Source organism: Aneurinibacillus thermoaerophilus, assembly GCF_900099925.1.
Lineage (GTDB): Bacteria > Bacillota > Bacilli > Aneurinibacillales > Aneurinibacillaceae > Aneurinibacillus > Aneurinibacillus thermoaerophilus.
Map to the genome: position 1 here is coordinate 1 of NZ_FNDE01000015.1, position 57671 is coordinate 57671.

At 43.0% G+C, this 57671-nt stretch carries 59 protein-coding genes and 1 pseudogene (1 of these 60 running past the window's edge); 10 read left to right on the top strand and 50 right to left on the bottom strand.

All coding sequences use genetic code 11. From position 1 onward, the window contains the following. From BLR88_RS09180 to BLR88_RS09200, 5 genes are all read right to left on the bottom strand, one after another. Positions 1-203: helix-turn-helix domain-containing protein (locus BLR88_RS09180; protein WP_139184952.1), on the bottom strand; the 203-nt coding region annotated here is incomplete at its 3' end. A 417-nt stretch (positions 204-620) separates the two neighbouring features. Continuing rightward, positions 621-1091, bottom strand: coding sequence for a hypothetical protein (locus BLR88_RS09185; RefSeq protein WP_057899198.1), 471 nt, complete (start codon positions 1089-1091; stop codon positions 621-623). Between the two features lie 12 nt (positions 1092-1103). Continuing rightward, a complete protein-coding gene (locus BLR88_RS09190; RefSeq protein WP_091260491.1) occupies positions 1104-1505 on the bottom strand; it encodes a DNA/RNA non-specific endonuclease in 402 nt (133 codons plus the stop codon). A gap of 146 nt (positions 1506-1651) precedes the next feature. Continuing rightward, positions 1652-2887, bottom strand: a complete 1236-nt coding sequence (locus BLR88_RS09195; RefSeq protein ID WP_091260493.1) for an IS110 family RNA-guided transposase — start codon at positions 2885-2887, stop codon at positions 1652-1654. 183 nt (positions 2888-3070) lie between these two features. Beyond that, a complete protein-coding gene (locus BLR88_RS09200; protein ID WP_057899200.1) occupies positions 3071-3853 on the bottom strand; it encodes a recombinase family protein in 783 nt (260 codons plus the stop codon). Positions 3854-4015: 162 nt separating this feature from the next. Here BLR88_RS09200 and BLR88_RS09205 point away from each other — a divergent pair, with 162 nt between their 5' ends. Then, positions 4016-4237 (top strand): helix-turn-helix domain-containing protein, encoded by a 222-nt coding sequence (locus tag BLR88_RS09205; RefSeq protein WP_091260495.1) that lies wholly within the window; start codon positions 4016-4018, stop codon positions 4235-4237. On the opposite strand, the gene BLR88_RS09210 is transcribed toward BLR88_RS09205, so the two are convergent. From BLR88_RS09210 to cotE, 25 genes and pseudogenes are all read right to left on the bottom strand, one after another. Further along, the gene (locus BLR88_RS09210; protein WP_091260497.1) at positions 4234-5058 is read right to left on the bottom strand and encodes a replication initiation protein; all 825 of its coding nucleotides are present in this window, start codon (positions 5056-5058) and stop codon (positions 4234-4236) included. The two genes, BLR88_RS09205 and BLR88_RS09210, sit on opposite strands and share 4 nt — an antisense overlap. A 384-nt stretch (positions 5059-5442) precedes the next feature. Beyond that, complete coding sequence (locus BLR88_RS09215; RefSeq protein ID WP_091260499.1) at positions 5443-5871, bottom strand: HGGxSTG domain-containing protein; 429 nt, start codon at positions 5869-5871, stop codon at positions 5443-5445. A gap of 107 nt (positions 5872-5978) precedes the next feature. After that, a complete protein-coding gene (locus tag BLR88_RS09220) occupies positions 5979-6461 on the bottom strand; it encodes an antitoxin YezG family protein (protein ID WP_091260501.1) in 483 nt (160 codons plus the stop codon). Positions 6462-6463: 2 nt separating this feature from the next. Continuing rightward, a pseudogene (locus BLR88_RS09225) lies at positions 6464-6877 on the bottom strand (DNA/RNA non-specific endonuclease); the annotation flags it as partial. A gap of 456 nt (positions 6878-7333) precedes the next feature. Then, the gene (locus tag BLR88_RS09230) at positions 7334-7774 is read right to left on the bottom strand and encodes an SMI1/KNR4 family protein (RefSeq protein ID WP_091260503.1); all 441 of its coding nucleotides are present in this window, start codon (positions 7772-7774) and stop codon (positions 7334-7336) included. Between the two features lie 16 nt (positions 7775-7790). Beyond that, positions 7791-9206 carry an HNH endonuclease gene (locus tag BLR88_RS20115; RefSeq protein ID WP_254778271.1) on the bottom strand — a complete coding sequence of 472 codons (1416 nt, stop codon included), beginning with the start codon at positions 9204-9206 and terminating at the stop codon, positions 7791-7793. Next, on the bottom strand, positions 9203-10882 hold the full coding sequence (locus BLR88_RS09240; protein ID WP_254778276.1) for a contractile injection system protein, VgrG/Pvc8 family: 1680 nt from the start codon (positions 10880-10882) through the stop codon (positions 9203-9205). Before BLR88_RS09240 ends, BLR88_RS20115 begins: the two co-directional genes overlap by 4 nt. A gap of 92 nt (positions 10883-10974) precedes the next feature. Beyond that, complete coding sequence (locus tag BLR88_RS09245; RefSeq protein ID WP_057899206.1) at positions 10975-11382, bottom strand: DUF4280 domain-containing protein; 408 nt, start codon at positions 11380-11382, stop codon at positions 10975-10977. Between the two features lie 3 nt (positions 11383-11385). After that, positions 11386-11928: a hypothetical protein gene (locus BLR88_RS09250; RefSeq protein WP_057899207.1), complete on the bottom strand. Its 543-nt coding sequence runs from the start codon at positions 11926-11928 to the stop codon at positions 11386-11388. A 22-nt stretch (positions 11929-11950) separates the two neighbouring features. After that, the gene (locus BLR88_RS09255) at positions 11951-13084 is read right to left on the bottom strand and encodes a pentapeptide repeat-containing protein (RefSeq protein ID WP_057899208.1); all 1134 of its coding nucleotides are present in this window, start codon (positions 13082-13084) and stop codon (positions 11951-11953) included. Positions 13085-13113: 29 nt separating this feature from the next. Next, complete coding sequence (locus BLR88_RS09260; RefSeq protein WP_057899209.1) at positions 13114-14538, bottom strand: contractile injection system protein, VgrG/Pvc8 family; 1425 nt, start codon at positions 14536-14538, stop codon at positions 13114-13116. An 18-nt stretch (positions 14539-14556) separates the two neighbouring features. Next, a complete protein-coding gene (locus tag BLR88_RS09265) occupies positions 14557-15162 on the bottom strand; it encodes a hypothetical protein (protein WP_254778273.1) in 606 nt (201 codons plus the stop codon). A gap of 33 nt (positions 15163-15195) precedes the next feature. After that, positions 15196-15978, bottom strand: a complete 783-nt coding sequence (locus BLR88_RS09270; RefSeq protein ID WP_057899211.1) for a hypothetical protein — start codon at positions 15976-15978, stop codon at positions 15196-15198. Positions 15979-16006: 28 nt separating this feature from the next. Then, entirely contained in the window at positions 16007-18652 is a 2646-nt protein-coding gene (locus BLR88_RS09275; protein WP_091260507.1) for an Hsp70 family protein, read from the bottom strand. A 27-nt stretch (positions 18653-18679) separates the two neighbouring features. Further along, positions 18680-19369, bottom strand: coding sequence for a hypothetical protein (locus BLR88_RS09280; protein WP_057899213.1), 690 nt, complete (start codon positions 19367-19369; stop codon positions 18680-18682). Beyond that, positions 19366-20643, bottom strand: a complete 1278-nt coding sequence (locus tag BLR88_RS09285; RefSeq protein ID WP_057900356.1) for a hypothetical protein — start codon at positions 20641-20643, stop codon at positions 19366-19368. The genes BLR88_RS09280 and BLR88_RS09285 overlap by 4 nt, the downstream gene beginning before the upstream one ends. Positions 20644-20649: 6 nt before the next feature. After that, the gene (locus tag BLR88_RS09290; protein WP_091260509.1) at positions 20650-22296 is read right to left on the bottom strand and encodes a PP2C family protein-serine/threonine phosphatase; all 1647 of its coding nucleotides are present in this window, start codon (positions 22294-22296) and stop codon (positions 20650-20652) included. A 53-nt stretch (positions 22297-22349) separates the two neighbouring features. Then, positions 22350-23198, bottom strand: coding sequence for a PP2C family protein-serine/threonine phosphatase (locus BLR88_RS09295; RefSeq protein WP_409359894.1), 849 nt, complete (start codon positions 23196-23198; stop codon positions 22350-22352). Then, the gene (locus BLR88_RS09300) at positions 23198-23728 is read right to left on the bottom strand and encodes an FHA domain-containing protein (RefSeq protein ID WP_057899216.1); all 531 of its coding nucleotides are present in this window, start codon (positions 23726-23728) and stop codon (positions 23198-23200) included. Before BLR88_RS09300 ends, BLR88_RS09295 begins: the two co-directional genes overlap by 1 nt. A 42-nt stretch (positions 23729-23770) precedes the next feature. Further along, complete coding sequence (locus tag BLR88_RS09305) at positions 23771-24361, bottom strand: FHA domain-containing protein (RefSeq protein WP_057899217.1); 591 nt, start codon at positions 24359-24361, stop codon at positions 23771-23773. 53 nt (positions 24362-24414) lie between these two features. Then, a complete protein-coding gene (locus tag BLR88_RS09310; RefSeq protein ID WP_091260511.1) occupies positions 24415-24867 on the bottom strand; it encodes a J domain-containing protein in 453 nt (150 codons plus the stop codon). Between the two features lie 179 nt (positions 24868-25046). Continuing rightward, complete coding sequence (locus BLR88_RS09315; protein WP_091260513.1) at positions 25047-25472, bottom strand: membrane-associated protease 1; 426 nt, start codon at positions 25470-25472, stop codon at positions 25047-25049. Positions 25473-25657: 185 nt separating this feature from the next. Beyond that, positions 25658-27823, bottom strand: coding sequence for a hypothetical protein (locus BLR88_RS09320; protein ID WP_057900357.1), 2166 nt, complete (start codon positions 27821-27823; stop codon positions 25658-25660). Positions 27824-28805: 982 nt separating this feature from the next. Then, positions 28806-29714: a serine/threonine protein kinase gene (locus BLR88_RS09325; RefSeq protein WP_236781877.1), complete on the bottom strand. Its 909-nt coding sequence runs from the start codon at positions 29712-29714 to the stop codon at positions 28806-28808. Positions 29715-29822: 108 nt separating this feature from the next. Further along, positions 29823-30068, bottom strand: coding sequence for an outer spore coat protein CotE (gene cotE / locus BLR88_RS09330; RefSeq protein WP_057899221.1), 246 nt, complete (start codon positions 30066-30068; stop codon positions 29823-29825). 232 nt (positions 30069-30300) lie between these two features. Here cotE and BLR88_RS09335 point away from each other — a divergent pair, with 232 nt between their 5' ends. The 5 genes from BLR88_RS09335 (at position 30301) to BLR88_RS09355 (ending at position 34215) form a co-directional block, all read left to right on the top strand. Beyond that, positions 30301-30522, top strand: a complete 222-nt coding sequence (locus BLR88_RS09335) for a hypothetical protein (protein ID WP_057899222.1) — start codon at positions 30301-30303, stop codon at positions 30520-30522. Positions 30523-30612: 90 nt separating this feature from the next. Continuing rightward, positions 30613-31158, top strand: coding sequence for an RNA polymerase sigma factor SigX (locus tag BLR88_RS09340; RefSeq protein ID WP_057899223.1), 546 nt, complete (start codon positions 30613-30615; stop codon positions 31156-31158). Further along, positions 31155-32333: an anti-sigma factor family protein gene (locus tag BLR88_RS09345; RefSeq protein WP_091260515.1), complete on the top strand. Its 1179-nt coding sequence runs from the start codon at positions 31155-31157 to the stop codon at positions 32331-32333. The genes BLR88_RS09340 and BLR88_RS09345 overlap by 4 nt, the downstream gene beginning before the upstream one ends. A 66-nt stretch (positions 32334-32399) precedes the next feature. Then, positions 32400-33371: an ABC transporter ATP-binding protein gene (locus BLR88_RS09350; protein ID WP_057899225.1), complete on the top strand. Its 972-nt coding sequence runs from the start codon at positions 32400-32402 to the stop codon at positions 33369-33371. Continuing rightward, a complete protein-coding gene (locus tag BLR88_RS09355; RefSeq protein ID WP_057900358.1) occupies positions 33343-34215 on the top strand; it encodes an ABC transporter permease in 873 nt (290 codons plus the stop codon). Before BLR88_RS09350 ends, BLR88_RS09355 begins: the two co-directional genes overlap by 29 nt. Positions 34216-34325: 110 nt before the next feature. On the opposite strand, the gene BLR88_RS09360 is transcribed toward BLR88_RS09355, so the two are convergent. The 3 genes from BLR88_RS09360 to BLR88_RS09370 form a co-directional block, all read right to left on the bottom strand. Next, on the bottom strand, positions 34326-34787 hold the full coding sequence (locus BLR88_RS09360; protein ID WP_091260538.1) for a RicAFT regulatory complex protein RicA family protein: 462 nt from the start codon (positions 34785-34787) through the stop codon (positions 34326-34328). A 7-nt stretch (positions 34788-34794) separates the two neighbouring features. Continuing rightward, positions 34795-36315 (bottom strand): tRNA (N6-isopentenyl adenosine(37)-C2)-methylthiotransferase MiaB, encoded by a 1521-nt coding sequence (gene miaB / locus BLR88_RS09365; protein ID WP_091260517.1) that lies wholly within the window; start codon positions 36313-36315, stop codon positions 34795-34797. Between the two features lie 258 nt (positions 36316-36573). Further along, positions 36574-37029 carry a chemotaxis protein CheX gene (locus tag BLR88_RS09370; protein ID WP_057899226.1) on the bottom strand — a complete coding sequence of 152 codons (456 nt, stop codon included), beginning with the start codon at positions 37027-37029 and terminating at the stop codon, positions 36574-36576. Positions 37030-37466: 437 nt separating this feature from the next. Between BLR88_RS09370 and BLR88_RS09375 the strand changes: the two genes are divergently transcribed. Next, a complete protein-coding gene (locus BLR88_RS09375; protein WP_057899227.1) occupies positions 37467-37670 on the top strand; it encodes a hypothetical protein in 204 nt (67 codons plus the stop codon). A 40-nt stretch (positions 37671-37710) separates the two neighbouring features. Here BLR88_RS09375 and BLR88_RS09380 read toward each other — a convergent pair whose 3' ends face one another. From BLR88_RS09380 to recA, 9 genes are all read right to left on the bottom strand, one after another. Next, on the bottom strand, positions 37711-38295 hold the full coding sequence (locus tag BLR88_RS09380) for a class I SAM-dependent methyltransferase (protein ID WP_236781878.1): 585 nt from the start codon (positions 38293-38295) through the stop codon (positions 37711-37713). Beyond that, the gene (locus tag BLR88_RS09385; RefSeq protein ID WP_057899228.1) at positions 38292-39032 is read right to left on the bottom strand and encodes an MBL fold metallo-hydrolase; all 741 of its coding nucleotides are present in this window, start codon (positions 39030-39032) and stop codon (positions 38292-38294) included. Before BLR88_RS09385 ends, BLR88_RS09380 begins: the two co-directional genes overlap by 4 nt. 147 nt (positions 39033-39179) lie before the next feature. Further along, entirely contained in the window at positions 39180-40046 is an 867-nt protein-coding gene (locus tag BLR88_RS09390; RefSeq protein ID WP_057899229.1) for a 2-oxoacid:ferredoxin oxidoreductase subunit beta, read from the bottom strand. A 1-nt stretch (position 40047) separates the two neighbouring features. After that, positions 40048-41784: a 2-oxoacid:acceptor oxidoreductase subunit alpha gene (locus tag BLR88_RS09395; protein ID WP_057899230.1), complete on the bottom strand. Its 1737-nt coding sequence runs from the start codon at positions 41782-41784 to the stop codon at positions 40048-40050. 447 nt (positions 41785-42231) lie between these two features. Continuing rightward, positions 42232-42492 carry a stage V sporulation protein S gene (locus BLR88_RS09400; protein WP_057899231.1) on the bottom strand — a complete coding sequence of 87 codons (261 nt, stop codon included), beginning with the start codon at positions 42490-42492 and terminating at the stop codon, positions 42232-42234. A 117-nt stretch (positions 42493-42609) separates the two neighbouring features. Further along, the gene (locus BLR88_RS09405; RefSeq protein ID WP_057899232.1) at positions 42610-43407 is read right to left on the bottom strand and encodes a TIGR00282 family metallophosphoesterase; all 798 of its coding nucleotides are present in this window, start codon (positions 43405-43407) and stop codon (positions 42610-42612) included. 69 nt (positions 43408-43476) lie between these two features. Next, positions 43477-45018, bottom strand: coding sequence for a ribonuclease Y (gene rny / locus BLR88_RS09410; RefSeq protein ID WP_057899233.1), 1542 nt, complete (start codon positions 45016-45018; stop codon positions 43477-43479). 222 nt (positions 45019-45240) lie between these two features. After that, on the bottom strand, positions 45241-45906 hold the full coding sequence (locus BLR88_RS09415; protein WP_091260521.1) for a RecX family transcriptional regulator: 666 nt from the start codon (positions 45904-45906) through the stop codon (positions 45241-45243). 301 nt (positions 45907-46207) lie between these two features. Then, positions 46208-47263 carry a recombinase RecA gene (gene recA / locus BLR88_RS09420; RefSeq protein ID WP_057899235.1) on the bottom strand — a complete coding sequence of 352 codons (1056 nt, stop codon included), beginning with the start codon at positions 47261-47263 and terminating at the stop codon, positions 46208-46210. A gap of 309 nt (positions 47264-47572) precedes the next feature. Here recA and BLR88_RS09425 point away from each other — a divergent pair, with 309 nt between their 5' ends. Genes BLR88_RS09425 through bioA form a run of 3 tightly spaced genes read left to right on the top strand, consistent with a single transcriptional unit; the run spans position 47573 to position 50321 of the window. Next, a complete protein-coding gene (locus tag BLR88_RS09425; RefSeq protein ID WP_057899236.1) occupies positions 47573-48160 on the top strand; it encodes a biotin transporter BioY in 588 nt (195 codons plus the stop codon). Beyond that, entirely contained in the window at positions 48157-48921 is a 765-nt protein-coding gene (gene bioD, locus BLR88_RS09430) for a dethiobiotin synthase (protein ID WP_057899237.1), read from the top strand. Before BLR88_RS09425 ends, bioD begins: the two co-directional genes overlap by 4 nt. Before the next feature lie 41 nt (positions 48922-48962). Continuing rightward, entirely contained in the window at positions 48963-50321 is a 1359-nt protein-coding gene (gene bioA, locus BLR88_RS09435) for an adenosylmethionine--8-amino-7-oxononanoate transaminase (RefSeq protein ID WP_057900362.1), read from the top strand. A 117-nt stretch (positions 50322-50438) separates the two neighbouring features. On the opposite strand, the gene BLR88_RS09440 is transcribed toward bioA, so the two are convergent. From BLR88_RS09440 to ymfI, 8 genes are all read right to left on the bottom strand, one after another. Further along, on the bottom strand, positions 50439-52019 hold the full coding sequence (locus BLR88_RS09440) for a DEAD/DEAH box helicase (protein ID WP_091260525.1): 1581 nt from the start codon (positions 52017-52019) through the stop codon (positions 50439-50441). A 3-nt stretch (positions 52020-52022) separates the two neighbouring features. Next, positions 52023-53264 carry a competence/damage-inducible protein A gene (locus BLR88_RS09445; RefSeq protein ID WP_057899239.1) on the bottom strand — a complete coding sequence of 414 codons (1242 nt, stop codon included), beginning with the start codon at positions 53262-53264 and terminating at the stop codon, positions 52023-52025. 50 nt (positions 53265-53314) lie between these two features. Further along, the gene (pgsA, locus tag BLR88_RS09450; RefSeq protein WP_057899240.1) at positions 53315-53893 is read right to left on the bottom strand and encodes a CDP-diacylglycerol--glycerol-3-phosphate 3-phosphatidyltransferase; all 579 of its coding nucleotides are present in this window, start codon (positions 53891-53893) and stop codon (positions 53315-53317) included. After that, on the bottom strand, positions 53894-55234 hold the full coding sequence (rimO, locus tag BLR88_RS09455; protein WP_057899241.1) for a 30S ribosomal protein S12 methylthiotransferase RimO: 1341 nt from the start codon (positions 55232-55234) through the stop codon (positions 53894-53896). A gap of 103 nt (positions 55235-55337) precedes the next feature. Beyond that, positions 55338-56186 carry a helix-turn-helix domain-containing protein gene (locus BLR88_RS09460; RefSeq protein WP_091260527.1) on the bottom strand — a complete coding sequence of 283 codons (849 nt, stop codon included), beginning with the start codon at positions 56184-56186 and terminating at the stop codon, positions 55338-55340. Between the two features lie 31 nt (positions 56187-56217). Continuing rightward, on the bottom strand, positions 56218-57018 hold the full coding sequence (locus BLR88_RS09465) for a DUF3388 domain-containing protein (RefSeq protein WP_057899243.1): 801 nt from the start codon (positions 57016-57018) through the stop codon (positions 56218-56220). A 161-nt stretch (positions 57019-57179) separates the two neighbouring features. After that, positions 57180-57434, bottom strand: coding sequence for a DUF3243 domain-containing protein (locus tag BLR88_RS09470; protein ID WP_057899244.1), 255 nt, complete (start codon positions 57432-57434; stop codon positions 57180-57182). Between the two features lie 98 nt (positions 57435-57532). Beyond that, positions 57533-57671, bottom strand: partial view of an elongation factor P 5-aminopentanone reductase gene (gene ymfI, locus BLR88_RS09475; RefSeq protein WP_091260530.1) — the final stretch only. The gene runs 596 nt beyond the window's last position; only the last 139 of its 735 coding nucleotides appear in the window; its start codon lies off the right edge, out of view; it ends in the stop codon at positions 57533-57535.

Here is a 57671-nt window from a genome sequence, read left to right on the forward strand (position 1 = left end):
ATCATGCGTTTATGCAAGTAGTCTTTATAGCGGTCTAGTTTACTTCCTCGGCTCGTTCGTTTCTTTTTCAAAGGCGGGGAGTTTTCCCCAAGATACTTACGAACTGTTTTTCGATCAATCCCCAACTGCCGGGCAATGTCAGAGATAGACATTCCTTTCCGGTATAACTCCTTGATCATAAAAAATTCCCCTCTCGTAATCATGAACCATAGCTCCTCTCAGATGTCTATGGTTCTTATTGTAGGTTGGGGAATTTTATTCCGGCTATATTGGGGATTTTATCATCGGCTTTAACACCCCGGGGTAATCCGCTATGATGGTATCGATCAGGCTGGTGTGTTGTTGAAAATAGATTAGCGAATTTTGTTCAAAGGTACTTGACGGTTACACCATATTTTTCTTCCTCATTTTTTCACATGCAAAAAAGGCTTACTCCTCCTCATTGTTCGAGTTGGAATAAGCCTTTGAAAGTTTATCAAGTGTTTATAAGATTGTACGATCCTGCCTCTAAAATGTAAACCCGGCGAATAAAAATTAGAAACTTAACCTATCCTTTTCTCATTTTCAATACTCAATACATTATTTCACTTGAACAAAATATTTTACAAACTTGAAGTGTACTACGCTTGTGATTTACTAATCTCTTCAAACCATTGTTCAAATAGATCATCTGGAAGTAATTCATCATCATTTGAATATACTAACTCATATTTATAATTTGCCACTAAACTATTTTTTTCTACGTTATAATGCAATTTCATTTCAGTCGGCATCTCTCGATTGAAAGCATTACATACCTCATGTATTTTCTTTAAATCCTCAATACAAATATTTAAGAGCCCTAATTGTCTATCTCTTGAAACATCATAATTATATTCTTGTGTTCCATTTACTAATCTAACGGCGTCGTTAACCTTATGTTTTAGTACAAATGTCTTATTAATCCTATAAAACACATTGAAATAATAAGTCTCTGGTTCATAAGAACAATATAAATAAATATCCTCTGCTTTATGGTCTACGTATTCTAAACATACAGATACCATATCAGCCTGTAACTCTGAAAAGTAATCTTCAAAACTCTTAGTCAATAGAATCACTCCTTAATTTTTTATAACAAGCTTATCAATAGCTCCATCAATTTCATAAATCACTTCAAATTCTGTAGGTCTAGGATTTTCACCGTCATACTTAATTTTAACCTCAACTTTTACATTTTTTCCGTTTTTTATTGCTTTTGCCCATTTATTTTCAAGCTTTTTATATTTACTCAAGTTTACTTCACTTGATTGCGAGACAAGATTGTCTAACTCAGGAGAACCACCGAACCTATCTCCCGCCAGATGACCTGCATGGTCTCCTGGCTGTTTACCTGGTGTATTTGAAGCATGCGGTAATCGTTTATCTCTTGTAGTCAATTTTAAATCATCAGCACTAAACTTTTCAATTCTACCAAGATGATCTGTTTCATAATCATATTGGTGCTCACCAGCTTTATACTTCACATTCGGTTTAAGTTTCCCTGCATCATCAAATGGATTATCGACAAAAGTCTTATTAGGAGCTTTACCCGTCCCCTATGTTGTAAAGCTGGCGATCTACAACGAATGGCGGCTATTGTTTGTTATGAACAACGCCACCTTTGGCTGGATTAGCTTACCCGTTGTTCCACCTGTTCGGGCATACGAAAGGCGGTTTTGTTTTTCATCATACCGTAAATAATGTTGACTAAACGGCGCATGACACATACCAACGCTTGGGTTGGCGTTTTGCCTTCTTCTTTCTTACGGTTGAAGTATTCATAAAATAATGGGTTGCGAGGCTTTTTGCTGCCTTTGGATATTTGTACTTGCTGTACTGCTAGATTGTAAAACAAGCCATGCAGTACCCTGTTTCCCTGTCTACTTTTTTGGTTCGTACCTTTCCCGCCAGAACTGAAATTGACAGGCGCTATTCCTGCAAAACGTGCCAGTTTGTCTGCACTAGCAAAGCGGTTGATGTCGCCAATTTCCGCAACGAGCGCTGATGCTGTTACAAGGTCTATACCCGGCATCGTTTCCAGTTGGTAGTCTAGCCTATCCATCATCCTACTTACTTCGTTTTCTACATACTGGATTTCCTGCTTTTTGAATTTTATATCTCGCACATGGCTTTGAATTAAAAAGTCTCGTTGTTCCTGATAGCTTCTTGTCGTGTCACCATCTGCTCGTACAAGTGAGAGAATGTCCTCTGCTTTCCTTGTAGAACAGGCGTTATGGCTAGACTTCCGTAAAAATGCCGCCAATGTTTCTACCGAAACACCTTCGAGTAAATGTGGGGCGGGGTACTTCTGCCAAAACGCCAACGCACACTTGCCGTCAATGTCACTAAAAAACTTTCGGTAGCTGGGGTAGTGATAACTCAGCTGCATGTGCAACTGGTTTTTGAGCGCTACCAATGCTTTCACCAAGCCATTCCTTCTCGTCACCAGTTGACCAATCGTCCAGTACACGTCTTGCGGGTTTGCATCGGGCAATATGTCCAGCTTGTTTAACAGGATTTTCGCTACACATTCCGCATCCCAGCTATCACTTTTTTGTGTGGTCGGGTAGCTTTTGCGCTCGGCATACGAAAAGGCGGAGTTTACTTCTTTCACCTTTTGGTTATTTTCCAACAAGTACACCGCTAACGAGCGACCATATCCACCTACATCTTCCAACCCATACACAGGGGTCATGCCTTTTTTCGTAAACGACTTTACATATGCCATCAGTTCATGGAAAGCGGCAGGTTTATTTTCAAATGTACATTCCCCCAGTTTTTCATTCCAGCAGTTTATGACCACAGCCGTATGGGTTTTCTTATGCAGGTCAACTCCTACATAAATATGCTTCTGCTTATAGTGCATGAAAAAGCCATCTCCCCTGTTTATGAATGGTGTCAAACAACAATAAACGTCGGCAACCTGAGTTCAAGCGTTCGTCTAAAGACCCGCATTGGGACGCCAGCCTATCCGTTTATTTCTCGCTCAACGTAACCTGCCTAATCTATAATAAAAAGGTTCTATTTTTTAAATACCGCAGAAAACTTTTTATAAAATCGCTTCGTGCTGTCCAACTGCTTGGATGCCACCGTATGTATAGAAGCCCTGGTAAAACGCCTTGCGATCCAGCATATTTTTCACCTGCACTTTTGTAAACCGTTTGCCTTGTTGTGTACGATAGCCTTCGCTGTTTAGCTGTTCCGCCAACTGCGACAGCGACCATAATGAGTTTGTTTCTCTAAGCGCAAACAATCGGCGAACAATGGTTGCCTGTTCGTCATGAACTTGTATCTTCTTTTGTCCTTTTCTTGCCGTATAGCCAAACGGGACTCTGCCTCCAGCATACCCTCCTTCCTTCGCTTTCTTCGTTCTGCCTTTTCCCAGTTTCATCGCAATTTCCATCTTCTGATACTGGTCTAACAGTTCTAGCATTCCGTTCACCAAAAAATCGTTCGGGTCTTTCGTATAAATGCTGTAGTTCGGCTGTTCAATCGCCTTCACATCTACGTTATAGCGGCGCAACTCTCGTTGCACTACTACTTTCACCATATCCGAACGCCATAGTCTCGACGTATTCAGTACAACAATGCCCTCTACTTCTCGCCATCGCAGGTCATACAACATGTCCTGTAACCCTTCCCGTTCAATCGTTAACTCCTCTTCATCTACTTTTGCGCCGCTTATTCCTCTGTCCTCATACATATGCATAAGGTCAAGCCCGTTCGCTTCACAGTATCGTTCAATTTCTTCCACCTGATAGGCGAGGCTGTACCCGTCTTTTACCTGTCCTATGGTACTTACCCGTACATATCCCACGACTTTCTGTCGCATGTATTTCCCCTCCCGTAAAGAAAATTGTAATTTTCGTAACGGTTTACCGTTGATGCGTAGTATACGACCTCATCCAAAATCTGCACAACCCGTAATTTTATGCTCGTTTTCTTCACCAGAAGACCGTACACTATACGCAACCGTTATTTCATACAAGAGGAGGTGTCCCCTTATGTCCTATACCGTCGTCTTCGTCTCAACGAAATTCTTGCCGAACAAAAAAAGACGCGAAAACAGCTTGCCCACCAAGCTGGTCTGCGTCCTTCTACTGTCAGTACGTTATGCAATCAACCGGTTCAGCGCATTTATCTACGTACACTCGCTTCTCTCTGTGAAACACTTGACGTATCCATCAGTGACTTGCTTGTTCTAGAGAAACACTAAGCCACTCCTAGCACCGCCGTATACACAGGTTCAAGTATTCTCTCCCACTCTTTCCTTGCCAGCCCGTTGAAATCCAACACATACTGGCTGGCAAGTTCTTTTTTCACTCCTTCTCGTATATACCGGGTGTATAGATTTGTTCCGTTCTGTATGTTTCGTATTTGTTCTGCCTTTTTCGGTTTCATCGCTGCCCAGTCTGTTATCACTGCCGCATAATACTGCTTGTTCTGTTCCGGCGGACAGTCTCGTATATGTGTCAGTTCAATATTTTCGGCTGGCTTATACACAATCTCAATGCGTGTCAATTCCCCTTCCATTTGTATCCCATGCCTGTCCCAAAGCTCCTGCTTCTTATCATACACCCGACAGTAACCATTTTGTTTTCGCTGATGCGGCACTCCGAAGTATCGAGTCGTTTTATACAAGTGTAAAGATCGCCGTATATCGCGGCTCATCACCACTACATTCTCTAGCGAAAACGGCACGTCATACGCAATGTCACAGCTTACAAATTCTACTCTGCTTGCTTTCTGTCGCAACCATTCCCATATCTCACTCAGTCGTTCGTAATATTCCGGTCGTGTCTCCAGGCGCAACGTATGTAAAAATCCTTCCTTCTCCCGAAAGTTCTTGTAAAACACATGTAGATATTCCCCCTTTCCCATCCGTATATGAAATTGATAACAGTATAATTTTCGATATACTCTCCAGCGTACCTTGTACTTCTGCAACAGCACACGCATAAAAAACCGATAAAATACAGACAGCGGCACGTCTTTGTATTCCAGCACAAGTTTGTCTACTGAAACGGTTGGCGCCATCCTTGTTCTCCCCCTTGTTTACCAAATTTTTTCGTAGGATATATAAAAAACTTAACACTTATTGGACTATATCATTATATTTTCCCCTCCCCATTCTCCCGGCTCAACAACAAAAAAAGCACCTGCATTACCCAGAAGGTAATCAAGTGCTCGAAGTTTGTTTGTATAATAAGTTTTCGCAAGTGTAGAAGGTTTCAAAGGATGCGGACAATCCGCAAGCTACGCACAGGCGTATGATATGGGCAAAAGTATGACACATATCCCGTTTGGCATCAAGAATAACATGTATGCCTACGAGCGCTTTCGCTCATGCCGTTCTCTTCCCCTGTCCGGTGTATTCAGTGGGATTCCTTGTAGAATGGCAGCATACCCGATTCTCGTAGGTTATCGCTGTAACATACTGCAAATTTGTTTAAACCTTTTCCCTTGTGTCCTTGTCAAGGCTTCTTCAATCTGAATCCAGCGGATATCCTCTGTCTCCTCTCTGCTTCGCTGTAGCATTCTTGCTATACGCACGTCTTCCATGACATATGGGTTATTTATCCGTTGGTGAAGTTGTAAGCCATAGTGTTGCCGCAACTTGTTTTGTTCTTGCGCTGTCAACGTCTCCCACGTTATGGTTTCATACTCCCCGGTTGTAACCCTTGCTTTGTTGCCTGCGGCGTTTTGGTTTCTACACAACTTTTTCCGGTCTTTTGGTCCTGTACTTTTTCCACCGTGCATCCGACATCTCCCGTTTTTCATCGGGATGTTTTGGCAACTTGTCCCCTTTCGGGTTAACGCACCGCAGATGGTTGTTTGTCCTCGCATCATGATTCTATTCCTCCGTAACTTGCATGGGGTTTGTGTATGAAGGTTTTAGGCGAAAAAATACCCCAAGTGAGTGTTAATAACTCGTTTGGGGTAGATAATAGTTCTAATCATTCAGTTTTATCTTCAATACTTCTTAGATATTCTTCCAGAAATAACCTATCATCTTCATCTTTTGGGATAAGTCCTAAATATTTATGTTCCCAAATAATACTTCTTTCATTATCGTCTGCATCCGATAAGTCTTCATAATCATAGTCAATTTTAAAATCACCCTTATTATCAAAAATAAAAGTGATACTTGTCCAAGGTTCTTGTCCATTGTTCTTAAACTCATACCACAATTCTTCTAAACCATCTAACAATTGCCGCCATAATTTTTTGTACTCTTCTTTATCTATTCCAAATAGGTTTGGAATATCATGGCTATATGTTGGAATACTATTATTATCTGGGTAATAATAGAAGAATGACGTTCTTACATCCTCAGTTATCTCACCGTATACAAATACCTTTAACCACTCTTCTGGTATTGTTTCAATTACGGTCTGTGCAATTTTTTGATAAATGCTATTCAATCTTATTTCATCCATATTCAATTTCCTCCAGGTTTATTTTTGAACTCTTTGAACTTCCATTTCCCATCACCAATTTTATACTCTATATCAAAACTTACAGGACGCTGTGAATTCCCTTGATACTTAGGATTTATTTTCACCTCCACGCTTTTTCCTTTCTCAAGAGCTGTAGCCCACATATTCTCAAGTTTCTTCCACTCACCTTTATTTAGATTCCCATTCATAGGAACTAGGTTGTCAAGACCACCCGAACCTTTAAATATAGTTGCTATTAAATGTCCGCCATCATCGTCTGGACGTCTATCTTCTCTACCCGCCACCTTCTGAGCATGGGTGTTTCTTTTTCCTTGTTCTAAATTAAGTTTTCCTTCACAACTTACTATACGCCCCTTATCATCGGTTTTGTAAGTGTGTCCCGATGGAGTTGTATATTCGACGTTCGGTTTTAATACCTTTCTTCTTTTTTCATCTCTTGTATAATGGTCACCATAGTTTACCTTAGTAGGAGGTTTCGAAGGTGTAGCTTTTGCCGTCCCCTTAGTAGAGGACTACGTATTATTTGTTACAATATGGATTATGTATCAGGTATCTCCCGTTTTTCATCGGGATGTTTTGGCAGCTTGTCCCTTTTCTAGTTGTTGCTCCACAAATTGTTGTTTGTCCTCGCATCATGTTCTGGTCCTCCTAACTTGCATAGGGTTTGTGTATGAAAATTTTAGACGAAAAAATACCCCAGACGAACTTTAAAGTACTCGTTTGGGGTTAATCTGCTCAGATTTCAAGTTAAAATAAAGCCTTTGAAAGTTTATCAGTGTTTGTCAAGTTGTTTAGTGTTTGGTTTGTTGGTGGTATTGTACGACCCTGCTTTTATAACGTAAACTCGGTAATTAAGGATTCTTCAATCCATCAATAAACGCCTGAAAACTATCGGCAATCTCATAAGTATTTTCATCTTCACTTGACTGCTCAAAATGGAATACATGGTCCCAATAATAAATTCCTTTATACTCTGGATCAGTTACTAAAACAATCTTTCCCGATCCAGGATCATCGCCTATTATTATGCTATTTGGAAACAAATCGTCCACATACTCGTCGTACCATTTAATAATGTCAAAAGGTCTTTCTACTCCCAATCCATACATGACATCAAGAGGTATATTTTCGTTTAACTCTTCTACAAAAAAAGTACTGTATCTTACAATTGCAGTACCCCCATTATATTCTCGTAAAAATTGTTTATAGTCTTCTGGTAACGAAAAGCCTATATATTGTTCAAAATTGCTTATCATCTCATCTGTGGCTTGTCCAAAACCCTTAATATTCATTTAACACAGCTCCTTTTCATTTTTTCTTTTTTCGAGAAAGTGACATTCCGCCTCTATGCCTAAATCTATCATGCAATTCTTTATCAACTTCTTGCATTGTTTGACCATCTTGATGATGATGCCAAGTACTTTTGTTTGATTTAGGCCCATTTGGAGCCAATTCATCAGCTTTCGCAAAATCCTTTGGATAGCTTTCAAACTTCCCTATATCAACTTCCTGTTTTACCATTCCAGCCCCCTTGAAATCTGGATACCCACCAGGATATGATACAGAATTCCCTTCCCAATCATGATAAGTCCAAGTATTATCTTCATCAATTGTAATCTTTCCACCTTTTTTCTGCCACTTATCTGGATCAGGTGAATTTTTCGGTTTAGTGGCAAGTTGTTCTTTGGTAAACTGTTTAGCTTTTGCCGTCCCCTGAGTAGTTTTATTCCTGTTGCTTCCTCCAATTGATATTGAGCCTCTTTCATTATTTATAACATTTATCACATGGGGGGGTAATCTCATTGCTGCCTTTGCCATTTGCTTAGTAACAACCGATAAACCTTTGTCGCCTACTAAGTTTACAACCTTATTCCCCCCAAATTTCCCAATCACATAAGCTCGCTGCTCAGGGCTCAATTTCTGAAATTCATCATATTCTTTCTCTATGCCAAGGATAACTTTGTTCGTTGTTCCGAACGGGTCACTCACCATTTGTCCAGCAAATTTTTTTGCCTTGCTATACTCTCCCCTCAGGGATTGACCAATATTTTGTACCGTTTGCTCTGGATTATACCAAAGTTGTTTTGCTAACTCCACTGTATCTGTGAACGCTTCTTTTCCACCATCCCAAACTCCCTTTCCAAAACTTTTAGATAGTACAAGGGCCTTTCGCATGTCATTTTTTAATCGCTTAACCCTTTCATTCTGGCTGAGGTTATTCTTTATCTTCCTTGCCTGGGTAACAACCTTTCCCCCTTCACGCTTTACGAATGCAGTCGCTTTTTGTTTCGCTGCTTCCAATGTCCCTTTTGTCTTCTTTGTAAATGCTTTCGTTGCCCTTGCCATCGAATTCAAAAATTTTTGTGTTTGTAATACTGCCTTCTTTGCGAATGCTTTTGCTGCTTTCCCTATCTTTTTCCCCGCTTTTACAATCTTCTTTACTGCTGTTTTGGCTACTTTTATTCCCTTCTTTATAGCCATTTTTGTTGCTTTCACAGCCGATGTTATAAACTTTTGTACCTTTACCCCATTCTGTTTAATGGTCGTTGTGAGCTTGGATACCGTTCTCTTTATGGCTGTTCCTGTTTTTGATGCCGTTTTTTTTATCGCTGTTACTCCTCGTGACACTGTTCGCTGCACAGCGGCTGTCGCTCTTGACACCGACTGTGAAAACTTCCTTATTTGCAGTCCTGCCTTCTTTTTTAATGTCCCCCACCAGCTCATGTCTTCCGCCCAGCTTTCTTAGCTTTGACTGCTTTTAGCGCCATTTTCGCTCGTGCGGCCACCTCACCAACAAAAGGGACACATGCCGCAACAGTGCGAGCGATGTCTTTCCCGCCTTCCTGAAGATTCCCGTCCGCATCTCCTGATCCCGGGATCAATCCTGCTACGTGCTGGGCGAGTTCCGTCCTGTCTCCCTCCCATTCTTTCTGTGGAGCTTCCTCTTCTTCTATCAAATCGTCCACAACAACTGGCCCTTTCACCGTACCTTCCATTTCCACTCGCAAACCCTGAATATCGGTGATGCCATCCAGCATCATACTGCTTGCACCGCATACCATGTAGACAGCTTCCTGTGCCTGGACACTTAGCTCATTACCTGCATCGATTTTCAGGTCTTTTTCCGAGGTAAAGACGATCGGTTTTTCGCTGTGGATTTCGATGCCATCTTCTTCATGCAGCTTGAGGAAGATTCCCTCTTCCTTGGCGGTAAAAATAAGTTCCTGTCCCCCCAGCATCATCTCTTTGCCATGCGGCGTTCCCCAGTATTTGATAGCGGGGTCTTCTACCTTGGGAGAACGGTCTTGTCCTCTGCGAATGGAGCAAATGGCTACCGCTTCTTCTTCCCGGTTGCCCGGGATGTACAGCTTCACAGTATCTCCTAGCTCCGGCATGCAGTACCAGCCACTGTTGCTTTCAGCGGTGTAGGGTGTGGAATACGGAAACCAGCAGGCTTCGTTTTTGTCCTGGGTTTTATCGATATCGAGGTGAATTTTGACGGTGTCTTTGGCTACATCGAGGATTTTGCCTTCCAGGGATGCCCCTGTAATCTGATCGTTAAAAATCAGGTTTTGCCGGATGCCTTTTTCCGATGCTAATATGTATTCGTAGGTCATGGTGCCGTTTTTCATCACAGCCGTAGACTCAGCAACCACTCGCTCCTTCCCTTTGTAGGTTATTCTGTCTCCAAGATTGAAATAGGCTTCGCTTTCTATTCGATAGTACAAAAAATCGTTCCCGCTCAACCCTGCTGCATAATCGTTCTCTGTTGTTTTCATATAGATGGGAAGGGTTTTCTTCACGCTGTATTGATGCTCCCATAGCTCTCCCGGTCTTCCTTCCGGCATGCCGAACCAAAACTTTGGTGCATCTGCCGTCGCTTCTGGAAGAAGAACCGCACCAAAATGGGAGGCCATTCGTTTCAGAAACTGCCAGTCTGTCTCTTCATATTGTATGATGCATTTCCTAAGTTTGGAAGTCTCCGAAACAGTATCAATATAGTCAGAACCAGAATAATTGGCGAGGATTGTCTCGATCAAGTCAGTGTATAGCATGTCTTTATTTTGAAAGGAGCGGCTTTTCCGCTTCACATCCATCCTGCACGTATGGGATCTGGCTTCCAGTTCTATGTAATAGATACCTCTAACAGCCTTGATCTCGATATGGGACACCTGTCCGCTAAAAAGTGGCCGTACGATGCGACCATTTTCCACCTGGTTAACTTTCACCGTATCCGTACTGTTTGCCATTTCAATATAGAAGTCTTGTTGTTCTTCCGGGATTATCCCTGTGACATAGAGTTTCGCATGGTCATTTACTGTTTTCACAATTTTAATTTCATTTAGACGTTGCACCTCATAAGGAGATATAAGCTCAACATTTCCATACCCTGCCCTCATTTCCACCTCACCCCTCCTTTACTTTTCCTGTGAAGTCCATAATAAAGTGACATGTTCCTTCTTCAGTCCCCGCTACATCTACCTTCCATTTCTTACTCCTGTCCATCATCTACAATACTGATGATCCCAGCATACATACACTGGTTCGTGCATTTGTTGAGAAGTGCGGGATATTTCCCGATCAGGACATTCTGTTTCCCGTTTATCCATGGCATCGTCACAACTGGCGTGCAAAGTATTCTTGTAAGCACACCTTTATTGGCCGCTGTGGCCGCCGCTACTGCCGGGTTGGCCATACTGCTGCACAAGCCGAAAGGCATGATGTTAATGTTTGGCTTATAATCCATAATGTTCAACTGTGCCTTGCCCCTGCTGTATACGCCATGACTGAAAGGAGCTTGCAGTTTGCTCTTCGTACTTCCATAACTGCAGGATAACACCGCCCCTGCCACTACATAGCTTTGCCCTTCCCCGTTACTATCAAAAATTTTGACGTCCATAGGTTATCCCCTCTCTTCAACGATTTCCTTTTCTACTTTTTTGAGCCGAATCCCCGTAAAATCTCTCCGCAATAAGCTTTCTGCCACATCCAGACTAATAAGAATGTACTCTTCCATAATCCCTTTTATTTTGAAAATTTTATAAGGCGCTGCTTTGCTTTCATCAATCACTAGCCTTTTTAACGTACCGTCTTTATGAAATTCAGTTTGCTCGGACAGACAATCTATACGAGGCGGCACAATCAGCCAGTATAGCTCCTGTCTCAACCGTTTCATGTCCTTTAGCATAACAGATTTAAAATACAGCTTCGGCACATACTTTTCTATGATTTGCTTGCCTCTATCAGATAGCAACGGAATAGGCTTTTCAATAAAGTCTACATATTCTGTTGTATCTTGTTCCCTAATTTGAAACTGAAGATTCAACTTGTCCATGTCACGGACTTTCTTTTTTGTCAACATCTCTTTTGTAATCACCTGGGATATACCCATCGGCTGGACAGCATCCTGTATCCTTTCATCCTGCGAAATGATAAAATAGTTCATCCTTTGTCCCCTTCCCTGGAAGTTAGAATTTCAAAATAATGCTTTCCCTTTGACTGTTATCGAGTCTTACTTTTTCAATATCTTCCACAGAGAATACCGCATTTTCAAGATTAGCCCCTTTGAAGTTAGTAGCGGTAAGGTTGGCTCCTACAAACACAGCGCCTTTGAGATTTGCATTTTCAAAGTCAGCTCCCTCAAGGTCTGCTCCTTCAAAGTTCACCGCAGTAAGTCCTGGCATTTCCCAATAGGTTGAATCAATTAAACCACTTAACCCTTCAACATCACGAAATATGGCACCTTTTAGATTACTTTGGCTAAAGTCGGCTTCACTAATTAGGCTGTGGCTAAAATCCGTTCCTTGCAAATTACAATGAGTAAATTTTGTACCAAGCAATATACACCCACGCAAATTACTTTTTGATACGTTACTGTGCTTTACATCTGCATATCGTAAGTCAATGCCTTCATAATCCCCGTGGGACAAATCAAGGTTGGAGAATACTTCATACGCGTACTCATACTCTAGCTTTTCTTCTAGCCATTCTTTCATCTCTATGGAATCTTTTACTCTTGTATCCTCTTTATAGACAATTTCGCTAATATCCAGGTATTCTCCGACCCGCACTTCCAATTCCTCTTCTCTCTCGATATCCGAATATTCGGGCAATGCGGTTGCCTGTGACATCGCATACTTGGCAAGACTGACAACATACAGATTGTATTTTTTAGCCTCTCTCAGCTTTATCTTCTCAATATCCGGTTTTGTGATGGCTCCCATGTATGTTTTACTTCTTTTTTCCAGTTCACTTTCTAATCGATCTAGAAATTGAAACGCCCAGCTAGCATCATATTCGATCTGGCATTCCTTTCGATCAAAAAACCAGGTATTATCAAAAGCCTCTAGTAAATAAATATGTCTTCCTTCCAAAATTTCCGTACGCAACATGGAATACGTAATATATCCGATGTTATTCTTTTCTCCTTGTGCTTGCATTTCTTTTATTTTTAGGCATAGTTGCTTAAAAGATTGGATAAACCCCTGAGCGAGTGCATCTTTATGCATTTGAAAGTATTCTTCCAAAGCGAACAGGCTTTCAAGACTTTTGCTTTCTACATCGTTTTCTATGAACTGCTGCACTACTTCCTCTTTAACCATTCTCTTTCTCCCTCCTCATTCTATAGCGCTTAGTTTGTTTTTACTTCCTTACCTGTGATGCTTGTGTTGCCATCCATCTTGATGTTGCTTTCCTTACAAGTTATATTGATCTCTTCTTTAGCAGACATGACAATTTTCTTTCCCGCGCTCATCGAGATATCTTCCTGCGAGACAATTTTGATATTTTTTTTGCTGAAGATTTGAATTCCGTCTTTTTCACTTAATTTGATGAAGATTTCTCCATCTTTTCCGGTAATGACAATCTCTTCCGGGCTAAGCATTATTTCTTTACCGGCCGCCGTTCTGAAATATTTAATGCCAGGATTTTCAAGCTTATTCTTTTCTCTGATCTCCGAATCTTTCCGTACCGAACTGATCGCAATCCCTTCTTCTTCTTTCTTGCTTGGAAAATAAATGCGGACATAGTCATTTATTTCCGGCATACAATACCAGCCGGTGTTTCCTTCTGCTGTATATACCGATGAATAAGGGAACCAGTATGCTTCGGCTACGCTTTGTTCCGGATCAATGTCAAGATGAACCTTGACATTGTCTTTTTCTACGTCGATTACCTTTCCCTGAAGAGACAGTCCTGTAATTCCTGAATGATAGAAGGTGTTCTGACTCATCCCTTTTTTTGAACATAAGATGTACTGATGCTTTAACAGGCCGTTTTTCATCTGTGTATATGCTTCGCAAACGAATAGACTTTTTCCTTTGAAATCTACCCTGCTGCCAATGTCAAGCACTTGATCTGTCTCTGCTTCATAGTAGATGAAGTCGTTTTCATCAACACTCTGGATGTAGTTCTCTGAAGCATTCCGGAAATCTGATATTTTTTTTCTTACACTGTAGTGAAAGTCCTCCAGCTTTCCTTTTGAGCCGCCTTCTGGCACCCCGAAGTAAAACTTGGGCCTGTCGAAAGTAGATGCCGGTACCAGCCCCGTGTTAAAACGGGAGGCCATTCTTTTTAAAAACTGCCAATCTGTCTCCTGATACTGCATGGTGAACTTTTCGATACGAGCGGCTTTTGAAGCTACATCCATAACATCCACACCTGGATAGTCAGAAGCTACTTTTTGTAGCAAAGCGGAATAAGGCATGTCCTTGTTTTGAAAAGAGCGGCTTTTCCGTTTAACATCTAAACGATACGTATGGGATACAGCTTCCACCTCTATATAGTAAATATCTCTAACTGCTTTCACTTCAATACTTAATACCATTCCAGTAAAGAGAGGGGTACTGTTGGACTGTTCATCTATCTGATTGATCTGGATCTGTGTGTGAGTATCAGTCATCTCGACATAACTATCCTTTAGCTCCTCCGGTACAATTCCCGTAAAGTACAATCTAGCATGATCATTGATTTTCTTCGTGATTTTTAACTCCAGCAGGTTGACGAGCTTATATGGAGATACCTGCAAATTGTTATATGTAATAACAGATAGACTCATATATCAGTTTCCCCTTTCTCATCGGACTATTTTCACCGAGTCCATAATTCCCATTGCTACAGGTTTCCAATCCTTCATCTCTTCTTCCGTGCAATTGAATGTACACAGGAGGGCTCTTCCCTCCAGCTCAGCAAAAAATAGTAAGTTATAAATGTTTACGTCCAATGCCGGAGCTAGAAAATCACAGAACCCAATGTTTCTTCCGTTCACATTTCTTACACCTTCTTCAAACCATCGGGCCAGTGGCTGCGTCTTTTTGATGACTTGCACCATGCTTTTTTTGAACGCCTCCATATTTGTATCATGTAGCGGGCTTTGTGTATGGTTGAAGGCAATGTTAATGGAGGCACTTTCATTTGTGTAGATCAGATTCGGCCTTCTTTCAGAAGGGTATTTCAAAGACGCAATTTCAGGAGGCATGACGATAAACGTCTCAGGCAAACGTAGCTTGACCTTATCCTTCAGTACACTTTTTTCCTCAAATGGGATGATTTCATCGTTTATTTCAATAAAGTCTGTTTGCACATCCTGCCGTACAGTTCCTTCATAACCATTATTTTCCTTGAAAATTCGAGCGAGTTCCTCCTGCTTTTCATTCATCAATTCAATAATTTTTTCATCCATATATTCCATCAGACTCACCATTCCTTGCTATACTTAATCCACAATCACTCTCTGAGGTCCGCCAGGTCTAAGCCCTGGCTTCGCTTTGCTCCCACCTTTGACCTCTTCCAAAATGCTTCCCAAATATTTATGTATCTGTCCATTCGAGTATTCCTTGTATCCTTTTCCCAACCTGTTTGCTATATAGTGAAGAATGAGTTCCCTGTCCACAATGCCCTGGTTCATGCACTGCATAGAAAATGCGATGTCATAAGGGTTTGGGTTTACACTGCCACTTTTTAATATTTCGGTTGCAAAGTACCTTAGGATAGCGGGGTTAAGGGTACTTTTTCTAAAACCGGAATATTTCACATGGATGATATTCACAGTATTGTATTCTGTAGCAAAGTCGGCAAAACTCTGGTATTCTGATCGTAATCTGGCTCCTGGCTTTAATTTAAACCGTCCCAGTTCCAGTTCATCCTGTTTTATCCGCACATCTTCATCCAGAAATATTTCTGTACCATAAGAAATGAAATCTGCGTGTACATCTTCTTTTTTAAACTGTATTTTAATTAAGATCTCTTCCCCTGTAGCACGGTAAGGGATTTGGCAATCATTTTCAAGCATATACATTCTGCCTCCGTGCTTCACGATTCCGCTTGTGATGGTAAGGCAGTCTTCCTCAATGAGGATCTCAGCCCCTACAACAACCCCATCCGAATAATCTTTAAACCGAATGTCGATGAAGTTCCTGGGATAATCCCTTAGACTCTCCAACATCTCTTTCTTCAAGATTCTTCCTTTCTTGAAGTTTGGATAAAGATCTAAAAACAATGACGCCTCCCCTTTCCTCTATATTTCATTATTTCCATCCATCAAAGTAATCCAATTCCGAGAGGTCGTTTTCAAAGGCGAAAAATTTCTTCTTGCCTAAATAAAGTTGTTCATTTTGTCTTGCAACGGGAACGACATGAAAGCCCCAATTGTCTTTGTCAGCAAACACAAAAAATTTCACTTCTCCATTTACAATGGAATCCGTATCGTCCTGAGGTATATTTCCACCATATTTCTCGGCGATGTTCCGGTACAATACAGGCTTATAGTTTTCAGCACAATTTATGTATACATACTTGTGCCGTATACTTCCCTCGTTTCCTTTTAAGTAGAATTCGATCTCTGTAACCCCAATCGGCCTGGATATGGATCCCTGAACCTGGCTCAGTCTTTCCTGGTTTCTGATCAACACTTTCTCCTGCCGATTATGTGTAAATGCAGTTAACGAATAAGGAACTACCGGGGCATGATTTGTGATGCTGGCCTCGATATATCCCGCTTTTTGGGCATTGAGATATCGCAAGGCTCCTCTCAAGCAGGATAACTTTAAGTCCGGCACCTTTCCCGTATCTTCTGATTTCTGTCTGAATTCGATACTCCTTCCTGGGACAAATTCCTTTAACGCTTCTCGGAAAACGTCAATTCTGCATGACTGACCTGTGAGTTTTATGATTGAATATTCCTGAAGCCTTCCCTCCTGGTAAAAGTCTTCGAGAAACTTACGAACGATTTCATAAATATCCGCTTTAATAAGCTGATTAATCTCTTTTATATTAAAGACTACATCTGGAACATCATACACATCCTTACATCGTCCATTTTCCCACACTGATAAGAACCAGCGATCCACTGCTGTGATTTTAAGGTCATTTTCGCGATAGTTCTTAGTTTCAGAATAAAACCGGTTTCTCAAAATACCGGTTTTCCGAAAAAATTCTTTTTTCATATCCTCTGCAATTTCCCACAAAAAATAAAAATTATTTCTTACCCTCTGATATTCATCTAATGTTCTGTTCTCATACTCCTTAAATCGGGTCGGAATTATTTTTTCCGCTGCACGGTAGTAAGCTTCAAATTTCTCATATACTGATCGAACCCCAAACTCATCTACATGCCGAAAAATATCCGTTCCAGGAATATCAATTAAGCTGTCGATATCAATTGCGCTCTTTCCATTACTGTAATAGTCTGCAAATACGATCTTCATAAATTGTAAAATCCGATAGGTGATGTTATTTCCTCCGAAATTCGTATCCCCGTTTTCATAGTTTGTATGAATATCAATTTTATAAGAGATGTGCCCATCTTCAATTCGAAACAAGCAGGAGGAAAGATCAGTGGTACCCCCACCACAATCAATGACAAGAGCTTTGTATTCTTCTCCATCTATAAAATTATTTTTCTCTATCTGATCAGCGATCGTATTAAAAAGCACCGCCATGCCTTCATCCAGTGCATTTTCGGATTCAATGTGATACTCCGGCAATATTTCAGTAAACATCTCGATAAACTGTGTTTTTAATTTTACCGGGCTGGATATATGTAGATTTTTAAAACGGCACTTAAACTGGTGCTCTGCCATCTTTATCACATACATGATATACGCTCTTAGAATATCGCTTCTTTTCACTTGCGCTGTGTTTCCCTGACCATCCATTACTTCCTCTATCTTCGTATAGCTGTTTACCCATCTCTTGATCCCATGAAATGCTGTAGCATGACCGCTGTATCCGTTCTTTTTCATATATTTCAGTGCTTCATAGCCGAAATTATACTTGATGTCTTGAGGGTCGGAGCAATCTATCACACTCACTACTGTCGGTAGAAGCTCTATCCATTCCTCCTTGGAAGTCGTATCAGGAAACATAACAAAATTAATGCTATTCAACCTTATCCTTCCATTTAACAAATCATTACTGCAAGGAGAAGATATATATCCGTTATCAAGAAAAGCTCCGGCTGTTGTGTTGGAAGTTCCAAAATCTATCGCCAGCGCTGTCTCTGTTTCCTCAAGCTCTCTAATCTCCAAATCTGCAATCGGTATCTTATAGTAGTGTAAGTTTGTAGGAGGAAGGGGTCTGTCCTCATAGTAGGTTTTATAAATATATTCTGAATCTTGCTTTCTAAAAAACAAAAAGCTGTAATTTCTGTTTCCGGTTCTTCTTATTTCAACTTCTTTTTCCGTAGACAGGTAATAATCCCCAACATCGTCTTTTACGAGATTGAGAATCGCACACAATTCGAGAGCATCATTCACAAGCAGTACATTAGATTCAACAATGTCATGTCCAACCTCCACACGATATTGATCCAGCTTGTCTACCTTTAACCCAGTATATATGGTCATTTTCGCTGGAATTTTTATATTTCCGTTATCCGACAGCGGTGTATTCAAATATTTTTTAAGGGCGGACTCTATTCTTTCAAACCCGTCTTTTTTAAAGCTCTTTATCAACAAGCTTTCTTCGGCACTTCTAAACTTTAAGATAGTATCAATTAGACTCTCCCTGTCTAACGTATTGATCAATCCTTTGACTAACTTTTCCTTGTAACATATGTTTCTCAGTTGAAATGTCGTCATCTCCAACAGTTCATCCCGTGTGTACCTTACTGCATTTCGTTCCCCTTCTCGGCTATTTTTATTTATATACAGCCTGTATGAATATGTGTTCATAGCAACCTGCCTCCCTTGCCTGCCTAATTAGTAGAGCGCAATGTTGTCCATTCGCATGGTTTCCGCGACACCGATAATACCAAAGTGGTTTTTCCAGTAAATTTCCGTATGAAAACGCACAGGGAGAAAAATTTCTTGAATAAGCTCAAGCTTTGCTTGAGTTGTCTCATTTTCTTCCTGACCGATGTAAATAAGCAACTCATCCTTTTCTTCACAATTTGCGTAAATGATGCAACTCTTAAATATTTTTCGCATCGTATCTCTAAACAGATATAACGCCTCGCCTGTTTCATATAGCCGCAAAATATTATGAGCGAGCACTTCCCTTTCTTCTCTATTAAATCGTCTTATTTTTTCTCTAACACTGTTTCCGAGAAGACCCCTTTCAATATCCCTGAGTACAAACTTGATATAATACTCCCGCTTGTTCATCCCCTGTATAAGATCAATATCCGCTAAAAAGTGAATAATGATATCAAACAAAGTGTCCCTTAACTCTATATCATCGTTGTTATTGGCATCGAACAGATCGCGGAAAATGTCGTAAAATCTATAGTAAGGATTGATTTCTACCTTTTGTTCAATAACCCGCGTATTAATCAATTCATTGCTTAGCTCCATATAGGGCGAATACACTTTAGCAGGAACGAAACGGATATACTGTTTCTCGATGCCAGACTGTTCCGCCTTTATGATTAAGTCCCATATGTAATTCAAGATAACGCTCCTTCACATTTGTATTCCGGAAAATACAGTTGTACCTCTGATACTAGAAAGCTCATAAGATCATAGAGGATAAAGCTGCTGCTTTCGCGTGCCTTGAATCGAAGCCGCATAATTTTTTTATCGCTTTCAACTCCCATATTATCGTTTATGAATCGGTTCATCCCGTAGGTTTGTTCCATTCCATGCGCCCGTTTGCTAATTTCTATATGCTTTAATTCAAGGTACCTGGAGACTTCAAACGAGTTTATGATCCTCACAATTTCCCCTTTCGCTCTGACGCTCACTGCTTGCTTCCGGGCAAATCCGCTAACGAAGCTGTTTTCTCGCTTGTTTGATACCAGCTCGTATTCTATCCTGCCGATGTTTGTTTCTACAGGTTGTGTGATTTTAAGCACATTCCATACCTCTGATTTTTCCCTAGGTGACACAATAATAAGCTCCTCTGGCGTTCGTTTGATGTAGCGTATTATCTCCTCGTTCCCCTCCACAAGGTAACCATGTTTTGTGCCCATTTTTCGCAGTGATAACACATGTTCGAAATTTACCTTGTCAGTAGCCGGAACTGGAAAGCCGATGTTTTTTAAAGGCAGCCTTTCTATATTCCATAAAGGGATCATATCGAGTTTTTTATATTTTTCATATTCTTCCAGATCGATTGTTATTTCCAGTATTTCTTCCTCTTCCTTTAGCGTTCCCTCACATCCCACCAACATGACATCAAAAAATTTATTCGCGTACGGATGGTTTATAGTTCTCCAATGAATTCCATTTATCAAGAAAATATTGTATAATTTCTCTATTTCGTGCATATAAGCTTCGTTCTGTTGAAGACGTACCTCGATCCTATAACGTCCTCCTGTGGTGATTATCTCTCCTGAAAATATTCTCTGGCTATCTATAAGTTTTTTTATTTTCATGAAGTTGCACTGTAAAAATATCGTCAGTAGACGAACCTCTTCCTTTCGATCTACTTTGCATGCCAAACTCTTCATATCATAAGTCTTCTCTTCTACATCTTCAGGTATCATCGGGTATAGAAATTCATGGACTGGATCCAATTTATCTCTAGAGCATACTGTCACATAAACATCATATTTCTCCTCGCTATCTCTCACCTCGTTAAAGACCCGTTCCTCCAACTTCCTGTTCATTTCTTCCTGATATTCCACCAGATTTAAAAAAACCCCTGTGATAATATTTTTCAGCAATCTACGTTGCTCAAGGTCTTCCATCTTACTTAACCTTTCCATTACAATGTCTTTCATGACCATTTACTTGATTCCTCCCGCTTTATTAGGTACTGCATCCGCTTCTCCCATGTCATTATTGAGTGCTTGGCCATTAGGAGTAGCATCTGAACCCGCTAAGCCGGCCTTTGGAATCGGATTTAGCTTTTCCTCGGCTTTCATTATCTTCCGTTCTATGCTTAGAACTTTTTCGAGCATGTCAATCTCCTGATAAACCTCCTGGGCCATAGTATAGGACTCAATGGCTTTCTCAAAATCCTGTGAGGAATAGCTCTTATCCCCTTTTTTTTCTAACTTTTCGCCATCCAGCTGCTTTTTTTCCTTTTCCAGATTGGATATTTTTTCCTCAACTTCATCCAATTTTGCTTTTATCTCTTTTTCCCCATTAGCAAAGGAAACTGCAATTGCCGCTTTCCTTGCTTTTTGATATGTATTCTTTGCTCCTTGGTAATCTTGTCTTTCAAATTTCATATCCCCATCTTTCTTCAAATTTAAGACTTGGATAAAAGATTGAGATTTATGTATTTTCTCCTCTAATTCTTTCATGTTAAAATCTTTACGACCTTGCATTTCTTTTTGCGCCTTCTCATACTTGCTTACCGCTTTCGCGTAATCGCCTTCCTTAAAGGAAGCGTCCCCATCTGTGATAAGCTGTGTTATCCTTTGTTTCTTACCGAGCAACTGAGCATGTATCTTATCTTTAATCTTTATAGCTGCATTCCGTGCTTCGCTGTATTCTTTTAAGGCTTTCGCATAATCCCCGTCCTGCACGAAAATATCCCCATTTTTCTCATGCTCGAACATACTGGCAACTGCTTCTGCTTTTTTCTTCGTGTTCTGTATCTTATATACGATCGCTCCTCCCCCAACTAATGCAAGAAGCAACAGTGCTAATGAGATTCTTTTTATTACTCTTATTTTTTTTGTGGGATCTTCTTGATAGGTCTTGTTTACAAAAATTGCGACTGCGGTATAATTATTTACTATCTTTTTCTGTTTACTCAAAAGAACGTCTTCCAGAATGTCAACCAATTCCGAAGGTTCTTTTACCTCTTCCATTGCATCCAGCATTTCGATGCCACTTACCCCCTCCCATAACCCGGAGGTACACAGCACCATCACATCTCCGTCTATCAATTGATACTTTTTCGATACAAAAGGTTCAAAATCATGGGGTTTTCCCATATAGTTCAGCAGGTTGTTTCTTTCTTCATGCTCTTCAATTTCATCTTCCGGTATCTTCTCTTCATCTGCCATCATTTGCGCAAGACTCTGATCCTTGCTTTTAAAATTGAGTCTCCCGTTCCTAAAATGGTACAGCCTCGTGTTGCCTGCAACGGCCCAAATCATTTTTGAATAATCCGTTACTACCATTAGCAGACTCGCTTTAAGCCTTACCCTTCTGCTCTCATCTTGCAACAATCTGTGAGCTTCCTGTATGTATTTTTTTATTCTCATTCTGGACATCGTAGGATTATTCATAAAATTCCCCAATATGCTTTTGACTGCCATTTCAGCACTTTCTACTTCCCTATCCGAATCGAGTCCGTGTGCTATCACCCAGCAGGCCATATCGTCAAGTTCCGTAAATGCAAAATAGTCTTTGTTATTTATGAAAGTACCTGCTTCAGATAGGAATGCTGTTTTAAACTCGCTGTTGTCCTTTCTCATTCGTACACTCCACTCCTCCTTTTCATTCAGAATTTTATCTGCAACCCCGAATTCTACCAGCCATTTTCTAGTATGATAACTGTTGCATTATCCTGGTTCCTCAGTCTTTTATATTCCACAGCTTCAATTATTTCCTGAGCAGCATCATAAGGAGAAATGTTCTTGGAAAGAATTTTTTCTAATTCTATTTCTGTTACACTGTTGTAAACCCCATCACTGCACAAAATCACCTTATCACCTTTATGTAATGGAATAGGTGCTTTACAAATTTCTATATTCTTAAAACCTTCATAGCCCAAGTAATTAATTAATCTCTTTCTCATCGGATGATCCAGTACATCATCTTTTGTAACTTCTCCCGCAAGATAGCGCTCCTCCAGCAAAGACTCCAAAATATGCTTTTGATTTATATTGATAAACTCACCATCTCTAAAAATCATGATGATGCTATCTCCTACAGCTCCCCAGTAAAGGTAGCCATCGGATATGACAGCAGCAACGAGTGTTGTTCCCCCCCTTGTTCCTTTGAAGTTCCGCAGAATCTCTGTATTGCTCAAACGGGAAGCTTTCGTAAAAAAAAGGGGGATGTTTTTTGTATTATTTAATTTTAAAAACTCCTGTATAAATGTAGTCACAGCAATGGTGCTTGCTACCCTTCCATTTGCAAGCCCACTGATTCCATCAGCCAGTACTGCTATCGTTCCGTTCGCGGTCGTTGCCGTCGAGAAGTAATCATCCTGCTCCTCCCGCCTTCCTATGGTTTGCCCATTGCCAATCAGGATATTCGGCTTTGCATCCCTATTCAGCAAAAGCCGTCTTACATAAAATAAAAGAAGAAGAGATATGATAAATGCCAGTACTATCAGGTAAGGTAGCAATTGCTGTTCTTCCATGATGATCATCATTCCTTGCCCGCCGCATTGCTTTCCCATTCAAAATGAGAGCCACATAAAGGAATAAATATAAATTTACTTCTGCCCAGTTGTATCACATCATATGCGGTTAATTCTACAGGCGAATACACTGCTTCATTATTATGATAGGCAAGTCCTGACGCATCACCGGGCAACAGAAAAAAGTTCCTCTTTTTGGGGTCGTATACGATAACAGCATGGTTACGCCTAGAGATCGTATTATCTCCGATAATTCGTATGTGCATTTCTTCAGATCTTCCAATAAAATTCTTTTCTGCCATAATCCTATAATCCTGACCAATTTGAGGTCCTTCTATACATACTAACCACCCAGTTACAGGCTCGATTCCCTCTACTTCCCCCAAATATGGCATTGTCTTCTCATCTTCACCCATTGCCACCATTTTTCTATTTTCACTCTTTAGGACTGGCTCTATCACAATGTTGCAATAAGGGCATGTGCTGCCGTGTTTTCTTGTACTAAACATATGTCCATTTTTGCATCTTGCCAGACTCATACCATTTATTCCTCCGTTTATTTTGAATCAAACGATGTATTCTTATTTGAACAATATCCGTGTGTTCGCTATGTATATAATGTCACCTGAATCAATCCTATACGGTGTTTGATTCTCCAATCTTCTCTTTGTACTTTTGTTAGCTTTTTTTACTCCAATTCCATTTTTAGAATCAATATCCTCAATGTACCAATTTCCTGCAGCATAGTTCAGCACAGCATGTTGTTTGCTGATCAGCGACGCATATTCAGCATCAGATAAATCGATGTCAACCTCGTTTTGGCTTGAATTTTTACCAATTAGCAAAGAGGTTTCCCCCTGTATATACCATTCCTTTACACTTTCCCCCTCTTCATCCAAAAGAACAAGTCTTGTAATTCCTTTTTTTTCCTCATGTTGAACTGTAAAAACTCGGTATTTTTTTATCACATACCTTATCGTAACAATTAAAAGAAGAAGACTAACACCTATTTTTAAGCTGGTATTCATATTCAACCCATACACATATATAAGGGCAGCTACTGCTATTACTACAATCAAAATATCTACAATATTTATCCAGAAGGAGCTTTCCGTTTCATTTGAATTCCTTATGTATCGTTTAAAAAAATTCGCTACACCCCTCACATCCATTCCCCCGTTTGATAATTAATGCTAACTTTAAAGTAATCAAATTTAAATGATGATTATTTTTTGTTTACTCGGAAATACCTTTCAAAAAATTTTGTTATATTAATAGAATGTTTATTTGTATTTTTTATACTCTTATTTTTCAATGTCATTTCCTTAGTTTTTGGGTTAAAACCAAAAAAACGTTCAAAATTTTTTTCCATATCCTTTATATCAAACCACTGATCCCCTCCATGTTCTCGGTGAACTTCTGCTTTTTTATCAGAGTCTTGTTTTCCATTCGATTTTTCTTCCTTTACACCGTTCATTTTGGCATCATAGGTCTTTCTTAATGACTCGTCATACAGAATACGATATGCTTCATTAATTTCTTTAAAGAGTTTCTCGGACTCACTACTTCCAGAATTCACATCAGGATGATATCGCTTCGCCAGTTTTCTATACGCCTTTTTTATTTCCTCCCGGGAAGCATTTCTTTCAATCCCTAGTATTTCGTAATAATTTTTCATTTTCTTCATCCTTGCTACCCTTTTTTACCAACCATACTTTTCAAAGGAATTCCCAGGTGTATTTTCCTCTATTAGAAAAGTTTACTTTTATGGTTAGAGGTGTGCTTTTAAAAACACACCTCTAACATTTTCGCTGCTATTTCCTGGAAATTTGATATCCTTAAAAGCACATCATATAATTAAACGCTATATCCACCTTCAATTGTTGTTTTCTCCGTCTTATCTTTTTTCTGCTTAATTAAAAGATTAAATACACCTACACCTTCTGTATCTCCAAATCTTTCAGAATAATCTACCACAAATGCATTAGGGAAATGAATTTTCCGCACAACCTGGTCTGCAGCGATTACTTCCAAAGTAACCTTTCTGTAACAATCAGCCTTTTCAGCCGGTATCAGAGACCACAGTGCTAGCTTCATCGTGTCATCAGCATTATCTCCATCTGTCGCTGTGATGATTTTTCCTGTTATCTGGAGAGTAGCGCCTACATCTGTAGACCTTGCATTCGAATCATTGGGAGTATCTGTCTCATAAGTTACAGTCATGATGTTATCCATACCTAGTTCAATTGTTTCGGCTCCCTCTACTCTGAGTTTAAATCCCATCGAAGTAACCTCCTCATTATTAAATATTGCTCTCGAAAACTTGATGTGCTTTCGAGGTTTATGTTTAAAGGTGTACTTTTGAAAACACACCTCTAACATCCTTATTATTTTCCTAAATAAATACTTCATCTGGATTCTCTACAAGTTCGTTAACAAAATCGCTTTATGAATATAGCACCAGCTTTTTATGCTTTGGCTGCGCTCGTTGCTTTAGTTATTGTGACCTCAAGGTTCTTCACATTTCCATTAAACACAAGATCGATATGACACAAATTGTTTTTGTCATCAATGATATAGTTTATGTCGTCTCCATCCTGGATAATGGAGTTAATGAACCCCCGCGTACCAAGCCATTTGCTCTTCTGACTGCTCGGATTATTACTGAAAAATTTTATAATGTTATCATGTTTAAAATCGTTAGTCTGGAATCGGAGAATCCTTTCTATATAAGTGCTTACAAGCGTTTTATAGATCGAATCAAATCCATCCTCTGCCATTGCGAGGCTTCTCGCTTTATAAACAGTAATTCTTTTTATATCTTTTCCTTCTAGTTGTGCATTCTCAGAAGAGAAAACAAAACCAAAATTTTTTCTATTAATCGAGTCCTTGATATTATTTGTGAATCCCGATATTTCCTTGGCCATCGTTGTCACGGCTCTGAGGCCGTTATCCCCAGCTTCTATGTCAAATCGTACTCCAGGATATTCCCTGCTTACATTCTTAAAGTATTCTCTCAAATATTCCGGACACTGGTATGCCGCTACAATGCCAGCGGCCACATAACTGGCACCTACATAGACACCCTCAATCCACAGCTTAAGGATGTCTTCCTTCTCATGTGAGATCTTCACTCCATCTTCGGTTTTCAACATCTTACTATCAATAACAACCCCGGATTTATCTTTTGGAATAATCGTAAAGTTAGGAAGGCATGGAATAGCAAATTCACTGTATTCTTTTCTCACCAGTACCTGGCATTTATCTATGTACTTATCAATGCCGGAAGTAGCCATATTGTTAAAAGTGGTTTCTTCTCCCGTCACAAAACTAAAAAATATCTGTACTTTAAAATCTTTAACTGCATGAAGCAACATCGCCAAAGATTCCATCGTATTGCCGTCTTGTTTTACAATTTTTTTATTTCCCTTGAATCTCTCTCTACTTACTTTGGAATTTCCCGATGACTCTAATTCTACGGAAGGAACTATACCAAACCATACGGTATCCGAAAAATCATTCTTTGAGTTTACCGTATTTAGATACGTTTCCAGCCTCATTATGTTGGTACTCTTAACCATCATATCAAGCTTATTATTCGTAATCAGAAGCGAAGGCTGCATCCCCTTATTTTTTGTAGCATATTGGTCAAAAAACATTTTCACACCTAAAATCTTTTCCACTAAAGGCTTGACCGTTTTCACAAAGTCATCTTTTGCATTCTTGTAAAATTCAAGGTAAGTATTGTAGTTCTGCACTTCTGTTTCAATATCAATTTCAGTCTGAACTGCAGGTAATGGGCAAAAGGTGCGTACAACAAGGTCTCTCACATAAGAAGAAGGAGTTTCAGTGACAGAATCATAGTCTTCTTCAAAAATGGCGGCCAGTCCATTGGTATTCTCATCAATTACCATAAGTTCCATGCTATCGCTTTTAGGAGCTTCAATGATTTTTAACTCACCGTTGTCACCGATAGTGAGCATACCAACCTGTATATCTTCAGATTTATTTTCTTCCTGAGCCCCTCCAAGCAAAAGTCTTGTCTTAATATCATCAATAGCAAGTGGCAGCATGGCCATAACATTGTTATAGTTTCTACTTGCATCTTCGAACAAATGATTTAACTTGTCTCCAAGATCAAGCTTTTTAGGATCTCCTTCGTCTAATTCCTCATACTTACTGTATAAATAGTGAATTTCTTTTCTCACCTGTCGGATATCATCCATAACTTTTTTCGGAGATATCATGTCCAGTAGGTTTTCAAACTTAAAGTCTACATTGGTTATCCCCTGTATTCTCTTCGTATCAATCAATGTAAATAACATTTTTAAAAAATCATTATTCTGATCGATATGAATTTCAGATATACAATCTTCTGCGATACCTTCTGGCTTTTTCAATGTATACATTACTTTTTGGTTAGCTGCATTGTAGAAGGAGTATACCTTGGGTGAAAACTTATCCAAAAATTCGTCAAAACTTCTTACAACTAAATGCTGGTTAATCTCCTTGATTTTGTCATCACTCAAACTATCAATCCCTTTTACATCTCCTACGAGAGTAATAAGGTCAAGCTTCTCTGGATTAATTTCCTCAAACAGTATCGTTCTATTGGTCTGATGAATAATATCCATAATCTTCAGCCATAAAAATTTATAAGTGATTTCCATAAACAGACAAGCCGCTTTGGACTTTATGTATCCAAGACTTGTACAGCTAGCTACTATAAAGAATTTTTCATAGTACAACCCTCGTCAACTTATAAATTTTTATAGCCTCCTCCTTTCTATGTTTTTAGTGAATAACATAGTAAAAAAAAACTTTTTTTAACAATCCACATATACGAGTAGCCATATTTAAAGTATGACTTATCAGCATCGACAAAAATAAATACCTTTATTTTGTAATATATACAATAAAAAACTTTTATTTAAAAATATGGAATGCACTTCTAGCATATAAATTAAACCTTTTTTTGGTATCGTGTCAATATAAAAAATAACAGTATAATTCTACTATTGTTTTATGCTATTTTTCCTATTATTTGATCTATCTTTTAAAGCTCTCTTTATATCTTGATCAAACATGTATATACTAGTATAGGAAATATTTCCATTTTAAAGATTAACTATAAATACCCATTTTATATTTTTTACCTAAAAAGGATAATTACACCTTATATATTCGGTATAATTTCCCCGTCTATTAATACCTAAAAAACATTTTTATTTACAAAATTTATAAAATATCCGTTTATCATATTTCTTATTATTTCCGATTGAGATTTTGTTAAAAAAATTAACATGTGGGTAGAAAACAGAAACAACTCGCGGCGTTTCTAATCTGATTTGCCATCTACGTCACGCCCTTCATAAAAAAAGGAAGGCTGGTGTACGCCTTGCAAATGTTTCTTCCTATAAACATGAGGATATTTAGGAGGATTCGAACTAAAAATAACCAGACTTTCCCAAAATAAGAAACAGAATTTTCTATACAAAAAGAACGAAAGGAAAAAGAAGCGCGATTCATCCCCCACCTATGCTAATGCTTAGAGGCGGGGGATCTTGTGCGATTCTGGATGAATTGGGATTGATGTATTGTTTGTTTTGAACCACCTTATACATTCATAAACTTTTTGATTCTCCGAAGGAGATGTTCTAGATAAAAAGCAATTTTAAAAAGTTTCAGTGAGTAGCATCTCTTTTTATAATTTACTGAAAGCCCCCACATAATCACGCTTGATAGCAGAGGCGTCACGTCCCTATTATAATGCCTTACATTTTTTATCCTATCCTCGATCAATCTTTCAGACACATCCAGAGGGGCCCTTCCGCTCAAATAATAGTATAATGTAGCCGCAAGACTATAAATATCCGAATATCTCCCTAACTTCGACTTTTCTGAATAAAATTCTAAAGGTGAAAAACCAGGGGTCGTAAATATTTTATGTTTGGGATCATTTTTATAATAAATAGCGGAGCCAAAATCAATAAGTATAGGCTGTCCGTCTGTACTGATAAGAATATTTTCAGGCTTTATGTCCCTGTGAATAATTCCTTTCTTATGTATAAAATCCAACGCATCCATCAAAGGAAGCAAGGTCTTATTAAAAAAGGCTGTCATAGAAACTTCTTTTTCTTCTATATATCTGTCAAGCGTTTTCCCTGGGTAATATTCCATAACAATATAGCCTGTCCCGTTCTCTTCAAAGTGATCAATATATCTAACTATGTTTTTATGACATAATTCTTTTATTATAGTAGCTTCATTAAAAAAAGACTCCATCAGTTCGTAATACTTCCCTTTAGAAGAGGGAAGCCGACATAAAACAGTTTTATCATCCAAATCTCGCAATACTAATGCTTTTGGAAAATACTCTTTAATAATTTGAATATCCCCACTCTTTGCATGACGACCAGTATAGACAATCGACAGTTCACTACAAGAAATAACGTTTTTTATTCTGTATGTATTCTTTAATAAGGTGTTCTTTTTAAGACAGATGTCACGGGTGGCTAATTCCACAGATTCCCCCTCCATTTACATATTTTACTTTTATTGTATATTATTCTAGTTCTGTTATCCAACGCAAGCAAGACAAAAAATCTGCCGCTTCTTTGTTATCAATTAAGATTATGTTGCATCCGTATTGTTATTGTAGGAATACCAGATGTTGATTTCGTACGTTCCGCTCACCTCTACTATTTCACCTACCTTATCCGCCCGGTACGTATGGTTAATAACCCAAGCACCTAAGATAGTGACCATTTTGTGGGATGGGGTAACGGTATGAGTGGCTTCGGAAAATTTTCGTCCCCGGCCACAGACGGCTTTCGTGACGATTTCCCGACGCTGCTTCTCTTTATTTGTACTCGACATGTTGTTACCTCCTCCATACAACGTTTCCCTACATGTGTATGCAGGGCAACCATCACGGGTGCAACCATATCCATTTCTTTCACACCTCATCCATGCCACCCTGATCAGCATCATGACTGATAATCCATAAGTATGCAGGGCAAGCGTCTTGGGTGAAAAGATTAATATCATACCATTCTTCCAAAGAAAGCATATCTTTATCTTTTTTGAATCGTTGTCTAAAAGGATTAGTATGAAAAAAAGGCTTGACTGCATAAGTGAAAATATTGAGCATGTATTATATGCATGGCAGGAAATCTCCAGTATTATTCAGGAGTCTTCCACTGCTTCTGAGGTGGCTACCGCCGCACAGCAACAGTCGGCTACGATTGAAGAAATGGCGGCCGGTGCTGAAGAAACGACGATTCTTTCAAACGAATTAAAAGCAGAGCTTGGAAAGTTTACACTGAAGTGAAAGTTTGTTCATTATTTTTTCCACGTCACGTGTCACAAAAACCACGCGAGCGGTTTCTATAAAGTGAACGGACGAGAAAGGAGGGAAAAAATGGAGGTTCGAGCAACCTTGATAAAAAAGCAAACTTCTTCGGCTGCGTCCGATAATTTCAAAGACCTGTTCAAAGCCTACTATCCTTACGTTGTGTGGCAAATTATGCGCATCATAAAGGATCAATCTCAAGCAGAGGACATCGCACAAGAAGTATTCCTTCAGCTTTATCACACAGATCGCACTGTCATTCAAAACATTCCAGCCTGGCTAACCAAAGCCGCCATATATGCTGCCTATAACAGCTTACGCTCAGAAAAGCGACGCACTGCGCGAGATAAAAAGCAAAATATCGAAGCAGAAACGTATAGTCCTTCTTCGGAAGAAAAATGGTTTCAACAAGAAGAAATTGCATCTGTACGACAGGTACTCATGAATATGGAAGAACGTGAGCGTACTCTTCTCCTTATGAAATATTCTGGCTTTACCTATAAAGAACTAGCACAGGCTGTCAACGTGGAACAATCATCTGTCGGCACATTGCTCGCGCGGGCTAAAACAAAATTTCGCAACATGTACAAACATATAAGGGGGTATGCTGAATGAAATGTCCGGATATCGGGTTTATTCAGGCTTACATAGACGGAGAAATAAACCGTGATATGCGCAAAGCATTCTCTGCCCATCTGGAGCATTGTCCAAATTGCCGCACTTCGCTGGAACAGGCAAAAAAACTAGAACAATGGGCAGAAACGGCAATACAAGAGGCTTTTACCGAGCCAAAGCGTTCCCATCTCTCCATTGACACAGATGCAGCCTGGGAACGCTTTGAACAGCGTTTGCAACACGAACTTAAACCTGTAAAAACCAAACGAAAAGGATGGATAAACATGAAGAAACCATACAAAAAACTCATGGCAGGTACAGCTGCTGCTGTGCTTCTTGGCTCTCTGGCTATCCCACAAGTACAAGTGGCTGCAAGCCAGTTCCTCTCCATTTTCCGCATGGATAAAGTAGAAATGATTAAGCTGACCCAATCCGATTTACAAGAGATCGAAAGATGGGTCGCGGGAAATGAAAAAGGAATGAAAGAGATTAAAGGGATCGGTAAAATATGGGTAGGAGAACAAAATGGAGACCGTGGAACACGTACTTTTGAAAAGAGAGAGGATGCTATAAAGGCAGGTTACGCGCTCCCTGCAATACCGGAAGGATACAAAACGGAAAACATTTTTGTGTCTCCAAGCTTTACACTGCACATGCAACTGGATACGAAGAAAACAAATGCCTTGCTGCATCAGTTGAAAGCCAATGTAGAATTTGACGAAAAACTGGACAACAAACCATTCTCACTGACAGTACCGGAAGCCGTTCATATAGAATTGGTGCCTGCGAATGCTGACACGAAAAAAGCACACCCGTCTGCACACATTTCATATATGGAAAGTGGTGCTCCGCAAATACAAGTACCAAAGGATGTAGACTTGAACCAGCTTCGTGAAACCGTTCTGTCCTTGCCATTCATCCCGCAGAACGTAAAACAGCAGCTCGCAAGCATCCAGGACTGGCAGCGTACTCTGCCTATTCCGTATATTATAGATGAAAAACACCAAACACGCGAAGTAACCGTGCAAGGTGCAAAGGGGATCATATATGAAGCGGAAAACCAGACATTCCTTATCTGGCAAAAAGACGGTAAACTTCATTACATGAACGCATATGACAGCAAGAACGAAACGCATACAGATGCCTTACTCTCACTGGCAAATCAAATGAAGTAAAGTAAGTAGCAAAGAGCGGCTCCTGTAACAAGGAGGTGCTCTCTTTGTGCGTTAGGAGGAAAAAGATTGAAATCGGAGTATGTAATTGAAACACAACGACTAACAAAGCAATACGATGGAAAAGCTGGATGCCGCAACATCACGCTTCAGGTACCTCGCGGAGTCGTTTTTGGCTTTCTTGGCCCGAATGGTGCTGGAAAAAGTACATTTGTTCGAACTTTGCTCGGCCTGCTTATTCCAACAAGCGGGAAAGGAACCATTCTCGGCGCTCCTATTGGAAGCATCGAATCAAGAAAGCGAGTCGGTTATCTTCCAGAATTATTCCGCTATCCTGAATGGCTAACAGGTCGCCAACTGTTAGAAACCCACGCAGACTTATGCGGCCTTTCACGCACAGAACGCAAAACACGAATCCCATACCTGTTGGAGCGAGTAGGGCTGCATGGACGTGGAGATGAAAAAATTCGGAGCTACTCCAAAGGCATGCAGCAGCGTATCGGCCTGGCCTGTGCCCTTCTCTCTGACCCGGAGGTTGTTTTTCTCGATGAGCCAACATCAGCACTTGATCCCATTGGCCGCCGTGAAGTCCGTGAACTAATGGATGAATTACGTAACGAAGGCAAAACGGTTTTCTTGAACAGCCACCTGCTCAGTGAAGTAGAAAGCGTATGTGACCATGTGGCCATTATTCATAAAAGTGAACTTGTTGTTCAAGGGGACTGGCGCAAGTTGTCCGCTGTGAAACCCCAAGTGGATATGACAATCGGGCCAGCTCCCTCAGCGATATGGGATGAACTGTCCCCCTTTATTATCCAGAAAGAATGCACTGGTTTTACAGACGAAGGGCGTACCCACTGGCTGCTTACACTGAAACAGGAAGAGAATATTCCTGTTATGATTCGTCATCTGAGCGACAAAGGAATTGCAATTTACCAAGCAACTCCCCGTCAGCCGCATCTCGAAGATGTATTTATGTATTGGGTGAACAAAAAGGAGGCGCAAACAGCTCATGTGGACAATCGCGAAACTAACATGTAAAGAAATTTTATACAAACGAATTTTTTATATTACCGTACTCATGTCGCTTGCGTTTCTCCTGTTTTACGGAATAGCTACCTATTTTGCGGCCCAGGAAGCGACAGCAAAAGCAGGACGAGTGATAAATTCGCCTGACTTCGTAATAGTAGAAACATTTTTCGCAACGCAAATTCTCGGGATCGGTTTATATTTCGCTACATTTATCACAGCGTTGCTCGCCATTTTGAGCAGCGTGGGCAGCATCGCCAGCGAAATCGAAAGCCATCAGATTGATACGCTGCTCGCCAGGCCTATTTCCCGGCGTACCGTCATTTGCGGCAAATTCATCGGGTTAAGTCTCTTGCTTGCTGGATATGCTGCTTGCTTGTTTCTTGGGATTCTACTCATTAACCAGTTGATTGGTGGTGACATACTCCGCGTCGAAATTACGTTTTCACAAGCTATTAAAGCACTGGGAATCTTCATCGTGCAGCCACTCATTCTTGTCGCTGTAGCTCTTTTGTGCAGTAGTATGATGACGACAGTAAACGGCGGAATTGTTCTTATTATTCTATATGGAATTAGCTTTATCGGTGGATTTGTAGAGCAGCTAGGCGTTCTCATGGAGAAAACAGCAATGATGAATATCGGAATCATCTCCAGCCTACTTTTCCCAATGGACTCTCTCTTCCGCAAAATGACGATCTACTTGTTTGACACAGCAGACAATCCACTATCTTTCGCTGCCCAGGGTTTATTCGGCAGCCTGTCTGCCCCGAGCAATATTATGCTGGCATACACTGCACTATATGGTATCGCAGCCCTTCTTCTGGCAATACGCAAGTTTACAGCCCGAGATCTATAAAAAATTGTATTTTGTTCATAAAACCATAGAAAGAGCTGAAAAAGGAGCCAGCTTTATAAATGTAGCTGGCTCCTTGATTTATCAAACTTCGATGCATTTTTCTTTCTCGCTTACGCACAGCCGCCGCAGCCGTCGCTGATGCCTTCTGGCCTGGCCTTCGGGTATCCGGTGTCGTTGTACAGCGGATCACCGCCGGTAGATACGATAATATTTTCGGACACTTTATTGGCAATAACGCTCGTAACCATTTGCAACAACTCATTAATGTCCTGCTGCGTTTGCTTAAATTCCTGGACAATCGGAATTGTGTCCAGTTCATCCTGTAACGCGTCGATTTCTTTTTCGATTTCCGGGATTTGATCGTACTGGCGGCTGTGCTCCAGCTTAACAATGCGCTTTTGCTTCTGTTTAATTTGCATAATTAATCCCTGCACCCGTCCGTTGGCGCTGATTTTTTTCTCCGCCTGCTTAAACCGCTCGACTTCTTCTGAGTTTGCAATGAGCGCAGCCAGTTCTTTTGCCGACTCAATAATGGACGAGTAGTCATACGTACGTTCCTGTTTCTCTTCCATCAGCACGCTACACCTCTACTTTGGTGACGACCTCACCGTATAATGTCCAAGTTTGTGGCTCTGTTATTTTAACATGAATCAACTGTCCGATACAGTCTTCAGTTCCTTTAAAATGGACAATTTTGTTTGTACGCGTGCGGCCAGTCATCATATCTGGATTGTTTTTGCTTGGGCCTTCTACCAATACTTCTACAACTTTGCCGCGGAGCGCTTCATTTTTCTCCCGTCCGATGCGCTGTACCAGATTAATCAAGCGTTGCAAACGCTCTTTCTTTTCTTCTTCGCTTACGTTGTCTTCCATGCCTGCGGCTGGTGTGCCATGACGCGGCGAATAAATAAACGTGTAGGCGGAATCAAATCCAACTTCTTCCACAAGCGACAGCGTATCCTCAAACTGCTCTTCTGTTTCGCCCGGGAAGCCGACGATAATGTCCGTCGTCAGCACAACGTCCGGAATCGCTTCTTTGATTTTGCGCACAAGTTCGAGGTATTGTTCACGCGTATATTTACGTGCCATCTTTTTTAGAATTTCATTATTGCCGGATTGCACGGGCAGGTGAATATGTTCTACAAGATTGCCGCGCTTGGCAAGCACTTCGATCAGGTGGTCATCAAAGTCACGTGGATGGCTTGTCGTAAAACGAATACGCGGCACGTCGATTTTGCGCACTTCATCCATCAAGTCGCCAAAACCAAACTCAATATCCGTAAAATCCTTGCCGTAGGCGTTTACGTTTTGACCAAGGAGATAGATTTCCTTGTAGCCCTGGCGCGCCAGATCCCGTACTTCCGCAATCACGTCTTCCGGACGGCGGCTGCGCTCTTTTCCGCGCGTATACGGCACGATACAGTACGTACAGAACTTATCACAGCCATACATGATATTTACCCATGCGCGTAAGCCTTCTTTGCGGACTTTCGGCAAATTCTCTACAACGTCGCCCTCTTTGGACCACACTTCAACGACCATTTCCTTGTTAAAGAATGCGTCACGCAAAAGCACCGGCAGGCGGTGAATATTGTGCGTACCAAAAATAAGATCGACATGCTGGAAGTTTTTCAGGATGCGGTTCACAACCGCTTCCTCCTGTGACATACAGCCGCACACGCCAAGAATAAGCTCAGGCTTTTCCTTCTTCAATGGCTTCAGACGGCCCAGCTCACCAAATACTTTATCTTCCGCATTTTCGCGAACTGCACAAGTATTGTACAGGATAATGTCCGCTTCCTTCTCATCTTCCGTCGGTGTAAAGCTCATTGCCTGAAGCAGGCCGATAATTGTCTCTGTGTCATGTTCGTTGGCCTGGCATCCGTACGTGCGAATGAGAAACATGCGGCCTTTCCCCAGATCTTTTAGGTCATCTGGAATGCCTTCGAATTGATTGTAGGCGATTCCGTTTTTCGTCCGTTTTTTCGCTTCTTTCAAACTCGGCGGCGTACCGATGAAATATTTGCTGTAATCCTTCTCCTTCTTGGTGGATTTTAAGTCCACGGAAGAAGATGCATTGTTTTTTACTTCTTGTGTCATAATAACCTCCGTAAAAAATAATGATTTAATATTGATACGACTAGAATTATACATAACTAACAGCATAAAAACAAAGGAAAAGTCAAGTAATTAATTATAAAATAAAAATCCTTTACATACAAAGGAAGGTTTAGCCAACATGGTTTTTATAACGACCATAACGCCTCCTGGCCCGTAAATGACGAAACCCATTTGCCATAAAAAACAGGCGGGTGAGCGAAAAGTAGGTCCTCCGCTTATCCGCCTGTTCCCTTTTTCCTATCCTTGTGCGCTTATGTGTACCATGATTTCGCTTCCTTCGACACAGAATGGAATGCTGATAAACTTATGCACAGAACGGAATTTGCTTTCCCCTTCGTTGATAATCGGCGGCGTAATATTAACGCTGTAACCGTTATTCGCCAATTCTGTACAACATGCCGCACCTACCCAGTTCCCAAATTCAGAAAACGCGCTCCATCCCATTTCGTCGATTTCATTTATTTCTATACCACCAAACATCCGTCCAATGATGGAACAAACCATTTTTTGCGTCATTCCAAGGATCAAATCCACTTTCAACGATCCAGTCATTCCGACGATGACAGATATCTGGCCAGAAAAGATCGGATTCACCTGCAAAGAAGGTTTGCCAGGTACAACTTGCATTCCCAAATGATTTTCCAGCACGCTTCGCGTCCCACAAAGAATCGCGTTCACTTGATCTGCTTGCATGCTTCTCCATCCCCCATATATCTCATGTAATGTGTACAAAATGTGTAGCCGTTCTTCCCATTTACGAAACATACTTTTTGTAAATACAAAAGAAAGAACAATCCATCTCCCGCCTATAGAAAAAGGGGGCTTCTCGCTACTTATGTTAAAAAGCCTTTCATCACATCATGCGTATCAATGAAACGCCATCCACAATTAAAATCAGCTTATTTATTCTGCTTTTTTTTACATAGCGAGATAATTCTTTACTAGGCAATTATACCCATTTGTAAAATAACTTTCAACAAAAAAGATGAGGAAGTTCCTAGAAAAAAATACAAATCATACTTTTTTACCTATAAAATTCGCAAATAAGCGTTGAAAATATTAACATCTATGTCCCTCTTTATGACGGATATACTACAATTACGCCCCGAAAAAACCTGGAGGTGACCAAAATGCCGAATCATCATGACATTTTTCGCAACAAACGGGACTTTGCACGAGCTGAATTCGCAACGGAACTGTATAAGCCGCCCGGAAAACCACGCGCTCGAGAAGCTCACACACAGCAACATCAACCCACACCGCATAACGCCGGCTTCAAAAATGTCAAAGTCCCCTTCCAACGAAAAGCTGGTCTGCCAGGGAACCGGGCATAAAATAAATGAGGGATACGCGTTTGCGTACCCCTCTTTGCACTCATTTTTTTTCAATGGCTAAAATATATGGTGGCTGATTCTCCGGGTTTATGTATTCATATTTGAGAACAAGAAATTCTCGCGCTGGCAATTTGCGTACATACGCTTCCAAGACGGCTGCTTCCTCTTCTCCGCCCGCGTGACCGCGATATACAACCAACAGTACGATGCCACCGGATACAAGGCGGGACAACGCCGCCTGAACAGCCTGTAACGTTGAATCAGCGCGCGTAATGATCGTTTTATTAGAACCAGGGAGATACCCTAGGTTGAAAATGACGGCTTGTAACGGAGCGGCAAGCGCTGAGATCTCGGTGTGGGAAGCATGATGCAGAACAACGCAGTCGCTCATGCCCGCTTTCTCCAAGCGCGCGGCAGTCGCTTGAATGGCGGCTTCCTGAATATCGTAGGCGTGTACCATGCCTGTCTCTCCAACTAGCCCGGCTAAAAACAGCGTGTCATGCCCGTTGCCGGCCGTTGCATCGACAACCGTATCCCCCGCCTTTACACGCTCAGCCAAAAGACGGTGCGCCATCTCCGTAATACGCGGCAAGCGCGCGCGGTTATGCGCCTCCATCGTGTTCATATCTCAATCACCTGCCCGATTTCGGCAAGCTGCCAGCAGCCGGAATACCTTCCTGCCGCCGCGTCGTCCTCATACTTCTTCCGTGGGATGTCAGGCGACAAATGCGTAAGTAGCAATTGTTTGGCCCGAATGCGCTCCGCCATCTGTGCTGCTTCCCGGGCAGAAAGATGGGCACGCTTTCCCCGTGGCACATATTCCGTTGTAAACGTACTTTCGCAAATAAACAAATCGCAATCCACCGCAAAGATGTCCCAATTTGTGCCTGGCCCGGTGTCAGCCCCGTATACAATCGTCTTCCTCCCATCCGTTATTTTCATCGCATAACACATGATCGGATGATCGGTGCGTAAAAACGAAATCTCAACGCCGGCCAGATGCAGCACACTATTCTCCATTACCGTGTGTAGAACTGTATACTGGTGATATGTCATCTTATGCGCCCAATCCTGCGGCTCGGCCGGACCGTATACCGGAAACGTACCATTTCGCTTGCCAAAAATGGAGGCCATCATAACGCCGTACTGCAAAATCGGCATATCGCAAATATGATCATGATGATAATGAGAAAGCACAACCGCAGACAATTCCTCTATCCGAATATGCTTCATCAATTGTGCGTACACACCGCTTCCGCAATCAATTAATAGCTTTCCTGCCGCTGTTTCCAGCAGATACCCAGGGGTCGCTCCGCCCGGACCTGGGGCCGGTGACTCAAAGCCTAATACCGTAAGCCTCATTCTTTGCCCATCCTTTCGTTTTTCTCCTGCACACTTATGATAACAAAAGCAGACAACGCATTGCCAATTCCATGTTTTTTTGTGCAACAGAGATAAAAAAAAAGCACCGAGCGCCATACGGCAGTCGGTGCTTGATTTCGCTTATGATTACATAAACTCGCTGACAAGCTTTTGGAATTTCGCTTCGTCGATTTTGAGTTCCTGTTTCGCAAGACCTTCTTCGCGGAAGCCAGGTACCAGCGCTTCATACGATTCACGTTCCGTGTTTTGGTAAATCAGACCATTTACCAGACCGTCTGTTTCCATAAGCACACGCATTGCGGCAATGCGGTCATGCGGATCGTAACCTTCGATATCGCTCAGGTTTTTCACATGCTCTTTGAACCAATCGTACGTGTTGATTTTGTTGAATGTTACGCATGGGCTAAATACGTTGATCAGCGCAAAGCCTTTATGCTTAATACCTTGTTCGATTAAGCTGGTCATACCTTTCAGATCGCTGGACATTGTTTGTGCCACGAATGTCGCGCCGGATGCAAGCGCCAGTTCCAGCGGCTTCATTGCAGGCTCGATAGAGCCTTTTGGCGTGGATTTCGTCACAAATCCTTCAGCCGAACGAGGAGAGGTTTGACCTTTCGTCAGGCCATAGATTTGGTTATCCATTACGATATACGTAATGTCCATATTACGGCGGATCGCATGAATCGTATGGCTCATTCCGATCGCAAAACCATCGCCGTCACCACCGGCAGCGATAACCGTCAATTCGCGGTTGGCCATTTTCAGTCCCTGCGCGATCGGAAGCGCACGCCCGTGAATACCGTGCACGCCGTATGCATTGATATAACCGGAAATACGTCCGGAACATCCGATACCGGAAATAACTGCAAGATTCTCAGGTTCGAGCCCTACGTTGGCCGCAGCACGTTGAATCGCCGCCTGTACGGAGAAATCTCCGCATCCCGGACACCAGTTAGGTTTAACGCTATTGCGGAAATCTTTAAATGTTGCCATCTTACAACAGCTCCTTGCATTTATTGTAGATTTCGCCAGGCAGGAACGGATTGCCGTCATACTTCAGAATGCTGTTAATCTTCTCGGCCATTCCCACATGCAGTTTGAGCTGGTCAGCTAATTGACCGGTTGCGTTGTGCTCGATAACAATTACTTTCTTCGCTTTCTCCACCAATTTCTTCATCTCAGCCACTGGGAACGGATGGATAAGACGAACATGGGCATAATTAATTTTTACGCCTTCAGCCGCGAGGCGTTCTTTCGCTTCCATAACGGCACCGCGCGTACCGCCCATCGCCACCAGCAACACATCAGCTTCTTCGTGCTGTACGTCTTTGTATACTGGCGTATCTACTTTCAGGTTTTTCAGCTTACGGAGACGCTTATCCATTTGCTTCATACGAAGTACCGGATCTTCCGTTGGACGTCCTGTGTCGGTATGCTCAACGCCCGTTACGTGGTGAATACCGTTTTTCTGTCCCGGAATTACGCGCGGCGAAATGCCGTCTTCCGTTACCTCATAGCGCTTAAAAAGTTCGCCTTCCTGCTCTGGAATGTCTTGTCCGCCGAGAAACTTACCGCGGCGAATTTCCACACGATTCAAATCAAGCGGCTCAACTGTTTGCTTACCAAGAGATAGTTGCAAATCGGAAAGCACGATGACCGGCACCTGATATTCTTCAGCAATATTGAATGCTTCCACTGTATCATAGAACGCTTCTTCCGCCGTGCTCGGCGCAATTACAACTTTCGGAATTTCGCCGTGTGTGTTATAAATCATCGCGTTTACATCGGACTGTTCTTGCTTGGTCGGCATACCTGTGGACGGGCCACCACGTTGCGTATTCACGATAACAAGCGGTGTTTCCGTAATACCGGCCAGACCAATCGCTTCCGCCATCAGGGAAAGACCAGGACCGGCGGAGGCTGTCATCGCACGTACACCGCCGTAGTTGGCGCCAATCGCCATTGTTACAGCAGCGATCTCGTCTTCGGTTTGAATAACCGTACCACCGAATTCAGGCAGCTTCTTAACCAAGTATTCCATAATTTCTGATGCTGGAGTAATCGGATAGGCCGGCATAAAACGACAGCCTGCCACAAGTGCGCCAAGCGCAATGGCGTCGTTACCGATCATGAACATGCGCTTTTTGCCGTCAGCAGCTTCTAGGCGCAGATCTTCAATCGGACCGCCCGCTTCTTTATCTACAAACTCGGCACCACGCTTAATGGCTTCCATGTTTTTCTCTACAACTTTTTGACCTTTTTTGCCGAACAGTTCATCCACCACTTCAGTGAACGATTCTACCGGCAGACCTAACAGGGCGCTGGAAGCTCCGATGGCTACCATGTTTTTCATTAGAGACGTTCCGAGTTCTTCGGCAATCTCAGTGAAAGGTACAGAGAATAGACGAACATCCATTCCTTCAGGCGCTTTCGGGTTAAACTTGGAATCGCCAATAATCACGCCGCCTTTGCGAAGCTCAGGGCTGTTAACGTCGATCGTTTCCTGGTCGAACGCAACCAAAATATCGAGCTTGTCAGAAATTCCTCCTAGAGGCTTTGTGCTTACGCGAATTTTATTATTGGTGTGACCACCTTTGATGCGGGAAGAGAAATGGCGGTACCCATACAAGTAATACCCGAGACGATTGAGCGCAATCGCAAAAATCTCGCCCGTACTGTCAATCCCTTCACCTTGTTGTCCTCCAACTTTCCAAGAAAGTTGACTAATCATGAACTCCACCCCTTCAAGACGATAAATCGATCTTTTCAGCTGAAAAGTGTATCATTTTTTAAACAGATACACTAAGTGTTGAGCCCTTTTCCACTGGTCAGGTCATTACTGTATGTATCTATTTAAAAAATATGAACAAATTGTGTACTTCAAACTTTTATCATTGTAGTCCTCTCTCATGTAAATTTCAACCCTTCCTTAAAGATTTATTCTAACAAAATTAACTTTCCCTTTCCCTAATATGAAAAAACATAAAAAAAAATCAAATAAAAAAACGAAATTCTGTCTTTTTCTCCGCTTAACACCCTTTTCGGCAATGCTAAAACACGATCCTCTCCTTCGGAAATATTTTAAAGCAACATATCCTTTCCTATACGACGAAAAAAAGCCTGCTTATTCTAATGAATAAACAGGCACAGCTAATAGAAGACCGGTGTGGTTATTCAACTATCTAGGTTCGACGATTAATTTAATCGCGGTTCGTTCTTCGCCTTCTATCATAATATCGGTGAAGGCGGGGATGCAGATTAAGTCAACACCACTCGGTGCTACAAACCCTCTTGCGATCGCTACGGCTTTAATTGCTTGGTTAAGTGCACCCGCTCCGATGGCTTGAAGCTCAGCTGCGCCGCGTTCGCGCAGAACACCGGCCAGGGCACCAGCGACAGAATTAGGGTTGGACTTTGCTGAAACTTTTAATACCTCCATCTCAAGTACCTCCTTAGATAGATTGATAATTACCACAATTACTCTATTCGGCGAAGGTACAAATCATTCCTGTTCCTTACTATTTTGGGAGAAAAAAATACGAAAATTCAAAACCAACTACTCCATGAACGGGTGAGCTTCGTCAATCATAATCCGCTGAATAGAGATCGCACGACCGGTGTTTTTTTCCATATCAATAATTACCCCGTTTAATTGCGCTTTAACCATGGCCACTTCAAATCGTACGGGCAAACCAGTCAAAAATTTCTTCAGCACCGCTTCGCGCTCCATTCCCAAAATACTATCGCGCGGACCAACCATCCCGACATCGGTCAAATACGCCGTACCCCCAGGAAGAATTCTTTCATCCGCGGTCTGTACATGCGTATGGGTTCCAACCACAGCGCTTACTTTACCATTCAGAAACCAGCCCATCGCTTGTTTCTCCGACGTCGCCTCTGCGTGGAAATCGACGAAAATATATGGTGTGCGTTTCCGCACCTGTTCCACGATTTGTTCGGCTGTGCGGAACGGGCAATCGGACGGAGGCAAAAACGTACGCCCCTGCAAATTAATTACCGCAAGTTCTCCTCCCGCCGCGCCTTTCAAGAATGTGACGCCGCGTCCGGGCGCGCCAGGCGCATAGTTTGCCGGTCGCACAATGCGCGGTTCATCATCAATAAACTCGAACACTTCCTTGTTGTCAAATGAATGGTTGCCAAGCGTAATGACGCCGGCCCCCCACTCGTAAAACTCGTTTGCAATTTTCGGTGTAATGCCTCGCCCTGATGCCGCGTTTTCTCCATTTACTATCGTAAAATGCGGATTGTATTTATTTTTCAAGCGCGGCAACATTTCCTGAAGCATCTTGCGGCCAGGAGCCCCCACCACATCACCGATAAACAACAATCTCATGTAGTCTCTCCTTTCATGGGCCGATGCAAACAAAAGCTTCTGCCGATCGCTCGGAGAAGCTTTTGTCTCTTATTTTGCATATTCAACTGCCCGGGTTTCCCGAATAACCGTAACTTTAATGTGTCCCGGGTAGTCGAGCTCGCTTTCAATTTTCTTAGTAATGTTGCGCGCCAACCGATGCGCTTCCAAATCATCGATTTGCTCCGGCTTCACCATAATGCGGACTTCGCGTCCTGCCTGAATCGCATACGATTTTTCCACGCCTTCAAACGACTCGGAAATTTCTTCAAGTTTCTCTAGACGACGAATATACGTCTCAAGTGTTTCGCGGCGCGCCCCTGGACGAGCGGCGGACAAAGCGTCTGCCGCGGCCACCAGCATCGCAATAACCGATGTTGGTTCGCAATCCCCATGGTGTGAGGCAATTCCGTTAATAACAACAGGATGTTCTTTATACTTTTTCGCTAATTCGACCCCAATTTCAACATGTGAACCTTCGACTTCATGATCGATCGCCTTGCCGATATCATGCAGAAGACCGGCTCGCTTCGCCAGCGTCTGGTCTTCGCCTAGTTCCGCAGCCATCAAGCCGCACAAATGGGCAACTTCAATGGAATGTTTCAGCACGTTCTGTCCATAACTTGTACGGTACTTCAAACGGCCCAGAATTTTGATAAGGTCAGGATGAAGCCCGTGAATCCCCGTCTCAAACGTCGCTTGCTCGCCGTACTCACGGATACGTTCATCCACTTCACGGCGCGCTTTCTCCACCATTTCTTCAATGCGCGCAGGATGGATGCGTCCATCTGCCACAAGCTTCTCCAGTGCGGTTCGCGCAATTTCACGACGAACGGGATCAAAACCCGATAAGATAACAGCTTCCGGAGTATCATCAATAATCAAGTCGATACCCGTAAGCGTCTCCAAAGCGCGTATATTTCGTCCCTCTCGACCGATAATGCGGCCTTTCATTTCATCGTTTGGTAGCGAGACAACCGAAACGGTCGTTTCAGCCACATGATCCGCAGCACAACGCTGAATTGCGGTGGTGATAATTTCGCGCGCTTTCTTGTCCGCTTCTTCCCGCGCCTGCTGTTCAATGTCTTTAGCCATCATGGCCGCTTCATGACGCACTTCCTGTTCTACCTGCTGCAGGATAATTTCGCGCGCTTCTTCGCGTGTCAGATTGGACACACGTTCCAGTTCTATTACCTGAGCTTGCAGATACTCTTCCGCTTTGGCGTGCATTTCATTAACCGCCTGCTCACGGCGCTCAATCTCCGCTTCTTTCCGTTCATAAAGCTCCATTTTCCGGTCAAGCGATTCCTCTTTTTGCAACACGCGCTTCTCAAGGCGCTGGATCTCGTTCCGTCTTTCACGTAAGTCTTTCTCGGCATCCGTTCGCAGTTTGTGAACTTCGTCCTTCGCTTCAAGCACTTTTTCCTTTTTCAGTGCTTCCGCTTCTTTTTCGGCTTGGTCTACAATTTGGCGGGCGGCTTCTTCCGCGCTTGAAATCTTCGCCTCCGCCAACGATTTACGAACAAAATAACCAATTCCCGCTCCGACCACCAGAGATGCAAGTGCAATGAGAATTGCAGGTACTAAGTTCATCTTTCTGTCACCTCCTTGCATCTGAGGTCTTTTGTCTTGTTACAATTGTAGCAAGTACCGATTTAGTTAAAAAACGAGATCGCTTCCCAATCTCTCCGCTGTAAAACATATGTGTATATTCCAAATCGAGGCTAGCGAAAAAATAGAGGACCACGATAAAGAAGAATATACAAATTTATTTTGCCATCATACCGCAAGAATGTCAAGAATGAGCAATTGATGTTATCTTTCTCTCTCTAGCCGCTCATTCTTCAGCTTTTCAAGCGTTTTTGCGATAATGTCGAGCGGAAACCCCTTACGCTGAAGAAAAGGACCAATTTTATTCCGCATTTCCGTATACGATGCAAAATGCTGGCGAGCATATTTTTTCCGCGCGACTTCCAGACAAGCAGACTCCTCCACGTCCTGTTCCATATTATGAAAAGCTTCCTCTATCAGACGCGCGTCAACACCACGCCTTTGCAGTTCTTGCCGAAGCAGATGACGTCCCCGAGGCTTAAGCCGCATTCGCTCTTCAACCCACTGTTGGGCGTACCGCGCATCATCCAAATACTTCATTTGAATAAAGCCCTGTACTACTTCCTCAACCACTTCACGTGGAAAGCCTCCCGCTAGCAAATGCTGCCGGACTTCTTCCGTCGTGCGTGACCTGTGGCTGATATATCGTAAACCATACTGCTCGGCCCTGTTCTTTTCTTCGGCCTCCAACACATCTCTCATCTCCACCTCGTCCAGCTCACACCCTTTATTTAGCCGGTACTTGATCAGAACGTCTTCATGGATAGCAAATGCATATTCTCCATTCAAATACACATTGATCCGGTGCCGGTTCTTTTTTTGGCGTTCCAGCCGTGTAATAACGGCCACCTTCCGTACCTCTTCATTCATCGTATTCGCGCAGGAGATCCCTACCTCTATAGGTGGGGAAGGAATAGGCTTCGGACAAGAACAAGTTCCTGCCTGTTCCGTTGTCCGATATTCCCCCCTGCCCCTCCTTTCTGTGATAGAATCAAGCTAAGAGAAAACCAGTGGGTAGCAACTTGCTACTAAAGGCACTCTTTTATTCTTTAACGACCGAAACAAAGCAGCATATGCTTTCCCATACCATGAGAAAAAAAAGAAAGTTTAAAAGCTTTACACAAATAAAGCAATTAAACTTTCTTTCGTTTTAAATAGAGACATGCGTCACCTATTCGAAATCCAGTACAAACTCTTCGTCCTTGTTGTCTTCTTCCGCAGTTGGCAAGGATACGCTCTGGTTCAATTCAAAATGATCGCGAATTTTCATCTCAATAGCGTGCGCAATATCCGGATTGTCCTTAAGGAATTGTTTAGCGTTCTCCCGGCCTTGACCGAGTCGTTCATCATTGTAGGAGTACCAAGCCCCGCTCTTGCTGACAATATCCAGCTCAGTTCCAATATCAAGCAAACTTCCTTCGCGAGAAATTCCCTCGCCATACATAATATCCACTTCGCACGTTTTGAACGGCGGCGCCACTTTATTTTTCACGACTTTAATTTTCGTGCGGTTCCCTACCATGTCGTTCCCCTGTTTCAGTGTTTCAACACGGCGGACATCAAGCCGCACGCTCGAATAGAATTTTAGAGCGCGTCCGCCCGGTGTTGTCTCCGGGTTACCAAACATAACGCCCACTTTCTCACGGAGCTGATTGATAAAAATAGCAATCGTTTTCGATTTATTAATTGCGCCAGCTAATTTGCGCAATGCCTGAGACATCAGGCGAGCCTGCAAACCGACATGTGAATCTCCCATCTCGCCTTCGATTTCCGCTTTCGGAACAAGCGCGGCGACAGAGTCTACGACAATGATGTCGATTGCACCGGAGCGCACGAGCGCTTCCGCAATCTCCAGCGCCTGCTCTCCCGTATCCGGCTGAGACAGAAGCAATTCGTCGATATTTACGCCCAACTTGCGCGCATATACCGGATCAAGTGCGTGCTCCGCATCAATGAAGGCGGCGGTGCCGCCCGTTTTCTGCACTTCAGCGATGGCGTGTAGTGCAACCGTCGTCTTACCGGAAGACTCCGGACCGTATATCTCAATAATGCGACCGCGTGGGTATCCACCGATACCGAGCGCAATATCAAGCGCAATTGAACCGCTTGATACAGTGGCAACTTGCTGTGTCGCAGCCATTTCTCCTAATTTCATTACCGAACCTTTGCCAAATTGTTTTTCAATTTGGCGCAGGGCCATATCTAAAGCAGCTTTGCGATCGGACAAAGCCATCGCTCCCTTCGTTCATATTTATATCAATTCTACTGATAAGCATCCTATCAACGTAATTTATTTTACCTCTTTTTTAGATGTTTGCCAAGCATTTTTTACGAACACTCATTCGCTTCACAAGTTTATTTTGAATTTATTTCCATATATTTGTTAACTAAAAAATTAAAAAGGTTGACAATTGATAGGAATTGCTTTTACTCTGACAATAACACGGTTCTTCGTCCATTTCCTTTGATGTTTCGACATACATACCGTGGTGAAACATTTTTCTAAAAAATGATTACATGAAGGAGGAATGCAACTATGAAACAAAAAACAGGTCTTCCAACAACAGGCCTCATCCTCGCTGCCATGTTCGCGGCGCTTACCGCCATCGGTGCATTCATCAAAATTCCCGTGCCGGTCGTCCCGTTTACGTTGCAAATTCTGTTTGTCTACTTTGCCGGCTCACTGCTTGGTAGCCGTCTCGGGCTGATCAGCCAACTCGTATATCTGGCCGTTGGATTGGCCGGAGCACCCGTATTTACCGAAGGCGGCGGACTCGGATATGTGCTGAAGCCTACGTTCGGTTACCTTGTTGGATTTGCTATTGCCGCCTATACAATTGGGCATTTTGTCGAAAAAAAAACGAACCCGAATCTGCGTGATTTCATCCTTGCCCATTTCGCCGGGCTATTCATCGTATACATGATGGGGACAGCCTATCTCTACATTGCCATGAACATAATTGCAGGCAAAACGTTCACGCTCTGGCAAACGTTTCTCTACGGATTCCTGCTGGCAGTGCCTGGCGATCTTTTACTCTGTATCATAGCCTCCATTATTGCTGTCAAAGTATATAAACAAATCGCTCCGCTAAAAGGACGTTTTACTTGGACGGTGAAAGCATGAAACAGGGGCTTTCGTTTTTCGTCACCGGAACAGATACGGGAGTTGGCAAAACAATGGTTACAGGCTGCCTGACAGCTTTTTTATCCATGTGCGGATACGACGCGGTGCCTTACAAGCCAATCCAAAGCGGAGGCGTGCAGGGCGATGGAGGACTTGTTGCGGAAGATGTGACGTTTTACCGTTCGCTTCATTCTCTCCCGTATGAACAGAATACGCTCTGTACGTACTGTATGGAGCCCGCCGTCTCGCCCCATCTTGCGGCCCGCCAAACCGGAACACGCATTAATCCGGGGCACATCGCTCAGCAATTGTCTACCTTAAGGAAAAAGCATGATGTTGTACTGGTGGAAGGCGCAGGCGGGCTTGCAGTACCCATTATGGAAGAGAAGCAAGAGGTGTACATGACCGCGGATTTGATTCGCGACCTCCGGCTACCCCTGCTGATTGTGACGCATCCGGGTCTTGGTACTATTAACCATACGATATTAACCGTTGAGTATGCCCGGGCCTGCCGCATCCCGATCCTCGGCTTGCTTGTAAACCGTATGCCGGACAATCCAAGCGAAATGATGCAAGATAATGTGCGAATCATAAGCAGCCTCACGAACCTGCCCGTGCTCGGTATGCTGCCTGACATAACGGACTTTAAGCCTGAGCGGATACGTGAACGACTTCCTGAAATCGGGCGCAGCTTGCGTCTTACGTTGCTGCTTGAACGTCTGAGACGGGCAGAAATAATAGTATCGCAATCATCACAATAGGAGGGATAATTGTGCAGAAAAAAGAAGTTCAAAGCCTTGAGATGTGGGACAAAGAGTATGTGTGGCATCCATTTACCCAGATGAAAACGTACCGCCGGGAAAAGCCGCTCATTATCGAACGCGGCGAAGGAAGCTACTTGTACGATGTAGAAGGAAACAAATATTTGGACGGTTACTCTTCGCTCTGGGTGAACGTGCACGGCCACAACCACCCAGAACTGAACGAGGCATTGATTCAGCAGGCGGGAAAAATAGCGCATTCAACGCTGCTCGGAGCAGCAAACGTCCCCTCCATTCTGCTGGCAAAAAAGTTAGTAGAAATTACCCCGAAAGGACTAACAAAAGTTTTCTACTCTGATTCAGGGTCTACCTCAGTAGAAATCGCGCTGAAAATGGCCTACCAATACTGGCAGCTGAAAGATCCGATTCGGTATGCCGGAAAAAAGAACAAGTTCATATCCCTGCGCGAAGCATATCATGGAGATACGATCGGCTCGGTTAGCGTCGGAGGCATGGAAACATTTCACCATATCTTTAAGCCGCTGCTATTCGAACGTCTGGAAGCCCCGGCACCGTATACGTACCGCCTTACGGAAAACAACGACGCGGAAGCGTGTAAAATGTTGTGCCTGAAAGCTTTGGACACGATGTTAAGAGAACATCATGAGGAAATTGCCGGGCTCATTATCGAGCCGCTTGTACAGGGAGCCGCCGGCATGATTACCGCTCCAGACGGGTTTTTACGCGGCGTGCGCGAACTTTGCACCCGCTATAACGTACTTATGATCGCCGACGAAGTGGCGGTCGGTTTCGGTCGTACAGGCACTCTATTCGCCTGCGAGCAAGAAAATGTAGAGCCGGACTTTCTCTGCGTAGCCAAAGGATTGACAGCCGGCTACTTACCTCTGGCGGCCACGCTCGTGCGGGAAGAAATTTACGAAGCGTTTCTGGGCGAACCGGAAGAGTTGCGCACGTTTTTCCACGGACATACGTATACCGGAAATCAGCTTGCCTGTGCGGTCGCGCTTAAAAACATTGAACTTATCGAGCGCGAAAAGCTTATCGATTCCCTTGTGGCAAAAATCGAGTGTCTTGCGCAGAATTTAGAAAAATTCCACACTCTTCCACACGTCGGCGACGTGCGGCAACGCGGCATGATGGTCGGGATCGAACTTGTACAAGATAAAGATAGCAAAAAAACATTCCCCATGCATATGCAAGTAGAGCATAACGTTATTCTGCACGCACGGCAAAACGGCGCCATCATCCGCCCGCTAGGCCCGGTAATCGTGCTAATGCCGATTCTTTCGATGAGCTTGGAAGAATTAGAACAGCTGACTGATATTACGTACGAAGCGATTAAAACAGTGACAGCGCAGGCATACGCTTCCTGCCGATAAGCGGTCAATGATTCACTGAAAAAAGCTCGCGAGCGTTGCTGTTCTTCATCCAATAAAACAGCCCTCCTGTCTGACAAGTATGCCAAGCGGGAGGGCTTGCGCTTTTTCAGCTTTGTTTTATCGCTTGGTGCGCGGTTTGGCGGGTTCAATATTCACCCGTTTTCCTTTGATGCGGGAATGACGCAACGCTTCATACACGAACGGTGCGATATCTTGCGCTACTTCAATAAACGTGAAGTTATCAAAAATATCAATCCGACCAATTGCCTTACTCGGGATACCAACCAGCTCGGAAATCTCTTTCACCAAATCCGGAGGACGGAGATCAAGGCTACGGCCGACGTTCATAAAGAAGCGAACCATTCCCTTGGAAGCACCCGTTTCGCCAAAGTCGTACATCTCTTCTTCCACCGAAGAAACGGACGGTGCAAATGCAAGCGAAAGGGCGGCCGCTGTCACTTTTTCCAGCGTGTATTCTTCTTTCAGCTGCTCGACCATTTCCATAAACGGCGCCAAATCGCTATCGCTTTCTAACAGGGAGATCAACTGTTCTTTCCAAATGCTTTGCTGGCGTTCCATCACTTCCTCAAATGAAGGTACATTACGGGACTCCAATGTCGTTTTCGCGATTTTTTCAATCGTACGCAACTGCTTCATCTCGCGCGGGGTTACCAGTGTCATCGCGATGCCTTTCCGACCGGCGCGGCCGGTACGACCAATACGATGTACATAGCTTTCCGGATCCTGCGGAATATCATAGTTCACGACATGGGACACATTTCCCACATCAATACCACGCGCTGCAACATCAGTCGCCACAAGCAGCTCAATTGTAGAGTCGCGGAATGCCTGCATAACTTTGTCGCGCTGGGCCTGACTTAAATCACCATGCAAACCGCTTGCCAGATATCCACGCTCTTGAAGCGCTTCCGTAAGTTCATCCACACCGCGCTTCGTACGGCAAAATACAATGCCGAGTTCAATTTCTTCACTGTCTAGAATACGACACAAACTTTCAAGCTTGCTGCGTTCAAATACTTTGTAATACACTTGTTCAATCGTCGGAGCGGTCACTTCTTTGCGGCTGATGGATACCGTCTTCGGGTTGCTCATGTATTTATGAGCAAGCCTCAGGATTTCCTGTGGCATAGTCGCCGAAAAAAGGAGCGTCTGGCGATCAGATGGCGTTTCTTTAATAATTGCCTCAATATCATCCTGGAAGCCCATATCGAGCATCTCATCCGCCTCGTCCAACACCAGCATGCTGATCTGATCCAAACGTAACGTTTTACGACGCAAATGATCCAACACTCGTCCCGGCGTGCCAATGACGACCTGTACCCCCTGCTTCAGCGCACGAATCTGGTGTCCAATGGACTGTCCACCATAAATAGGAAGCGTACGTATCCGCTTATATTTAGCGATTTTGCGCAGTTCTCCGGACACCTGAATCGCCAACTCTCGCGTCGGTGTGAGGACAATCGCCTGCACAGCGTTACGGTTTGTTACTTTCTCAATTAGCGGCAAACCGAACGCGGCGGTTTTCCCCGTTCCGGTCTGTGCCTGTCCAATTAAATCGTATCCTTCAAGAATTTTCGGAATACACTGTTCTTGAATTGGCGACGGTTCTTCGAAGCCCATATCGTAAATGGCTTGCTGAATCGTCCTGTGTAAAGCGAAGTCTGAAAAATTTGCCATATATTAAAAACCACCTTTTTTTATTCGTTCAAGCATTGTAAATATTGCATGTTTTGCCGCACGAAGCTGGATTGCGGCACGCTGACCGGATAGGCGAAGTTCCCTGACATTCGTATGTTTTCCATCGCTTGCGCCAATATAGACGAGACCTATAGACTTCTCCGACGCGTGTGGGCCAGCTTCTCCTGTAATCGCAATTCCATATGTACTTCCGATTCTAAGACGCACTTGCTCCGCCATAATACGCGCTGCGTCGCCACTCACCGCTCCCGTGGTCTGAAGCACATCCCGCGGCACGCCTAGTTGCTTTTCCTTTACTTCATTTGTATAGCAAATGATAGAACCTTTCAGCGCGGCCGAACTGCCCGGAATAGAAGTGAGTAAATGACTCGCCAAACCTCCTGTCACACTCTCCGCAAATGCCACCGTTTCACCACGTACGCTTAACTCACGCACCAGCACCGAAGCGAGCGAATCATCGTCATATCCATAAATAAATTGTCCGACGCGCGCTTCGATTTGTTCTTCAACGGAACGGATCATCGTCTCTGCTTCCACCACACTTTTGGCTTTAGCGGTCAAGCGAATCGTGACTTCCCCTTCAGCCGCAAGCGGCGCAATCGTCGGATTCGTTTGAGAATCAATTAAATCTATCAACTCTTCTTCAAGGGCCGACTCACCAATACCGAAAAAACGAAGCACTTTGGAGTGCACCACGTTTTTGCCACCCATCAGTGACAAAAGGTAGGGGATTCCATACGTGTTAAACATCGGATGCAATTCACGCGGAGGCCCTGGTAGCATCATGAGATGTTTACCTTTATGTTCAATAACCATCCCCGGTGCCATGCCATGGTCGTTCGGCAATACATGGCTTCCTTCCACCACAAGCGCCTGCTTACGGTTGTTCTCCGTCATCGTCATGCCGCGCTGTTTAAAGTAAGCGATAATGCGCGCAAGCGCCTGTTCGTCATGCACCAATGGCTTCCCGACAGCTCTGGCAACTGTCTCTTTTGTCAGGTCATCTTTGGTAGGCCCTAATCCTCCAGAAAAAATAAGCAAATCCGAACGGTTGAGCGCTTCTTGAATCTGTACGTACAGCCGATCAGCATTGTCGCCGACGACAGTATGGTAATAGACACCGATTCCAATTTCCGCTAACTTTTGCGAGAGGAACTGGGCGTTTGTATTGGCGATTTGCCCAAGCAATAACTCCGTTCCGACCGCAATAATTTCTGCTCTCATATGTAAAACGCCTCCCAAATAAATCAACCGCCGAAAATGGCGGGTGAACGTTACGCGAGCGGAATCACTTTTTTATTTTTTACAAAGTATTCCACACCGGAAACAATTGTCATAATCACGGCCGCCCAAACCATAATTGTGGCAAACGGAAAATGCCATGTTTCAAACGGGAAATTCTGCAAAATAAGCGCGGCTACGGCGATAATCTGAAATACCGTCTTCCATTTGCCAAGCCTGCTTGCAGCAATAACCAATCCTTCTGCCGCGGCTACCAGACGCAGTCCCGTTACAGCAAATTCACGACTAATAATGACCACGGCTATCCAAGCGTCCAGCCGCTGCATTTCCACAAGCGAAATGAGAGCCGCGGAAATCAAAAGCTTGTCAGCGAGCGGATCAAGAAATTTTCCCAAGTTGGTTACCATTTTGCGGGAGCGGGCAATGTAGCCGTCAAGCCCATCCGTCGCGGCGGCAACAATAAAAATAAGCGCGGCGATCATTTCACTGTATGTAATCTGCACGCCTCCAACTTTAACCGATCCGAAATCATCAAACCGCACGAGCAAAAAAATCATAACTACTGGCACAAGAAAAATTCGTGCCAGCGTAATCCGGTTGGCCAGGTTCAACTAGATAACCTCCCCCGCAAGATCAAAGTCGTACGAATGGGTGATACGCACCGGAACGATTTGTCCCAGTTCGCCTTTATAGCCGGTGACAAACACTTCGCCGTCAATTTCGCTCGCATCATACTGTGAACGGCCAATGTATACATCATTCTTGCCATCATATGCTTCAATCAGCACAGAAATCACTTTACCGACAAAACGTCCGTTGCGTTCGCTGGCCACCTCCCGTTGAACTTCCATCAATTCGTTGGCTCGACGTTCGATAATATCCGCCGGGATCTGTTCCGGCAATCTTGCGGCCGCCGTTCCTTCCTCCTGTGAATACGTAAAGACGCCCAAACGGTCAAACTGAATCTCCCGTAAAAACGCTTTAAGATTCTCAAACTCTTCTTCCGTTTCTCCCGGAAAACCGACAATGATGGACGTGCGAAGCGCCACATCCGGCACAGCTGACCGGATTTTGGCGATAAGCTCACGCACATCACGCTGGCGTCCTGGGCGCAACATGCGTTTCAACACCCGGTCTTCGCTATGCTGTAGTGGCATGTCGATATATTTACATACTTTCGGATTGGTCGCGAATTCTTGGATCAATTCATCGGTAAAATATCCTGGATATGCATAGTGAAGGCGAATCCATTCGATCCCTTCGACTTCCGATACTTTGCGCAACAACTTATGCAACACACGTTCACCATAAATGTCAAACCCATAATTTGTGGAATCCTGAGCAATCAGATTAACCTCTTTCACACCTTGAGCAGCAAGTTCTTTTGCTTCGTCCACGATGGATTCAATGGTGCGGCTCCGGAACGCGCCCCGAAGTTGCGGAATAATACAGAATGTACACTTGTTATCACAACCTTCCGCAATTTTAATATACGCGGAATATGTTCCTTTCTCAACTCTGCGACGTGTTGCATTCTCATAGGAAAAAACCGGATTTCCAACAAAAACTGGTTTTTTGCCCTCCAGCGATTCCTCGATAATCCGGGTGATTTTATCAAAATCGCCGGTTCCGACAATCCCATCAATTTCTGGCATTTCCTGCATTAATACTTCTTTATAGCGCTGCGTAAGACAGCCGGCTACAATTAAAGATTTCAAGTTCCCGTGTTCTTTCAGATCGGCAACTTCGAGAATCGTATTAATCGACTCTTCTTTCGCCGCATCAATAAAGCCGCACGTATTTACAATCACGACATCGGCTTTCTGCGGATCGTCCACAAGAAGGTAGCCTCGCTCATCAATCAACTGTGACATAATGTCGGAGTCAACAAGGTTCTTCTCGCATCCGAGCGTGATGATCGCTACTTTCTCTGTTGTTGCTGTTTTATCCACTCTATTTCCTCCGTCCAGTAGACACAAGCGTCCATTTTTCCATTTATCAGTATAATATACTGAAAAAAAGGTGTCAAAAGAAAAGCCCCTGATACTTCAGGGACTATTTACGAACAATCTTAATTCTTTGTGTACCGCTTTTCTTCGCTTCCGATGTATCGACAGGCTGTCCATTGACGAACACTTCGACATCGCGCGCCCGTACAACACGGATAAGCGCCATGTTTCCTTCCGTCACTTCAAACGTTTGGCTTTCACCTTCTTTCAGCGTTTTCATGCCAACTCGACCGTTCGTTCCGGATACATCCATCCAGTGATCGCCCTTCTTGGCCGTTACTTTTACAACAATTTTGTCGGCACCTGTCAATTCATAATTAATAACTGAGCCGGTTTTCGGTGCAGGTGTAAGCTTTCCGTTCGCAACCGGCGGCTGTTGCTGCTGAGGCGGTTGCTTCGTTTCAGGCGTATCCGGTGGCGGAACGATAATTTCTTTCTTTGCCGGAGTCGTCCCTTCTTTCGGTTCCGTCTGTGGCAGAGCCGGATTGGCTCCCTGATTCTTCAGGGCATAATGAATTCCGGCCGCAATCACCCCGATGACAAGAATGGCGAACAAATAAAGCAAAATACGCGACATCCATTTGCTGCTGGCGCCGTCTCGCTCCTTACGCCCGTGCCGATTTTGCCTTAGCGGTGGGGGAGACTCCTCTACCTTTGGCGGGTCTGGAAGCTCGGAACTATACTGACTAATTAATTCATCAGGATTAAGTCCAACCGCTTCGGCATAGCTTTTTATAAACGCACGGACATAAAAATGCCCCGGTAACACATCAAAATTTCCGTTCTCAATCGCCTCCAGATAGCGGCGCTGTATTTTAGTTGTCTCTTGTATTTCAGCAAGCGACATTCCTTTTGCCTGTCTGGCTTTTCGTAAAACTTCTGCGAGCTCAGACAAATCATCCACCTCCTGCCACTCCGGGAACTCCCTACGGAATGTCGAACCCGGAGAATCCTGTTTCTATATTTTCATATGTAATCTCCTCATCAGGATCGTTACGCAACTCGATAATATAATCGAAATCAGACAATTCATATTCGGTTTCCCGCACGAAAATATCCGGATGTTCAATAACTTTTGTGCACGGCATACGTAAAACTTCACGCATGAGCATCGCGTGGCGTTCGGTGCTGCGCATGGTTGACACAATGCCATCAATTAAATACACATGCTTGCTTCCGTTCATTTCCTCCACCGTGAGCTGATTTCGTACAGTCTGGCGCAAGAGCGTGGAAGAAATAAATGTCCAGCGCTTGTTGGCAGACACACACGCCGCCACCGTTGATTCGGTTTTGCCCACACGAGGCATGCCCCTAATGCCGATAAGTTGGTTACCTTCCCGCTTGAAAATCTCAGCCATAAAGTCAACCAGTACCCCAATTTCTTCTCGCACAAAGCGAAACGTCCGCTTGTCTTCCGCGTCACGCTCAATGTAGCGTCCATGGCGCACGGCAAGCAAGTCCAAAATTGTAGGTTGACGCAGTTTGCGCAGTGTTATATTTTCAACTTTCTCCAGTATGCTGCCCAATAATTCGATTTTTTTTGCATCATCAGTGCGAATCAGTAAACCGCGTCGGCGATTAATCTTCCCATTCAGCGATTCGACACCGTTAATCGTCACGATGTTAATTTTCAGCATCCCAAGAATGGAAGCGATATCCCCTAACAATCCGGGCCGATTTTTGTGAATTTCGTATTCAAGATACCAATCTTGTTTTTCTGTTTCCATCTTGAGTAAAACGCCCTTTCCCTGCTTGATTCTTCTTCCGTAACGACACTATTCTACACTAAAAAATAAAATTCTTCCAACACAAAAAACAGCAAATGAATAAAAAACAGATAGAAATAGAAAATCCCCTCAACGAAGAGGGGATTAAGATAAAAAATACGTTATTGCTTCCTGTTCTGTACATAATTAATCATAGCGCCCGCCATCGCATGACGCTGCTCTTCCGTACCGGCATCCCACAACTCTTTCAGGAGGCGTTCTTGTTCGTTTTTCGGGTCAACATGATTGGAAAGATATTCGCCGATTTGATATGCTATATTTTCCATTGTTTGTTTTTCCATTCCAGCACTTGCCGCCTGGGTCACGCGTTGCGCCAAAAACGTTTTCCAATCCTGAAAGTTTTCCAAGACTGACATATCGTCTTCCTCCTTCGTTTTGCGTATACAAGGGCATATTTGCCCTTCACGTTTAAGATGCACAGCTTGGGACAGTTTTATGCATAGCTCCTTTCATTTTAGCAATACCATGCCCCGTTCGGGCTAATAACCTGACCGTTGATATACCCAGCTTCATCGCCGACAAGAAACGCGGCAAGCGCGGCGATTTCTTCCGGTGTGCCCATGCGGCCAGCCGGAATCTCTTCTACAATCCCC

Coding starts and splice junctions, on each gene's coding strand:
- BLR88_RS09195 (WP_091260493.1), bottom strand. CDS start 2,887: ATGCACTATAAGCAGAAGCATATTTATGTAGGAGTTGACCTGCATAAG.
- BLR88_RS09200 (WP_057899200.1), bottom strand. CDS start 3,853: ATGCGACAGAAAGTCGTGGGATATGTACGGGTAAGTACCATAGGACAG.
- BLR88_RS09210 (WP_091260497.1), bottom strand. CDS start 5,058: ATGGCGCCAACCGTTTCAGTAGACAAACTTGTGCTGGAATACAAAGAC.
- BLR88_RS09215 (WP_091260499.1), bottom strand. CDS start 5,871: ATGATGCGAGGACAAACAACCATCTGCGGTGCGTTAACCCGAAAGGGG.
- BLR88_RS09220 (WP_091260501.1), bottom strand. CDS start 6,461: ATGGATGAAATAAGATTGAATAGCATTTATCAAAAAATTGCACAGACC.
- BLR88_RS09230 (WP_091260503.1), bottom strand. CDS start 7,774: ATGAATATTAAGGGTTTTGGACAAGCCACAGATGAGATGATAAGCAAT.
- BLR88_RS20115 (WP_254778271.1), bottom strand. CDS start 9,206: ATGAGCTGGTGGGGGACATTAAAAAAGAAGGCAGGACTGCAAATAAGG.
- BLR88_RS09240 (WP_254778276.1), bottom strand. CDS start 10,882: ATGAGGGCAGGGTATGGAAATGTTGAGCTTATATCTCCTTATGAGGTG.
- BLR88_RS09245 (WP_057899206.1), bottom strand. CDS start 11,382: ATGGACGTCAAAATTTTTGATAGTAACGGGGAAGGGCAAAGCTATGTA.
- BLR88_RS09250 (WP_057899207.1), bottom strand. CDS start 11,928: ATGAACTATTTTATCATTTCGCAGGATGAAAGGATACAGGATGCTGTC.
- BLR88_RS09255 (WP_057899208.1), bottom strand. CDS start 13,084: ATGGTTAAAGAGGAAGTAGTGCAGCAGTTCATAGAAAACGATGTAGAA.
- BLR88_RS09260 (WP_057899209.1), bottom strand. CDS start 14,538: ATGAGTCTATCTGTTATTACATATAACAATTTGCAGGTATCTCCATAT.
- BLR88_RS09265 (WP_254778273.1), bottom strand. CDS start 15,162: ATGGATGAAAAAATTATTGAATTGATGAATGAAAAGCAGGAGGAACTC.
- BLR88_RS09275 (WP_091260507.1), bottom strand. CDS start 18,652: ATGAACACATATTCATACAGGCTGTATATAAATAAAAATAGCCGAGAA.
- BLR88_RS09285 (WP_057900356.1), bottom strand. CDS start 20,643: ATGAAAGACATTGTAATGGAAAGGTTAAGTAAGATGGAAGACCTTGAG.
- BLR88_RS09290 (WP_091260509.1), bottom strand. CDS start 22,296: ATGAGAAAGGACAACAGCGAGTTTAAAACAGCATTCCTATCTGAAGCA.
- BLR88_RS09295 (WP_409359894.1), bottom strand. CDS start 23,198: ATGATCATCATGGAAGAACAGCAATTGCTACCTTACCTGATAGTACTG.
- BLR88_RS09300 (WP_057899216.1), bottom strand. CDS start 23,728: ATGAGTCTGGCAAGATGCAAAAATGGACATATGTTTAGTACAAGAAAA.
- BLR88_RS09305 (WP_057899217.1), bottom strand. CDS start 24,361: ATGGATGTGAGGGGTGTAGCGAATTTTTTTAAACGATACATAAGGAAT.
- BLR88_RS09310 (WP_091260511.1), bottom strand. CDS start 24,867: ATGAAAAATTATTACGAAATACTAGGGATTGAAAGAAATGCTTCCCGG.
- BLR88_RS09315 (WP_091260513.1), bottom strand. CDS start 25,472: ATGGGATTTAAACTCAGAGTAGAGGGAGCCGAAACAATTGAACTAGGT.
- BLR88_RS09320 (WP_057900357.1), bottom strand. CDS start 27,823: ATGGATATTATTCATCAGACCAATAGAACGATACTGTTTGAGGAAATT.
- cotE (WP_057899221.1), bottom strand. CDS start 30,068: ATGTCGAGTACAAATAAAGAGAAGCAGCGTCGGGAAATCGTCACGAAA.
- BLR88_RS09335 (WP_057899222.1), top strand. CDS start 30,301: ATGAAAAAAAGGCTTGACTGCATAAGTGAAAATATTGAGCATGTATTA.
- BLR88_RS09340 (WP_057899223.1), top strand. CDS start 30,613: ATGGAGGTTCGAGCAACCTTGATAAAAAAGCAAACTTCTTCGGCTGCG.
- BLR88_RS09345 (WP_091260515.1), top strand. CDS start 31,155: ATGAAATGTCCGGATATCGGGTTTATTCAGGCTTACATAGACGGAGAA.
- BLR88_RS09355 (WP_057900358.1), top strand. CDS start 33,343: ATGTGGACAATCGCGAAACTAACATGTAAAGAAATTTTATACAAACGA.
- BLR88_RS09360 (WP_091260538.1), bottom strand. CDS start 34,787: ATGGAAGAGAAACAGGAACGTACGTATGACTACTCGTCCATTATTGAG.
- miaB (WP_091260517.1), bottom strand. CDS start 36,315: ATGACACAAGAAGTAAAAAACAATGCATCTTCTTCCGTGGACTTAAAA.
- BLR88_RS09370 (WP_057899226.1), bottom strand. CDS start 37,029: ATGCAAGCAGATCAAGTGAACGCGATTCTTTGTGGGACGCGAAGCGTG.
- BLR88_RS09375 (WP_057899227.1), top strand. CDS start 37,467: ATGCCGAATCATCATGACATTTTTCGCAACAAACGGGACTTTGCACGA.
- BLR88_RS09380 (WP_236781878.1), bottom strand. CDS start 38,295: ATGAACACGATGGAGGCGCATAACCGCGCGCGCTTGCCGCGTATTACG.
- BLR88_RS09385 (WP_057899228.1), bottom strand. CDS start 39,032: ATGAGGCTTACGGTATTAGGCTTTGAGTCACCGGCCCCAGGTCCGGGC.
- BLR88_RS09390 (WP_057899229.1), bottom strand. CDS start 40,046: ATGGCAACATTTAAAGATTTCCGCAATAGCGTTAAACCTAACTGGTGT.
- BLR88_RS09395 (WP_057899230.1), bottom strand. CDS start 41,784: ATGATTAGTCAACTTTCTTGGAAAGTTGGAGGACAACAAGGTGAAGGG.
- BLR88_RS09400 (WP_057899231.1), bottom strand. CDS start 42,492: ATGGAGGTATTAAAAGTTTCAGCAAAGTCCAACCCTAATTCTGTCGCT.
- BLR88_RS09405 (WP_057899232.1), bottom strand. CDS start 43,407: ATGAGATTGTTGTTTATCGGTGATGTGGTGGGGGCTCCTGGCCGCAAG.
- rny (WP_057899233.1), bottom strand. CDS start 45,018: ATGAACTTAGTACCTGCAATTCTCATTGCACTTGCATCTCTGGTGGTC.
- BLR88_RS09415 (WP_091260521.1), bottom strand. CDS start 45,906: ATGAATGAAGAGGTACGGAAGGTGGCCGTTATTACACGGCTGGAACGC.
- BLR88_RS09425 (WP_057899236.1), top strand. CDS start 47,573: ATGAAACAAAAAACAGGTCTTCCAACAACAGGCCTCATCCTCGCTGCC.
- bioD (WP_057899237.1), top strand. CDS start 48,157: ATGAAACAGGGGCTTTCGTTTTTCGTCACCGGAACAGATACGGGAGTT.
- bioA (WP_057900362.1), top strand. CDS start 48,963: ATGTGGGACAAAGAGTATGTGTGGCATCCATTTACCCAGATGAAAACG.
- BLR88_RS09440 (WP_091260525.1), bottom strand. CDS start 52,019: ATGGCAAATTTTTCAGACTTCGCTTTACACAGGACGATTCAGCAAGCC.
- BLR88_RS09445 (WP_057899239.1), bottom strand. CDS start 53,264: ATGAGAGCAGAAATTATTGCGGTCGGAACGGAGTTATTGCTTGGGCAA.
- BLR88_RS09465 (WP_057899243.1), bottom strand. CDS start 57,018: ATGGAAACAGAAAAACAAGATTGGTATCTTGAATACGAAATTCACAAA.
- BLR88_RS09470 (WP_057899244.1), bottom strand. CDS start 57,434: ATGTCAGTCTTGGAAAACTTTCAGGATTGGAAAACGTTTTTGGCGCAA.